The 54,094-nt window shown below is 61.8% G+C and carries 58 protein-coding genes and 1 pseudogene (1 of these 59 cut by a window edge); 23 read left to right on the top strand and 36 right to left on the bottom strand.

All coding sequences use genetic code 11. The features are described 5' to 3' along the window. On the bottom strand, positions 1-451 hold the 5' portion of the coding sequence (locus ACLEJR_RS18635) for a LysR family transcriptional regulator (protein ID WP_440815666.1). Its footprint begins 464 nt before the window's first position; 451 of the gene's 915 nt are visible here — the first part of the coding sequence; its start codon is at positions 449-451; the stop codon falls past the left edge of the window. A 100-nt stretch (positions 452-551) separates the two neighbouring features. Between ACLEJR_RS18635 and ACLEJR_RS18630 the strand changes: the two genes are divergently transcribed. Then, positions 552-1,415 (top strand): aldo/keto reductase family oxidoreductase, encoded by an 864-nt coding sequence (locus ACLEJR_RS18630; RefSeq protein WP_440815663.1) that lies wholly within the window; start codon positions 552-554, stop codon positions 1,413-1,415. Between the two features lie 59 nt (positions 1,416-1,474). On the opposite strand, the gene kefC is transcribed toward ACLEJR_RS18630, so the two are convergent. The 4 genes from kefC to ACLEJR_RS18610 form a co-directional block, all read right to left on the bottom strand. Beyond that, on the bottom strand, positions 1,475-3,301 hold the full coding sequence (kefC, locus tag ACLEJR_RS18625; RefSeq protein ID WP_440815661.1) for a glutathione-regulated potassium-efflux system protein KefC: 1,827 nt from the start codon (positions 3,299-3,301) through the stop codon (positions 1,475-1,477). 1 nt (position 3,302) lies between these two features. Beyond that, positions 3,303-3,824, bottom strand: a complete 522-nt coding sequence (gene kefF / locus ACLEJR_RS18620; protein ID WP_440793007.1) for a glutathione-regulated potassium-efflux system oxidoreductase KefF — start codon at positions 3,822-3,824, stop codon at positions 3,303-3,305. A 219-nt stretch (positions 3,825-4,043) separates the two neighbouring features. Beyond that, positions 4,044-5,390, bottom strand: a complete 1,347-nt coding sequence (locus ACLEJR_RS18615) for a HAMP domain-containing sensor histidine kinase (protein WP_440815658.1) — start codon at positions 5,388-5,390, stop codon at positions 4,044-4,046. Next, the gene (locus ACLEJR_RS18610) at positions 5,387-6,097 is read right to left on the bottom strand and encodes a response regulator (RefSeq protein WP_440793011.1); all 711 of its coding nucleotides are present in this window, start codon (positions 6,095-6,097) and stop codon (positions 5,387-5,389) included. The genes ACLEJR_RS18615 and ACLEJR_RS18610 overlap by 4 nt, the downstream gene beginning before the upstream one ends. A gap of 370 nt (positions 6,098-6,467) precedes the next feature. Between ACLEJR_RS18610 and ACLEJR_RS18605 the strand changes: the two genes are divergently transcribed. From ACLEJR_RS18605 to ACLEJR_RS18590, 4 genes are all read left to right on the top strand, one after another. Continuing rightward, positions 6,468-7,256, top strand: coding sequence for an MlaA family lipoprotein (locus ACLEJR_RS18605; RefSeq protein WP_440815655.1), 789 nt, complete (start codon positions 6,468-6,470; stop codon positions 7,254-7,256). Then, entirely contained in the window at positions 7,249-7,491 is a 243-nt protein-coding gene (locus tag ACLEJR_RS18600) for a hypothetical protein (RefSeq protein ID WP_440793015.1), read from the top strand. Before ACLEJR_RS18605 ends, ACLEJR_RS18600 begins: the two co-directional genes overlap by 8 nt. A 136-nt stretch (positions 7,492-7,627) precedes the next feature. After that, entirely contained in the window at positions 7,628-8,926 is a 1,299-nt protein-coding gene (locus ACLEJR_RS18595; protein WP_440815653.1) for an Nramp family divalent metal transporter, read from the top strand. A gap of 67 nt (positions 8,927-8,993) precedes the next feature. After that, positions 8,994-9,473, top strand: coding sequence for a VOC family protein (locus ACLEJR_RS18590; protein ID WP_440815651.1), 480 nt, complete (start codon positions 8,994-8,996; stop codon positions 9,471-9,473). 132 nt (positions 9,474-9,605) lie between these two features. Here ACLEJR_RS18590 and ACLEJR_RS18585 read toward each other — a convergent pair whose 3' ends face one another. Continuing rightward, complete coding sequence (locus ACLEJR_RS18585; protein WP_440815649.1) at positions 9,606-9,998, bottom strand: RidA family protein; 393 nt, start codon at positions 9,996-9,998, stop codon at positions 9,606-9,608. 140 nt (positions 9,999-10,138) lie between these two features. On the opposite strand from ACLEJR_RS18585, the gene ACLEJR_RS18580 reads away from it, so the two are divergent. From ACLEJR_RS18580 to ACLEJR_RS18570, 3 genes are all read left to right on the top strand, one after another. Next, complete coding sequence (locus ACLEJR_RS18580; RefSeq protein ID WP_440815647.1) at positions 10,139-11,068, top strand: LysR substrate-binding domain-containing protein; 930 nt, start codon at positions 10,139-10,141, stop codon at positions 11,066-11,068. After that, on the top strand, positions 11,065-11,805 hold the full coding sequence (locus ACLEJR_RS18575; RefSeq protein ID WP_440815645.1) for a CPBP family glutamic-type intramembrane protease: 741 nt from the start codon (positions 11,065-11,067) through the stop codon (positions 11,803-11,805). The genes ACLEJR_RS18580 and ACLEJR_RS18575 overlap by 4 nt, the downstream gene beginning before the upstream one ends. Before the next feature lie 70 nt (positions 11,806-11,875). Then, a complete protein-coding gene (locus ACLEJR_RS18570) occupies positions 11,876-12,271 on the top strand; it encodes a GFA family protein (protein ID WP_440815643.1) in 396 nt (131 codons plus the stop codon). Positions 12,272-12,325: 54 nt separating this feature from the next. Here ACLEJR_RS18570 and ACLEJR_RS18565 read toward each other — a convergent pair whose 3' ends face one another. Together ACLEJR_RS18565 and ACLEJR_RS18560 are read right to left on the bottom strand one after the other, a co-directional pair. Beyond that, complete coding sequence (locus ACLEJR_RS18565; protein ID WP_440815641.1) at positions 12,326-14,506, bottom strand: ATP-binding protein; 2,181 nt, start codon at positions 14,504-14,506, stop codon at positions 12,326-12,328. 280 nt (positions 14,507-14,786) lie between these two features. Next, positions 14,787-15,740, bottom strand: coding sequence for an alpha/beta fold hydrolase (locus ACLEJR_RS18560; protein ID WP_440793029.1), 954 nt, complete (start codon positions 15,738-15,740; stop codon positions 14,787-14,789). A 432-nt stretch (positions 15,741-16,172) separates the two neighbouring features. Between ACLEJR_RS18560 and ACLEJR_RS18555 the strand changes: the two genes are divergently transcribed. From ACLEJR_RS18555 to ACLEJR_RS18545, 3 genes are read left to right on the top strand one after another with little or no spacing between them, the layout of a single operon-like run. Beyond that, positions 16,173-16,682 carry an antitoxin Xre/MbcA/ParS toxin-binding domain-containing protein gene (locus ACLEJR_RS18555; protein ID WP_440815639.1) on the top strand — a complete coding sequence of 170 codons (510 nt, stop codon included), beginning with the start codon at positions 16,173-16,175 and terminating at the stop codon, positions 16,680-16,682. Continuing rightward, positions 16,679-17,173, top strand: coding sequence for an RES family NAD+ phosphorylase (locus tag ACLEJR_RS18550; RefSeq protein WP_440793033.1), 495 nt, complete (start codon positions 16,679-16,681; stop codon positions 17,171-17,173). The genes ACLEJR_RS18555 and ACLEJR_RS18550 overlap by 4 nt, the downstream gene beginning before the upstream one ends. 49 nt (positions 17,174-17,222) lie before the next feature. Beyond that, complete coding sequence (locus ACLEJR_RS18545) at positions 17,223-17,453, top strand: hypothetical protein (protein WP_440815636.1); 231 nt, start codon at positions 17,223-17,225, stop codon at positions 17,451-17,453. On the opposite strand, the gene ACLEJR_RS18540 is transcribed toward ACLEJR_RS18545, so the two are convergent. Together ACLEJR_RS18540 and ACLEJR_RS18535 are read right to left on the bottom strand one after the other, a co-directional pair. Next, positions 17,441-18,241 (bottom strand): hypothetical protein, encoded by an 801-nt coding sequence (locus tag ACLEJR_RS18540; RefSeq protein WP_440815634.1) that lies wholly within the window; start codon positions 18,239-18,241, stop codon positions 17,441-17,443. The genes ACLEJR_RS18545 and ACLEJR_RS18540 overlap by 13 nt on opposite strands. A gap of 260 nt (positions 18,242-18,501) precedes the next feature. Beyond that, the gene (locus ACLEJR_RS18535; protein ID WP_440815631.1) at positions 18,502-19,251 is read right to left on the bottom strand and encodes a substrate-binding periplasmic protein; all 750 of its coding nucleotides are present in this window, start codon (positions 19,249-19,251) and stop codon (positions 18,502-18,504) included. 286 nt (positions 19,252-19,537) lie between these two features. On the opposite strand from ACLEJR_RS18535, the gene ACLEJR_RS18530 reads away from it, so the two are divergent. After that, positions 19,538-20,284, top strand: coding sequence for a phytanoyl-CoA dioxygenase family protein (locus ACLEJR_RS18530; protein ID WP_440793093.1), 747 nt, complete (start codon positions 19,538-19,540; stop codon positions 20,282-20,284). Positions 20,285-20,394: 110 nt separating this feature from the next. On the opposite strand, the gene ACLEJR_RS18525 is transcribed toward ACLEJR_RS18530, so the two are convergent. From ACLEJR_RS18525 to ACLEJR_RS18480, 10 genes and pseudogenes are all read right to left on the bottom strand, one after another. After that, the gene (locus tag ACLEJR_RS18525) at positions 20,395-20,937 is read right to left on the bottom strand and encodes a hypothetical protein (RefSeq protein ID WP_440793039.1); all 543 of its coding nucleotides are present in this window, start codon (positions 20,935-20,937) and stop codon (positions 20,395-20,397) included. 620 nt (positions 20,938-21,557) lie between these two features. Then, on the bottom strand, positions 21,558-22,625 hold the full coding sequence (locus tag ACLEJR_RS18520; protein WP_440793041.1) for a protein-glutamate methylesterase/protein-glutamine glutaminase: 1,068 nt from the start codon (positions 22,623-22,625) through the stop codon (positions 21,558-21,560). Between the two features lie 2 nt (positions 22,626-22,627). Continuing rightward, on the bottom strand, positions 22,628-23,128 hold the full coding sequence (gene cheD, locus ACLEJR_RS18515) for a chemoreceptor glutamine deamidase CheD (protein WP_440815630.1): 501 nt from the start codon (positions 23,126-23,128) through the stop codon (positions 22,628-22,630). Continuing rightward, on the bottom strand, positions 23,125-23,961 hold the full coding sequence (locus tag ACLEJR_RS18510; RefSeq protein ID WP_440793045.1) for a CheR family methyltransferase: 837 nt from the start codon (positions 23,959-23,961) through the stop codon (positions 23,125-23,127). The genes cheD and ACLEJR_RS18510 overlap by 4 nt, the downstream gene beginning before the upstream one ends. Next, positions 23,958-24,494: a chemotaxis protein CheW gene (locus ACLEJR_RS18505; RefSeq protein ID WP_440793047.1), complete on the bottom strand. Its 537-nt coding sequence runs from the start codon at positions 24,492-24,494 to the stop codon at positions 23,958-23,960. Before ACLEJR_RS18505 ends, ACLEJR_RS18510 begins: the two co-directional genes overlap by 4 nt. Positions 24,495-24,534: 40 nt before the next feature. Continuing rightward, on the bottom strand, positions 24,535-26,193 hold the full coding sequence (locus tag ACLEJR_RS18500; protein ID WP_440815628.1) for a methyl-accepting chemotaxis protein: 1,659 nt from the start codon (positions 26,191-26,193) through the stop codon (positions 24,535-24,537). Positions 26,194-26,228: 35 nt separating this feature from the next. After that, the gene (locus ACLEJR_RS18495) at positions 26,229-28,331 is read right to left on the bottom strand and encodes a chemotaxis protein CheA (RefSeq protein WP_440815626.1); all 2,103 of its coding nucleotides are present in this window, start codon (positions 28,329-28,331) and stop codon (positions 26,229-26,231) included. A 45-nt stretch (positions 28,332-28,376) separates the two neighbouring features. Continuing rightward, complete coding sequence (locus tag ACLEJR_RS18490) at positions 28,377-28,661, bottom strand: STAS domain-containing protein (protein WP_440815623.1); 285 nt, start codon at positions 28,659-28,661, stop codon at positions 28,377-28,379. Between the two features lie 15 nt (positions 28,662-28,676). Further along, a complete protein-coding gene (locus tag ACLEJR_RS18485) occupies positions 28,677-29,045 on the bottom strand; it encodes a response regulator (protein ID WP_042730627.1) in 369 nt (122 codons plus the stop codon). An 11-nt stretch (positions 29,046-29,056) separates the two neighbouring features. Then, positions 29,057-30,001, bottom strand: a pseudogene (locus ACLEJR_RS18480) (methyl-accepting chemotaxis protein); the annotation flags it as partial. A 675-nt stretch (positions 30,002-30,676) separates the two neighbouring features. Between ACLEJR_RS18480 and ACLEJR_RS18475 the strand changes: the two are divergent. After that, positions 30,677-32,023, top strand: a complete 1,347-nt coding sequence (locus ACLEJR_RS18475) for an MATE family efflux transporter (protein ID WP_440815622.1) — start codon at positions 30,677-30,679, stop codon at positions 32,021-32,023. Between the two features lie 176 nt (positions 32,024-32,199). Further along, a complete protein-coding gene (locus ACLEJR_RS18470; protein WP_440815730.1) occupies positions 32,200-32,868 on the top strand; it encodes an HAD family hydrolase in 669 nt (222 codons plus the stop codon). A gap of 115 nt (positions 32,869-32,983) precedes the next feature. Here ACLEJR_RS18470 and ppnN read toward each other — a convergent pair whose 3' ends face one another. Beyond that, positions 32,984-34,357, bottom strand: a complete 1,374-nt coding sequence (ppnN, locus tag ACLEJR_RS18465; protein ID WP_440793057.1) for a nucleotide 5'-monophosphate nucleosidase PpnN — start codon at positions 34,355-34,357, stop codon at positions 32,984-32,986. 217 nt (positions 34,358-34,574) lie between these two features. Between ppnN and ACLEJR_RS18460 the strand changes: the two genes are divergently transcribed. Continuing rightward, positions 34,575-35,108: a DUF3087 family protein gene (locus ACLEJR_RS18460; protein WP_440815728.1), complete on the top strand. Its 534-nt coding sequence runs from the start codon at positions 34,575-34,577 to the stop codon at positions 35,106-35,108. A gap of 90 nt (positions 35,109-35,198) precedes the next feature. Then, on the top strand, positions 35,199-35,954 hold the full coding sequence (locus ACLEJR_RS18455) for an OBAP family protein (RefSeq protein ID WP_440815620.1): 756 nt from the start codon (positions 35,199-35,201) through the stop codon (positions 35,952-35,954). Between the two features lie 193 nt (positions 35,955-36,147). Here ACLEJR_RS18455 and ACLEJR_RS18450 read toward each other — a convergent pair whose 3' ends face one another. The 8 genes from ACLEJR_RS18450 to ACLEJR_RS18415 form a co-directional block, all read right to left on the bottom strand. Next, a complete protein-coding gene (locus tag ACLEJR_RS18450) occupies positions 36,148-36,375 on the bottom strand; it encodes a hypothetical protein (protein WP_440793061.1) in 228 nt (75 codons plus the stop codon). A 61-nt stretch (positions 36,376-36,436) separates the two neighbouring features. After that, positions 36,437-36,616, bottom strand: coding sequence for a general stress protein (locus ACLEJR_RS18445; RefSeq protein WP_186614672.1), 180 nt, complete (start codon positions 36,614-36,616; stop codon positions 36,437-36,439). 199 nt (positions 36,617-36,815) lie between these two features. Continuing rightward, positions 36,816-37,379, bottom strand: a complete 564-nt coding sequence (locus ACLEJR_RS18440; RefSeq protein ID WP_440793063.1) for an ATP-dependent Clp protease proteolytic subunit — start codon at positions 37,377-37,379, stop codon at positions 36,816-36,818. A 117-nt stretch (positions 37,380-37,496) separates the two neighbouring features. Further along, a complete protein-coding gene (locus ACLEJR_RS18435; protein WP_440815619.1) occupies positions 37,497-38,552 on the bottom strand; it encodes a DNA topoisomerase IB in 1,056 nt (351 codons plus the stop codon). A gap of 215 nt (positions 38,553-38,767) precedes the next feature. Next, the gene (gene modC / locus ACLEJR_RS18430) at positions 38,768-39,847 is read right to left on the bottom strand and encodes a molybdenum ABC transporter ATP-binding protein (protein WP_440815616.1); all 1,080 of its coding nucleotides are present in this window, start codon (positions 39,845-39,847) and stop codon (positions 38,768-38,770) included. 3 nt (positions 39,848-39,850) lie between these two features. Next, positions 39,851-40,531 (bottom strand): molybdate ABC transporter permease subunit, encoded by a 681-nt coding sequence (modB, locus tag ACLEJR_RS18425; protein ID WP_440815615.1) that lies wholly within the window; start codon positions 40,529-40,531, stop codon positions 39,851-39,853. Beyond that, positions 40,532-41,284 carry a molybdate ABC transporter substrate-binding protein gene (gene modA, locus ACLEJR_RS18420; protein WP_440793071.1) on the bottom strand — a complete coding sequence of 251 codons (753 nt, stop codon included), beginning with the start codon at positions 41,282-41,284 and terminating at the stop codon, positions 40,532-40,534. A gap of 1,008 nt (positions 41,285-42,292) precedes the next feature. Beyond that, entirely contained in the window at positions 42,293-43,366 is a 1,074-nt protein-coding gene (locus ACLEJR_RS18415; RefSeq protein ID WP_440815612.1) for an NAD(P)H-dependent flavin oxidoreductase, read from the bottom strand. A 149-nt stretch (positions 43,367-43,515) separates the two neighbouring features. Here ACLEJR_RS18415 and ACLEJR_RS18410 point away from each other — a divergent pair, with 149 nt between their 5' ends. After that, complete coding sequence (locus ACLEJR_RS18410) at positions 43,516-44,004, top strand: GyrI-like domain-containing protein (protein WP_440815610.1); 489 nt, start codon at positions 43,516-43,518, stop codon at positions 44,002-44,004. On the opposite strand, the gene ada is transcribed toward ACLEJR_RS18410, so the two are convergent. From ada to ACLEJR_RS18385, 5 genes are all read right to left on the bottom strand, one after another. Beyond that, positions 43,968-45,041, bottom strand: a complete 1,074-nt coding sequence (gene ada / locus ACLEJR_RS18405; RefSeq protein WP_440815607.1) for a bifunctional DNA-binding transcriptional regulator/O6-methylguanine-DNA methyltransferase Ada — start codon at positions 45,039-45,041, stop codon at positions 43,968-43,970. The two genes, ACLEJR_RS18410 and ada, sit on opposite strands and share 37 nt — an antisense overlap. An 88-nt stretch (positions 45,042-45,129) precedes the next feature. Beyond that, positions 45,130-45,810: a DNA oxidative demethylase AlkB gene (gene alkB / locus ACLEJR_RS18400; protein ID WP_440815604.1), complete on the bottom strand. Its 681-nt coding sequence runs from the start codon at positions 45,808-45,810 to the stop codon at positions 45,130-45,132. Further along, on the bottom strand, positions 45,797-46,513 hold the full coding sequence (locus tag ACLEJR_RS18395; RefSeq protein ID WP_440815602.1) for a 2OG-Fe(II) oxygenase: 717 nt from the start codon (positions 46,511-46,513) through the stop codon (positions 45,797-45,799). Before ACLEJR_RS18395 ends, alkB begins: the two co-directional genes overlap by 14 nt. A gap of 275 nt (positions 46,514-46,788) precedes the next feature. After that, positions 46,789-46,959, bottom strand: a complete 171-nt coding sequence (locus ACLEJR_RS18390) for a hypothetical protein (RefSeq protein ID WP_440815600.1) — start codon at positions 46,957-46,959, stop codon at positions 46,789-46,791. Positions 46,960-46,989: 30 nt separating this feature from the next. After that, positions 46,990-47,292, bottom strand: coding sequence for a DUF1883 domain-containing protein (locus ACLEJR_RS18385; RefSeq protein WP_030142225.1), 303 nt, complete (start codon positions 47,290-47,292; stop codon positions 46,990-46,992). A gap of 179 nt (positions 47,293-47,471) precedes the next feature. Here ACLEJR_RS18385 and ACLEJR_RS18380 point away from each other — a divergent pair, with 179 nt between their 5' ends. Together ACLEJR_RS18380 and ACLEJR_RS18375 are read left to right on the top strand one after the other, a co-directional pair. After that, positions 47,472-47,822: a hypothetical protein gene (locus ACLEJR_RS18380; protein WP_440815597.1), complete on the top strand. Its 351-nt coding sequence runs from the start codon at positions 47,472-47,474 to the stop codon at positions 47,820-47,822. 111 nt (positions 47,823-47,933) lie between these two features. Beyond that, positions 47,934-48,164, top strand: a complete 231-nt coding sequence (locus ACLEJR_RS18375) for a hypothetical protein (protein ID WP_440799060.1) — start codon at positions 47,934-47,936, stop codon at positions 48,162-48,164. 10 nt (positions 48,165-48,174) lie between these two features. On the opposite strand, the gene ACLEJR_RS18370 is transcribed toward ACLEJR_RS18375, so the two are convergent. Then, positions 48,175-48,456, bottom strand: coding sequence for a hypothetical protein (locus ACLEJR_RS18370; protein ID WP_440799062.1), 282 nt, complete (start codon positions 48,454-48,456; stop codon positions 48,175-48,177). Between the two features lie 116 nt (positions 48,457-48,572). Next, positions 48,573-48,782: a hypothetical protein gene (locus ACLEJR_RS18365; RefSeq protein ID WP_440815594.1), complete on the bottom strand. Its 210-nt coding sequence runs from the start codon at positions 48,780-48,782 to the stop codon at positions 48,573-48,575. Between the two features lie 233 nt (positions 48,783-49,015). Between ACLEJR_RS18365 and galU the strand changes: the two genes are divergently transcribed. From galU to ahpF, 4 genes are all read left to right on the top strand, one after another. After that, positions 49,016-49,855, top strand: a complete 840-nt coding sequence (galU, locus tag ACLEJR_RS18360) for a UTP--glucose-1-phosphate uridylyltransferase GalU (protein WP_011061681.1) — start codon at positions 49,016-49,018, stop codon at positions 49,853-49,855. 294 nt (positions 49,856-50,149) lie between these two features. Beyond that, positions 50,150-51,505: a glutathione-disulfide reductase gene (gene gorA / locus ACLEJR_RS18355; protein ID WP_440815593.1), complete on the top strand. Its 1,356-nt coding sequence runs from the start codon at positions 50,150-50,152 to the stop codon at positions 51,503-51,505. Between the two features lie 240 nt (positions 51,506-51,745). Beyond that, positions 51,746-52,309 (top strand): alkyl hydroperoxide reductase subunit C, encoded by a 564-nt coding sequence (gene ahpC, locus ACLEJR_RS18350; protein ID WP_339532477.1) that lies wholly within the window; start codon positions 51,746-51,748, stop codon positions 52,307-52,309. 123 nt (positions 52,310-52,432) lie between these two features. Beyond that, the gene (gene ahpF, locus ACLEJR_RS18345) at positions 52,433-53,995 is read left to right on the top strand and encodes an alkyl hydroperoxide reductase subunit F (protein WP_440815592.1); all 1,563 of its coding nucleotides are present in this window, start codon (positions 52,433-52,435) and stop codon (positions 53,993-53,995) included. Positions 53,996-54,094 lie beyond the last annotated feature (99 nt).

Here is a 54,094-nt window from a genome sequence, read left to right as displayed (position 1 = left end):
CCAGGCGCTCGTCGTAACGAATGCCCGCATCGCAACCGGCCGCGAGCATGTCGACGAAACTGTCTTCGGCGATCACTTCCAGACGAATATCGGGATGGCTTTTCAGGAAAGGTGTGATGATCGTCGGCAATACCAACCTGGCGGCACTGACCGGTACGTTCAATCTCAGAGTGCCGGAAGGACGGTCGCGAAAGTCGTTGACCACATCCAGCGCCGACTCGACTTCACCCAGCGCCGGCACGATGCGCTCCATCAACCGGGCGCCGGCCTCGGTCGGCACCACGCTGCGGGTGGTGCGGTTGAGCAGGCGTACGCCGAGCCGGCTTTCCATGCGCCGCACTGCGTCACTGAGGCTCGAGGCGGACTTGCCGCTGAGCCGAGCGCCCTCACGAAACCCACCCGCGTTGACCACCGCCACGAAGGCCAGCAAGTCCTGGATATCCGCCGCCATTGTTCTCTCCGTCGTACAACCTGTGCCGATTGCAGCGGATTATCAGCGAAGTGGTCAATCCCTATAGTGACCTCACTCACATTGTTTCGAGGCACACCTGATGAACATCGCAAGCAAGGCAGGGCAGTTTTCACTTGGCGATCGTGCGGTCAACCGCATGGGCTACGGCGCGATGCAACTGGCCGGGCCCCAGGTGTTCGGTCCACCCAAGGACCCGGCAGCGGCCATCGCCGTGCTGCGCGAAGCCCTGGAGTCGGGCGTCAACCACATCGACACCGCCGACTTCTACGGACCGCACGTGACCAACCAGCTGATTCGCGAAGCGCTGCACCCTTATGCCGAGGATTTGGTGATTGTCACCAAGGTCGGCGCCGTCCGGGGGGCAGATGCGTCCTGGAACCTGGCCCACAGCCCGGCCGAACTGACCCGTGCGGTCCACGACAACCTGCGTAACCTCCGATTGGAGGTGTTGGACGTGGTCAATCTGCGCGTGTGGGGCGACATGCATGCGCCAGCAGAAGAGTCCATCGAGGAGTCGTTCACGACCCTGGCGGACCTGCAACGCCAGGGACTGATCCAGCACCTGGGCTTGAGCAACGTCACGGCCACCCAGGTCAAGCAGGCCCAAGGCATCGCCAAGGTGGCCTGCGTGCAGAACCACTACAACCTGACCCACCGCAGCGACGAGCAACTGATTGCCGAGCTGGGACGGCAGGGCATCCCTTACGTGCCGTTTTTCCCGTTGGGCGGTTTCTCACCCTTGCAGTCGCAAACGCTCTCCAGCGTCGCTTCGACCCTGGGCGCTTCGACCCTGTGTGTGGCGCTGGCGTGGTTGCTGCAACGAGCACCGAACATTCTGCTGATTCCGGGTACGTCATCCGTGGCGCATCTGCGGGAAAACCTCACGGCCGGTGAACTCAAGATCACGCCGCAGATGCTGGCTGAGCTGGACGGGTTGGCCTGAACCATCAACTTGTGATGAGGGGCGCGGGTCCGCTGCGCGCCCCTCATCACAACGATTCCTCAGGCTTCGCGCTCTTTGGCCTCGGCGGGATGATGCTCATGCCAGCTGTTGAGGGGCCGGGCGCGGTCTTCGTTGAACATGTCCGTGAGCAACGCATTGGCGCGCCGGTAGGCGTCGTGGCGGAAGGTGAGGTCGTCGGCCGGATGAGCCACGATTTCCTCGAGCATGTGCAGGTTCAAGCGCCGGAACTGATCAGCTCGTTCACGCGCCTCATACGCCCCGACACCCATGTGCACCAAGGCACTGCGGCCTAGCGAGAGGGCGCTCTCGAAGGTTTCCCGTTCGGCCGCCTCCACGCCCATCTGCCGCAACGTGATGATGTGGCCCATGTCCCGGGCACGCACCACCAGTTTCAACGAGGGGAAGTGCTCCTGGGCCATCCGGGTCAGTTTCAGGTTGTCTTCCTGATCGTCGATGGCGTTGATCAGCACCAGCGCCTGGCCGGCGCCGGCGGCTTCCAGCAGGTCCAGGCGCGTCGCATCGCCATAGAACACTTTCACACCGAATTTGCGCAGCGTCTCGATGTTGTCCGGGTCGTGATCGAGTACCACCACCTCGACCCCGCAAGACATCAGCAGACGTCCGGCGATCTGCCCGAAACGCCCGAACCCGGCGATGATCACCCGTGGGTTCTGCTGGTCGACGAGGTCGGATTCGCGACGGTTTCGCTTGCTGTCCGACTCGAATCGAGCCAGCAGCAGGATCAGCAACGGGGTCAGGCACATCGACAGGGCTACCGCCAGCGTCAGGCTCTTGCCCCATTGATCGGTGAGGATGCCGGCGACAGTCGCGGCGCCGAATACCACGAAGGCGAATTCGCTGCCCTGTCCGAGCAACACCGCCTGCCATGAGCGCTGGCTCGCGGGCACGTTGAGAAAGCGCCCGGCGGACTTGATCACCAACAGCTTGATCAGGATGAAGCCCAGGGTCAGTGTCATTACCTTCAGCGGCGCATCGATCAGCGTGCCGAAGTCGATCGACATGCCCACACCAATGAAGAACAGCCCCAGCAGCAGCCCTTTGAATGGCTCGATGTCGCTTTCCAGGGCATGCCGGTATTCGGAACTGGCCAGCAACACGCCGGCGAGGAACGCGCCCATGGCCATCGACAGGCCGGCCTCTTCCAGCAAAAAGCCAAAGCCGAACACCAGGAACAAGGCGACGGCACTGAAGATTTCCCGCAGGCCGGAGCGGGCGACGAAGCGCAGCAGGGGCCGGGAAACGTAGCGGCCCAGCAGCACCACGATGCTGACGGCGGCGACGATCTTGGCGATGGAGATCGCCAGGTCAGCGCCCGACGGCGTGCCGCCGTGCGCCGCCAGCAACGGGATCATCGCCACCAGCGGAATGGCCGCGATGTCCTGGAACAGCAATACGGCAAAACTGCTGCGGCCCACGGCGGTGGCCGTCAGGTTGCGCTCATTCATCGCCTGCATGGCGATGGCGGTGGACGACAGGCTCAGCGTCAGGCCCACCAGCAGCGCCGCGGTCCAATTCAGGCCCAGGGCTGCGCAGAACGCAGCGATGGCCACGCCACAGGCGAGCATCTGCAAGGCACCACCGCCGAAGACCATTTTGCGCAAGGCCCACAGGCGTTTCGGGTCGAGTTCGAGGCCGATGATGAACAGCATCAGGACCACGCCGATCTCGGCGAACTCCAGGATCGCCTTGACGTCCGTCACCAACTTCAGCCCCCACGGGCCGATCACGCAGCCGGCCAGCAAGTAGCCCAGGACCGGTCCCAGTCCCAACCGGACGGCGATCGGCACGATCAACGCCGCCGAACCCAGGTAAATCAGCAGTTCAATCAGGCTGTGCGTTTCCATCTCAATCTTCCTTCCAGGCGGCCAGGCGGGCGCTGTAGTGCTCGATCTGTGCAAGTTGGGCGTCGCAGGCACCGGCAAAGGCGCCGTGTACGACCACCGGGTCCAGCCAGCGCATGTTGCAATACAAGGCGGTGGCTTGAAGGGGCTGGGCCAATACCTCGAATCCGGGGTAGTCACCCATCTGGAAATGATCATGCGCGCCGCCGGTGGTGACGGCCCATAGCAGGCTCTTGCCTTTGAGGCCGGTGGCGCCTTTGCCGTAGGCCCAACCGTGGGTGAACACTTTATCGATCCACAGTTTCAACAGGGGCGGGGCGCTGTACCAGTACATCGGGTGTTGCAGCACGACGAGCCCGGCCTGCTCGACTGCCCGTTGCTCGGCCTCGACATCGATATCGAAACCTGGATAAAGGTCATACAGAGAGCGTACGACCACGTCCGGATGATTCGAGACCTGCTCGAGCATCGCCTGGTTGACCCGAGATTGTTCGGGGTAGGGGTGCGCATAAATGATAAGAATCATCGGTGAACTCCATGGTGTTCAGTGGCCTCCGTCGATCCTTGCCTGTGGTGAGCGCGAGCGGTGGGGAACGCGGATTCCCGGTATGCTGCCGAGCGATACAAACAAGAGCGCCTTGCCGGGGGAGAGGGTCCAGTGCCGGAAGGCCGGACATCCTACCGAGGAAGGCGCCGATTGTTTAGCGCGAGTTGGCCTGATGGGTTGAAGGGGACCGTCGGTGATTCAGTCGAGGGGCAGCGAAACCCTGGCTTCCAGGCCCCCACCGTTTCGGTTTCTGAGAACGAGGGTGCCGCCATGCTCCAACACTGTCGCCCGCGCCGCCGACAGGCCCAGCCCGACACCGCCGGTGTGCTTGTTGCGTGATCCTTCCAGGCGAAAGAACGGAGCGAACACCTGCTCGTGAAATTCGGCAGCGATGCCGGGGCCTCGGTCGAGGATCCGTATCTCGACACGCCCGGTGCCAATCTCCAGGCGCACGGCCGGTTCGCTGGCATATTTGATCGCGTTATCGATCAGGTTGGTCAACGCTCGCTTGAGCCCGATGGGGCGACCCAGGTAGACCAGTCGATGCGCACCTTCGAATGAAACTTCGGTGCCGGCATCTTTGAAGTCATCGACGATGGTGTGCAGCAACTCAGCCAGGTCGAACGCCGTGGCGTGTTCGAGGCGGGCATCGTCGCGGAAAAACTCCAGGGCCGAATTGACCATGGTCTGCATCTCGTCCACGTCCCGGAACAGCCGGGCCTGCTGTTCGGCATCCTCGATGAACTCGCCGCGCAGACGCATGCGGGTCAAGGGCGCGCGCAGGTCATGGGAAATCGCCGCGAGCATCTGCGTGCGGTCTTGCAGAAAGTGCTTGAGTTGGGCCTGCATGGCGTTGAAGGCGAGGATTGCCTGGCGGATTTCATGGGGGCCGATGACCGGAATGGGCGGTGCCTGATGATCGACGCCAAAGCGTCGGGCGCCTTTGGCGAAGCGTTCCAGGGGAGCGGCCAGGTATCGTGTGGCGATCAGGGTGACGACCAGTGTCGACAGGATCATCAACGCGACGGTGATCAGGTTGCGCTCCCATTCATCCAACCCCCAATTGCGCGCAGGCATGGAGTACATCACCCATGACCGATCGCTCAGCTCGACCAGTGCCGTGTAGCGGGCACCGGGCCAATCGGCGGGCCAGTCGCTCGGTTGATAGCCTTCTACCCTGGCATCCGGCCGTCCCAGCTGCTGGCGCAGTCGCACCGCACCGTCGCTGTATTCCGGATCGTCGACCACCGGCACGCGAGCTTCGGCATACTGCTTGAGCCACTGCGTATTGAATTGCTGGTCACTGGCCGCGCTGGCAATGGCGGGCCGCTGTTCAGGCGTTGCCGAGTCGATGATCCGGGTGATCGCGGCGATCTTTTCAATCAGGCCGGTTTCCATCAGGGGCGGGCGCGCCCAGGCACCGGCCAATTGGCTGAACAACGCGTTCAGGGCCAGCAGCGTCAGCATGGCGCCGAGGGTCGTCAGGGCGATCCAGCGCGCCAGGGTGTCCCGTGGACGCTGGGTGCCCGAGCGTTGCGCAATCATCGCTTCACCACGTGAGGGCTGAACAGGTAGCCGCTGTTGCGCACGGTGCGGATCATCGACGCGCCGCTGACATCGGTCTCGAGCTTGCGGCGCAATCGGCTGACCTGCACGTCGATGCTGCGGTCGAACGCCTCGAAGGTCTCGCCGCGTGCCAGGTCCAGTAGCTGCTGGCGGGTCAATACCCGGCGCGGGTGTTCAGCGAATACCAGCAATAGCTCGAACTCGCCGCTGGACAACGGGATCATGACTTTTTCCGGTGAGCGCAATTCCCGGCGAGTAACGTCCAGCTGCCATCGTTCGAATTCCAGGATCGGGCGTGCGGAGTCGCTCGACGTGGCTCGGGTCTCGCCGGTGCGCCTGAGCACAGCGCGCACCCGGGCCAGTAATTCTCGGGCGTCGAAGGGTTTGGTCAGGTAATCGTCGGCGCCCAGTTCCAGCCCGACGACGCGGTCGCTCAACTCGCCCATGGCAGTCAGCATGATAATGCCGACCCTGTGCTCGGCCCGCAGGCGCTGGCAGAGCACCAACCCATTGTCGCCCGGCAGCATGACGTCGAGGATGACCAGGTCCGGCAGCTGGCGCGCCACCGCTTGCCACAGGGCGTTGCCGTCGGCGGCGACCTCGACGCTGTAGCCATGCTGTTCCAGGAATTTGCGCAAGAGGGCGAGGACCTCGAGGTCATCGTCCACCAGTAATAAGTGACTCACGGCGGGCCCGCTGGGCTAGGGATATGGGAGCCGATACTAGGGGCAATCCAGGGGGTAAGTCATATATTTCAATCCGGAAATAAAGTGTCCGACCGGCAATGAAACGGAAATCTTCGGGCAAGCAAGCGAGGGCAGGATGCGGGTCGATGTCAGTCAGTTGATGCACGGCGGTACGCGATACCCGTGGCGAGAGAGAGTCGTTTGTGGCGAGGGAGCTTGCTCCCGCTTGAGTGCGAAGCACTCACCGCTTTTATGGGAGCAGCTTCGCCGAGGCGTCGGACCGTCCCAGCGGGAGCAAGCGCCCTCGCCACGGGTTATGTGTCCAGCCAACTGACATGGGCAGCCCCATCACTCGTCGAGATTGCTCTGAATGCCAATCACCAAATCAGTTCCGATGTTCGCTCGAACTACTGTCGTCGTTGCACTGGCAACTCTCGCCAGCGGCTGCTCAAACACTCCCGCCGCCACACCCGGCAGCTGCGACAGTGTTCCCTACACCGTCCATGACCCCGCCGAATCCATTAACCGTGGCATTTTCGCCTTCAACCGGACCGTGGACGACTACGCGCTGGCCCCCGTTGCCCGTGGTTATCGCCAGTTGCCGCAGACGCTACAGACCGGCGTCCACAACTTCGTGGCGAACTTCGGCGAGCCCAAGGTGTTCGTCAACGACCTGCTGCAAGGCAATGCCCAACGCTCGGTGAACACCCTGGGCCGTTTCGTGATCAACACGACGGTGGGTATCGTCGGGCTGATCGATGTATCCGGCAAGCTTGGCATCGAACGTCACGAGGCCGACTTCGGCCAGACCTTCGGTGTCTGGAACATCGCCCCCGGGCCGATCGTGGAGTTGCCGCTGCTGGGCAGTGCGAACCTGCGCGATGCCACGGGCAAGGTGGCGAGCTTCGCGTTCGATCCGTTTGGCGACAACAGCAGCACCGTCGAGACGCTGGGCACGATCAACACCGCAGGTGGCATCGTCGATGGCCGCGCCGAGGCGCTGCCGCTGACCGACGAGTTGCAGACCCAGCCCGATTATTACGCAGCGCTTCGAGATTCGGTCGCCCAGCGGCGCGCCGACTTTGTCGCCCAGGGCAAGCTCGGTGCGGTGGTGCAGGATCACGCGCAATGCCAGGGCAGGGGGACGACGGATGAATGACCAGGTATTGAGCCTGCACCGGCGGATGCGCACGCCGGCCCCGGACGCATTGCATTGCCGTGAAGTCGAACTGCGGTTGGCTGAGGATGGCAGTCATGTGGTGCTCAGCCGCTACGTCGAGGTGTATCGCCATGAGCGTGGCAGTCGGCCGTCCGTGCGCCATCACCGCGTGTCGCTGGCCAACATGGTTCGTTGGATGGTCGATCATGGGGAGCAGATCAGCCCGGATTCCTGATCCGGGCGGGAGTCGAACGGTCCGGACCCAATGAAACATTTCCACATAATTACAGATCAGTTTAAGTTGTACGATGTCGTATGTAATGTGTTCGACTGTTGCCGTTCTCACAAAAAAAATAACGGAGACTCCATCCATGTCGAGCATTCCTTCCGTCGAAGGGGCCGCGGTGCCTGCGCAAAGCCGCTTTATACGTCTGTTGAAGCTACTGGGTCCGGGCATCATCGCCGTGTTGTCCTGGCTCGGGGCGGGTGACCTGATCACCTCATCCGTAGCCGGCGCGAACTACGGCTACGCAATGATGTGGGTGCTGGCGGTGTCGTTGCTGCTCAGGTACCTGATCGTCAACATCATCGCCCGCTTCCAGCTGTGCAATAACCAGGGCATGACCATCCTGCAGGGCTACGCTCAGCTCAACCCGTTTTTCGCCTGGTTCCTGCTGGTCTATGCACTGCTCATGGGGCACCTGATGAATGCCTACATGATCAAGGGGGCCGGCGAGGCCCTGGCGATGTTGCTGCGGGTCGATTCCCCGTTGCTGTGCTCGGTGGCGGTGGTGCTGGCGGTGTGGCTGCTGGTGGGGCGCAACATCTATTCGATGATCGAAGGCGTGATGAAAGCGCTGCTGGCGATCATGACCCTGGCGTTCATCGCCCTGGCGGTGATGTCCGGTCCCGACGTGGCCGGTATCGTCAAAGGCACCATCGGTTTCAGTATTCCGCCCGACGAAGGGGTGCACGGTGCGTTGCTGGTGGCGGTCTCGGTCATCGGCGCGGTAGCCGGATCCATCGCCAATTTCGTCCATCCGTACGTGATGCGGCAGAAGGGCTGGACCGGGCCCGAGCACAAGCGCATCCAGCGTAACGACCTGCTGTTCGCGGTGTTCGTCGGGATCGTGATCAACCTGGCGATCTGGATCGTCGGCGCGGAAATCCTGCGACCCAACGGCATTGAAGTGAAAACCCTGGGAGACCTGGGCAAGGCGCTGGAAATCTTCTTTGGCCCGATTGGCTGGTACGTGTTCTTCATCGGCGTATTCGCCACGCTGTTTGCCAGTATTTCCGGCAAGACCACCGCGTTCCCGATGCTGATCACCGACGCCTTCCAGCACGTGCGGCCCAAGCGTCGGGAGCGCTACGGCAAAGAATTCCACCACGACCCGATGCACAAATGGTTCATGCTGTTCATCCTCGTGACGCCGTTGATCTGGTCGATGCCGGGCATGCCGGATTTCGTCACCCTGACCATCGGTGTCAATGCGCTGAATATCATTGGCCTGCCGGTCATTTCTCTGGGCCTGTTGATCATGTCCAACCAGAAGAAACTGCTGGGCAAGGAATACCGCAATAACCTGTTCGAGAACATCGCCCTGATGTTCGCCACCGGCCTGGCGCTCTGGGTCGCGTTCCAGCTGGGCGTTGACCTGTTCACCTGAGGCCGGCTTCCACTGCGCGAGGGGACTGCTAGACTTCAGCGTCCAGTCCCCTTCCAGGAGAGCCCGGATGAACAACAAAAATACGGTTTGTCTCTGGTACGACCGCAACGCGTTGGAGGCGGCGCAATTCTACGTGGCGACCTTCCCGGACAGTGCGGTGCAAGCGGTTCATTACGCCCCTGGCGATTATCCGGCGGGCAAGCAGGGCGACGAGTTGACGGTGGAGTTCACCGTGATGGGCATTCCCTGCCTCGGCTTGAACGGCGGGCCGTCGGTCCAGCACAACATCGCCTTCTCGTTCCAGGTAGCGACCGATGACCAGGCCGAAACCGACCGCTTGTGGCAGGCGATTGTCAGCAACGGCGGCGAGGAAAACGCCTGTGGCTGGTGCAAGGACAAATGGGGCATTTCCTGGCAGATCACGCCGCGCATTCTCAGCGCAGCCATCACCGATCCCGACCGGACGCGTGCCAAGCGGGCCTTTGACGCCATGATGCAGATGACCAAAATCGATATTGCCGGGATTGAAGCAGCGCTCAAAGGCTGACCCGTGGTTATCGCGAGCAGGCTCGCTCCCACAGCGGTTTGCGGCGACCTGTATCCAAGTCTCTCACCCCTGTGGGAGCGATCCTGCTCGAGTTAGCGGGGTCCAGTCAGCCCTTCCTACCGGCTCAGCCCATCACTCAGGCAACCTGGCAATCACCTTGATCTCGAAATCAAAACCATACAGCCACGTCACACCCACCGCCGTCAGCGTCGGATGCGGTGCATTGCCCCAGAACTCAGGCACGACTTTCCAGATGGTCTCGAACTTCGCTTGCGGGTCGACCATGAAGACGGTGACGTCCACTACATCGTCAAACGTGCAATCAGCGGCCGCCAGAATCGCCTTGAGGTTATTGAACGCTCGCCGGGTCTGCTCCTCCAGGTCCGGTTCCGGCGAGCCATCCTCGGTACTGCCTACCTGACCCGAGACAAACAGGAAACCATTGGAGCGGATCGCCGGTGAGTACCGGTTGCGCTCATAAAGTGCCTGGCGCCCGGCTGGGAAAACAACGTCACGCTGTGTCATACGACCTCCATCAAGGGCCTGTTGCGGCCCGAATCAACGATGAAAGCGACTCTAGGGGCTTGTGCCGGGGCGATAAACGAGCAACCTTGGCGATCACTGTTTGTAGAATCCAAACAATCGCTACAACGACCGGGGAAAAAATGGACCGTTTCGATGCGATGCAGGCGTTCGTGCGCGTGGTGGAGGCGGGCAGCTTCACCAAGGCTGCCGAAACCCTGCACATGAGCAAGACCACCGTCACCCAACTGGTGCAGCAGTTGGAGGCACGGCTGCGGGTCAAGTTGCTTAACCGCACCACGCGCAAAGTCAACGTCACCGCTGATGGCGCTGCGTTCTATGAGCGGGTGATTCGCTTATTGGCCGACATGGACGATGCCGAGACCAGCCTTTCCGGGGCACAAGCATTGCCCAGGGGCCGGTTGCGAGTGGACGTGCCGAGCCCGCTGGCTGCGATGATCCTGATCCCGGCATTGCCAGCGTTCTACGAGCGCTACCCGGATATCCAGCTTGACCTGGGGGTGAGTGATCGCATCGTTGACATCATTGATGAAAATGTCGATTGCGTCGTGCGCGGCGGCGAGCTGACGGATCAGTCGCTGATCGCCCGACGCATCGGCGACCTTGCCCTGGGCGTCTACGCTGCCCCGAGCTATCTGGCGCGCATGGGCGTCCCGGCGCATCCGCTGGAGCTGGAGGAGTCAGCCCATCGTATCGTCGGCTTCCTATGGGCGCGCACCGGCAAACCCGTGCCCTATGCCATGCACAACCAACATGAGCACCTGCACATCAAAGGCCGCTACGCCCTGGCCGTCGACGATGGCAACGCTTACCTGGCCGCTGGTCTGGCGGGGTTGGGCGTGCTCTGGCTGCCCACCTACATGTCCAGGCGCCACGAAGCGCGGGGTGAACTGGTGCCGCTGTTCGAAGACTGGCGCCTCGACCCGATGCCGCTGTACATCGCTTACCCGCCGAATCGGCATATCAGCGCCAAGTTGCGGGTGTTCATCGACTGGGTTGTGGAACTGATGGCGCAGCAGGCGCCTGTCACTGTCAAGGGAAGTGCCGAATGATTGCGCAAGGGATCGCTGTGCTGCTGGAATACGCCGTTTGCCTGGCACCGGGCCTCGTACTCTTTGGCTTCTGGTTCGGCCTGACGCCCAGGAACCAGACTGGACTGCGCATCCTGATTCTAGTGTTGGCGTTTGTGCTGATGCGTGACGTGATGACCCCGTTGCAGATGTGGCGGTTGAACGGCGATCTGCAGATCGGATTTCTCGCCAACCCGTTCGTGCTGGCCCTGTTGGGCGGTTCATCATTGCTGCTGGTCGCGCTGATCGCTCGCGGGTTGCCGGACTTGTGGCGGCTGGTTGTTCTATCCAAGGGTAACCGGTTGGCCGGCCCGGTCGTGGGCATTGTCGTCGGTTGTTTGATCGGCTTGCCGCTGCGCTTTTTCCAAGGCGCTGACCCAACGGGCATCGCGGGCTACTGGACCTGGCTGCCGGGCATGGCGCTACTCGCCTATGGGGCCAATGCGCTGGAAGAGGTGCTGTTTCGTGGATTGCTGCAAGGGTATCTGGAGCAGCATGCCAGTGCGCTGCGAGCAGCGTTGCTCAGCGCGCTGGCGTTCTCGGCATTGCACGCCTTCCTCGCCCTGAGCGTCACCCAGCTCGGGTGGCCCATCCTGGTTTTCACCTTGATCGAGGGTTTGGCGTGCGGGCTCGTTCGCATGCGCTACGGCGTGGTCGCGTCGACGGCGACCCATGGGACTGCGATATTGCTGATCGCGGTGCCGATCGTCGCGGCTTAGGGATTAAACCAAGCGCGGGCAGGGGAGTCGAAGGGTACATCCGAAGCTGTAATTGTTGAGGAGACCCACCATGGACCCATTCACCGGCAGTTGCCTGTGCGGTAACGTTCGTATCCGGGCCTCAGGACGCCCGTACCGGGTTGGCCTGTGCCACTGCCTCGACTGTCGCAAGCACCACGGCGCGCTGTTTTTCGCCGCAGCAGTGTTCCCCCGGCAGGCTGTGACCATCGATGGCGAGACCCGGGACTATGCCGGGCGCTTTTTCTGCCCTCGCTGCGGCTCATCGGTTTTCGCTTGCAGCAGCGATGAAATCGAGATCCACCTGGGCATCCTCGATGCCCCCGATCAACTGGTGCCCACCTACGAAAGCTGGACCGTGCGCCGTGAGTCCTGGCTGCCGTCGTTCCCGCTCAGCAGGCATTACGCCCATGATCGTGAGGGCAGCGGGCGGTTCGAGGAGGAGTGAACGCAGGGACGAGATTGTGCTGCGCACGTTGCTGAGGCATCGAGGGTGTCAGGGTTACGAGGCTCCCGTGCCGTGATCATCGGGCTGAAGCAGCTTGCGCACGCGCTGGCCGAGCTCAGCCAGGCGGAAAGGCTTGGTCATCACCCGGGTCTTTGCATCCGCCGAAACCAGACGCTCGCCTTCGGCAAACCCGGTAATGAAGAGCACCTTCAATGACGGATCCCTGGATCGAAGTTCCTCCGCCAGGCCCACGCCATTCATGGCGCCGGGCAAGCCGATGTCTGTCAGCAACAGATCGATGTGCGGGTTTTTCTCCGCCTGCTTCAAGGCCGAGACGCTGTCCAATGCGTCGATGATGCGGTAGCCGGTTTCGCTCAGGTATTCGGCGACCATCTGCCGGATGGCGGCTTCGTCGTCCACCAACAGGATCGTTTCGTTATGGCCCGGTAACGGCGCCGGGGCCTGTGAGGCAGCGGCCGCCTTGAAAGGGGTAACCGAATGCCGCACCAGCGGAAAATACATGGTCACCGTGGTGCCCAGCCCGACGGTGCTCTGGATTTTCACCTGGCCTCCGGACTGTTGGGCGAAGCCGTAGATCATCGACAGGCCTAGACCGGATCCCTCGCCGATGCGCTTGGTGGTGAAGAACGGGTCGAATACCCGGGAGATGATATCGGCACCGATCCCCGTGCCGGAGTCCGCGACTGAAATCGCCACATATGCGCCGGGTGGTATCAGCTTTTCGCCGGCGGACTTCTCGTCGATCACGCTGCGCTGCACCTCGATTCTCAAGGTTCCGCCCGTAGGCATCGCGTCCCGGGCGTTGATCGCCAGGTTGAGCAGGGCGTTTTCCAGTTCGTTCGGGTCGCACTTGATCGTGTCGTTGCTGCTGAAAATCGACTCGACCTGGATGCTCGGGCCCACCGAACGGCGGATCATATCTTCCAGCCCAGCGACGACCTTGCGTGGTTCGAGCACTTCCGGGCGCAGCGACTGCTGCCGGGAAAACGCCAGCAGCCGTTGGGTGAGGGCGGCGGCGCGGGCCGTCGATGTCAACGCCACCGCGTTGTAGCGAGACAGTTCATCGTAGCGTTGGCTGTCGATGCGCCGTTGCATCAGTTCCAGGCTACCGGTGATGCCCGCCAACAGGTTGTTGAAGTCGTGGGCGATGCCGCCCGTCAACTGGCCGACCGCTTCCATTTTCTGGCTTTGCCGCAGTTTCGATTCGGCCACGGCCCGCTCGTGCTGTTCGGCCTCCAGTTGCGCGGTGCGCTTGGCGATTCGTTCTTCGAGCAGGTCGTTCCAGTCCCGTAGTGCGGCTTCCAGCTGCACCCGCTCGTTGATGTCCTCGACGGTGCCGTACCACTGCTGGCAGTGCCCGTCGGCGTCCAGGCTGCAAAACGCCCGGATCCGGAACCAGCGGTACTCGCCCGTGTGTTTGCGCAAGCGGATCTGCGCATCGAACGGCTGCGTATTTGCCAGGGACTGATTCCATAGCCTGGCGAAGGAAATCTTGTCGTCGGGGTGCGCTGCGTTCAGCCACTGGCGGCCCAGTGTCTGTTCCGAGGTGCGTCCTGTGTATTCATACCAGCGCGGGTCCAGGGATAACACTGCACCTTGGTTGTCGGCAGTCCATGGCCAGAGTGGGTTGAGCTGCGCGGCGATGCGGTAGTGGCGTTCGCTTTCGCGCAGTTTTTCCTGGGTCAGCTGCATCGCCTGCATGGCTTTGGAACGCTTGAACGCGGCCCCTAGCAGGTTGGCGTAGCCGCGAAGAAAGTCGACATCGCTTTCGCTGAACGAGCGAGGGTCGCGGCTATCCACCTCGAAGATGCCGAAGGGGCGTGTCTCGGTGGCGCCATGGACCAGCACGTTGACGAACGCCCGGACCCCGTTGCGCTGTTGGAACTCATGGTAACGAAAGCGTGTTTCGGCCGAGACATCTGCCGAAATGACGGCGTTGCTGGTGTCCAGCGAGTACCGTTCGGGAGTTCCTTGCTCCGCCCGCACCCGCACGTTGCCCACCACCCCCGGTGTCCAGCCCACGCCGCTTTGCAAAGTGAGCGTGACGCCGTCGTCCTCCAGCAACATGAACTTCGCCAGATGGGTTTGCAGTGCATCGCCCACCAGGTGACAGGCTTGGTCGAGGATCTGTTGCAGGTCGTCCGATAGCAGCGCCAGCTCACCAAATTCGGCGAGCACCTTGCGTTGACGTAATAAAGTGTCTTCGATTGCCATGTGCATCATCCAGGATACGTCCTCAATATCCGAGGGTCGGGTGACGCGCAGGTTCCTGCCAATTGATGAGCGTCGCATCCCCAGAGCCGCTTGACGTGAGGGCGGCAACGCAAAAGCCCTCTCGGGGAGGGCTTGGTTTGAGCGATATGAGGTTGATCTGTGGCTCCGAGACCCCCTGTGGGAGCGAGCCTGCTCGCGATAGCGGTGTGTCGATCTGCATCAATGTGAACGCATAGCCTTCATCCCGAGCAGGCTCGCTCCCACAGGTCTTGTGGTGGGCTTATTCCTGAAGAAACTTCAACAGATCCTGGTTCAGACGATCCTTGTGCGTCTCGGTCAGGCCATGCGGCGCACCCTTGTAGACGATCAGTCGAGCACCCTTGATCAGCGCCGCGGAAGCGCGGCCGGACGCGTCGATAGGCACGATCTGGTCGTCGTCGCCATGGATCACCAATGTCGGCACGTCGAATTTCTTCAGGTCTGCACGGAAATCAGTGGCCGAGAATGCCGCGATCGAATCATAGGTATTCTTGGCGCCGCCCTGCATGCCCTGGTCCCAGAACGACTGGATCAAACCCTGGGACGGCTTGGCACCCTTGCGGTTGTAGCCAAAGAACGGGCCCGAAGCGATGTCCAGGTAGAGCTGTGAACGGTTCTCCAACGAGGCCTTGCGCAGGCCGTCGAACACTTCCATAGGCAGGCCGCCTGGGTTGGTGTCAGTCTTGAGCATCAGTGGTGGCACGGAAGACACCAGGACCGCCTTCTTCACGCGGCCGGTGCCATGGCGACCGATATAGCGCGCCACTTCACCGCCACCCGTCGAGAAACCCACCAACGTCACGTTCTTCAGATCCAGGGCTTCGATGACTGCAGCCAGGTCGTCCGCATAGTGATCCATGTCGTTGCCTTCCCAAGGCTGGCTGGAACGACCATGACCGCGACGGTCATGGGCAACGACTCGGTAGCCTTTCGAGGCGAGGAACATCATCTGCGCTTCCCAGCTGTCGGAGTTCAGCGGCCAGCCGTGGCTGAACGTGACCACCTGACCGTCCCTCGGGCCCCAGTCCTTGTAGTAGAGCTGCACGCCGTCCTTGGTCGTGATGTAACTGGCCGACTGCACCACGCTGCCGACGGCGGATGCGCTGGCACCGGCCTGGACTGGCGATGCGGCTTCGGCGCTGAGGGTGGCCAGTGCCAAGGTGGCGATGGCCAGGGTGCGGTTGAAGGTGTTCATCGTTTTTCTCTCTATAAGGGGGTGGTTTGTGCCGCTGCGATCGTCGTCGTTCGCGTTGGTGTGCAGATTAGAGAGAGAGGCTGGTGTCGAGAACGGCGGTGGTATTGATACCAACTATTGGAAATAACGGATGGCTGGGGTTCGGTGCGTCTGTTTGTGATGCGAGGCATCGTTCAGATAGATGTCTCGGAGCGGTACGAAGGCAGATCGCTTTGGACGAAATTGGAGAAATCTCCGACAACGTTTTCAGGTTGGCCTTCGGAAGCCCGGTACATAGGATCGGGCACTGAGTTGGCGGGCGGCAGAGCTGCCGATCGCTCAGCTTGATTTGTCTATGAGGACAGAACGGCGCCTGGGGCAGGAAGATCAAGTTGACCATTTTGCGACATTTGGCGTTACGATTGCGTCAGATGTCATCTAAAGGTAAAGGTCATGCCTATAACGAAGCAAGCAGACAAGCCTGTCCTCAAAACCCCGCGCAGAACCGGGGGGAAGCCAGAGGTCGTGAATGCCACCAGGAAACCCACTGAAGCGTTGTTGCATGGCCGCAAAGGTGATGAACGCATGCTGATCATCCGATATACCCAAGAGGGCTTTAGCCTCAGCGATGTCCGAGACATGCTCTCGACGTCCAGGCTCTACATGGAGCACGATCTGCTCCAGCGCATCACAGGAAAGTCCATCAGGACCGTCCAGCGTTTGACGAAAGACGCTCAGCCAATTCGCTTGAACCAGCAGCAAAGCACCATCGCTTTTCAGTTCGCCCATGCCCTGGAGCACGCGACTGATGTCTTTGGCAGTCAACCGCTGGCCGAAGACTGGCTGGGTAAACCCTGCAAGCACCTGGACGGTCAGGTGCCGTTGGAGCTGATTGACAACTCGCTGGGATTCCAGGCGGTGGAGGATTACCTGACCCGGATTGAACACGGGGTTTATCAATGAATCCTTTACCCTGGGATGGGCAATGGCACGCTTGGCGCCTTGACCGCGAGGTCTACAAGGATACGTGGTCCAGCGGCATCGGCGCGCAACGATCCGGTGGCCGTTGGAACCCGCCGGGCCGCCGGGTTATCTACGCTTCAGCCGATCCGGCGACGGCCATTCTGGAGGTTGCGGCTCACTTGGGATTTGACGCCCTGGACAAGGTGCCCCACGTGCTCACTTGTTTTGAAGTACTGGATCCGGCGCTCATCAAGGTGATCCAACCCGAAGACGTGCCAAACCCGAACTGGCTGATCCCGGCCCAACCCTCTCCCAACCAGCAGCAGTTCGCCGATGCGCTGCTGGCCCGGCACCCCTTCGTGCTGATTCCTTCGGCGGTGACCCAGCGCTCCTGGAACCTGTTGGTGAGTTGCGATCTGGTGGCTGATCAGTTCAGGCTGATTTCTCAAGAGCGGTTTGGTCTGGACACTCGATTGATCAAGTCTGCGTAGCGATCAGCCAAAAGAAGGCATCGGCCCCAACGAATTCAGGAGCCATGTAATGACTGCCGCGATGAGAACCATGCCGACCGTCAAGCCGATCAACAACCATTTCAAGACTTTCATCCCCAAGGACGGTTTGGATTTTCGGCGCGAGCGCTTCCACCGCAAGTCTCATTTCTTCGGCGCATCGGGGGCAGGCGGCAGAGTCTTCGAAAATGACGCACCCGCATTGGTCACAGATTCTCATGGCGTGGCTTCGAGGCTCGGGAAGGGGCTTCAATATTTGTAGACGATACCCAGCTTGCCCATGATCTCCAGGGCATTGACCAGGCCCAGGCCATTCATGGGCAGGCAGGCGAAGGCCTGGCATTCGTCGAAGTGGCTGCCGATCGCCAGCAATTTGAGGTCATGCACGTCTAGCTGTGCGTTGAAATACTGCAATAGCGCTCGCTCCCAATTATCGGCCTTGTTTACAGCATCGACGGTCGCCGCGTCAGGGCGCGTGATTTCAATACCCAACCGTTGCAGCGGGGCCAGGGTGTTTACCGCATTGATTCCATAAGACGACCATTGCTTCCATTCGAACTCGACCAACTGATGGGTCCGGCTCAGTGCCGATTCAACCTGAGTCCATGCCCAATCCCATTGCCCGGTTGGCGTCGCGATATCCTGGATGAGGGCCTGAGCCTGCGGTTCATCGAACAGGCAATCAAACAGGTCGGCCAGGGTATCGGCCAGGTCGGGTTGCGGACCCTGTGCCGGCTTGTCCAGGTCCTGGCGCAAGCGCTGCCAAAGGGTGTCCAGCTCGGCCCAGTCGTCGGCATCCATTTCATCTTCGATGACCTGTGCCTTGTGGCCGCGGTGGTAATCATCCAGCCGCGTCTTACGCACCTGTATCGCGCCTTCGGCGGCACTCACGGCATAGCTGCTGTGATCCAGGTAGTTGGTCTGGAAAACGATGCGGTCGGGGAAAATGTCGTGGACAAGACTTTCTTCAGCGTCGAAATATGCCGCACCCTCAAGCGCGCCGTGAGCGGTGATGATGCGTTGAAACGATGGGAGATCGATTGGGTTCATGGCGGTCAGATCGTAGGGGGGCGCGCTGATCCTACACCAACGGGGTGCAAAGTTTGTAGGTCAAGGCCACTAAGCCTGTGGGAACGGGCTTGACCTCGAACCCTGGGCCCGCCGCAGGTTTGGGGTTGTCTGGGCTAAGGTCATCATGAGCAGGCTCGCTCCCACCTTGATTGGCTGGCGACCCCAATGCCGAGCACGACGCAAATCCCCTGTGGGAGCGAGCCTGCTCGCGAAGACGTCAGTCCATTCACCTCAATGCCCTAGTTCCCACTGGCCTGGGCATACCGTTGCTGGATACGCCCCAGCTCGCCCGAACGGCGCAGTTGTTCCAGGGCGTTGGCCCAGGCGGCGATCACTTCATCGTCACAATCGTGGCTGAAAGCGATATACAACGATGAGCGATAGAGTTCGACGGGAATCCTGCGCAGCGTTCCGGGTGCAATTTTCAGCTGGCGACTGTAGTAGGCCACACCGGCCGGAGTATCGCCGACAATGATCTCGGTGCGCCCGGCCAACAGCATTCGATAGAGCTGCTGGCTCCCGGTGGCACTTTTGTCCAGATTCTTGAACCCTCGCGACTGCAGCACGTCCGGTATCAGGCCGGCGTTACGCGTGGTGATCTGCGGGGCATTCAACAGCTGCTCGAGGGAATTGACCAGCTGCTGCGCACTGGCCAACTGATAGGGGTAAATGGACTCTTGCACAATCGGCCCGACCCACTTGTACAGCGGCTCGCGCTCGGGTGTGCGAAACATGGAATACAGGATGGTTTTCGGACGGGTTTTCAGCACCCGGCTGCTGCGCATGCTAGGCAGCACCTCCACCTGAAAATCATCCCCCGTCAGCGCCATGATGGCCCGGACGATCTCGGTGGTCATGCCGGTGAGTTGATTGTTTTCCAGGTAATTGTAGGGCGCCCATTCTTCAGTGACGACCAGATACGGCTCCGCCCGGACCGGGATGCCGAGCGACAGGCAGAGCAACGCCGCGGTGAGAGTTGAGTGCTTCACGTAGTGTGCCTATAGGCCGTGCGGGGTAGGAAGGCAGATCATGAACGTCAGTATAGACCGGCGCACGTTTGGCGACGGTCTGACGACAGGCTGGGTACGTACTGTCGCGCTTTGCGAAGGGACGCTGGAGTGGCCGATGATTCCGCTAGCCACTCTGTTCACAGGTCGCCTTGCATGGCTAGACTCCCATTCAGCTGCTTTGCGCTGGCGCAGGCATCAACCGCAGGGTAAAAACGATGCCTGGAGAGGCGCTGGATCACACCATCCCAAGGAAGCTGTAGGCGCCATGACTGATTGCGACCAACTCCACCACAACGGCTATGTCCTGCTGCATCGAGCGATACCGGCCGAGTGGCTGGCGGATCTTCGCGCTGTTTTCGATGCAGGCGTGAAACCTTCGGACCAGTGGCCCACGCCGCGCGGCTGGGACTGGCGTCATTCCCAAGTGGACTGTGATACGCGGATCCAGGCGGTGTGTCGTTTGCCGCAGTTGTTGGGTGCGGTGGGCGCATTGATCGGCGAGCGGTTCTTTCTTTCGCAAGTAGAGGGACGCGAGCCTCTGGCGGGCGGTGGTCATCAGTCGCTGCACCGGGACCTGTGCGCGCAACGACCTGGCGACACGGCCATCGCCCTGGCTTTTTTCGACGACTATGGCACCGGGAATGGCGCTACACGCATCGTTCCCGGCAGCCATCGTCCCCAGCCGGGAGGGTCTCTCTTCGACTTCGCTGACGAATCCCGGTCAGTACAACTTTCGGGTCGCGCCGGCGACATCCTGGTATTTGATGCCGAGCTGGTCCACGCGGCCAGCCTCAACGTGGTGGGTGAACGTCGTCGCGCCATCCTGATGGGCTATTTAGCGGAGCACCTTTACCCGTCGCACCTGGAAACCGCGAGCCTGCGCAATGTTCGGATGGACACCAGCGAGCGTTTTGATCCTGCTGATTATCCTTTGGTTGAAATCGGTTTATGGGACAGTTCCCAGTCCTGTGGCGAGGGAGCTTGCTCCCGCTGGGCCGCGCAGCGGCCCTGAAGGCTGGCGGCATGGTGGGTCAGGATGATTGGTGATTTTTTGAGGGGGCTACTGCGCAGCCCAGCGGGAGCAAGCTCCCTCGCCACGGACTTGAACGCTCGAACTGTCGATTACCTCTTCACCGGATAATCCGACCCCCAGACCCGTACCGAATTGATCGCCTCGTCCATGCCTTCGAAAACGAACTTCTGTCGTACCGCTGTCTTCGGTGGCACGGTGACTTCGTCCGGGTTTTCCATGCCGGTGAGCTTGTTGGCGTAACCCGCCTGGTCAATGGCCAGGAGGGCGCCGGTCTGGCCGAGGTTGATCAGGCGCAGTTGAGTGTCGGTGCTGTTCTTGAAGCCGAGGGTGATGATGAAGTTCTCGTCGCTGGGCTCCAACTTCAACACTTCGACGGCAATGCGGTTTTTCATCTGCTCGCCGGAGGAAATGATCGCGGCGCCATCGGTGCCCTGGGCCGATTCGCGACCGTCGAGCACGCCTTCGCTGACGCCACCCAACAAGTTCTTTCCAGCGGTGATGAACGAGGACACGGCGGCCTTGGTGGAGTCCTTGATGACACTGCCGTCCGTGGGCTCGCCTTCGGCCAGGCACAGGGGGCTGATCAGAAGAAAAGAAGCGAAGAGGGTGGGGCGTGACGGCAGAAAGTTCATACCTGGGTCCTTGATGACAGGGCGAACAGCATGATAGCCGTGATCCTGACCGCTAGCGATCCACCTCCTTGAGTTTTTCCGACATCTTGACCAGCGTTGCCAACGAGTCCGCATTCATCTTGCGCATCAACGCCCCGCGCCGCATTTTCATGGGCACTTCACTCAAGCCAGGTTGAGCGCTGCCGGCCGGTGGGGCCAGAATGACCATGGGCGCAAAATATACGTTGCTATATCCGAGGGCTGGCAGCGCTGATCTGCTTTTTTCCGCGGCAGGTGCGTCTGTAATGAGGCTGGCCGCAGTCCCCATAATCCCCCCACCCACAAGTGATACGGTTCATGGCAGAGGGGCTGGTGCTGGGAACAGGCTCCAGCAAGGTGTACCCAAACTTATCTATCAGGACTACACATGACAAAGATGGCGATTTTCTTGGGTGGTTTCCTGGCGCTGACGCTGCTGATTGGCGTGCTCGCGACCATCTCTCCGGTCTAGACACAACCCCCCTGTGGCGAGGGAGCTTGCTCCCGCTGGGCTGTGAAGCAGCCCCAAAAGCCTGGGCCCGCTTCGCGCCCCAGCGGGAGCAAGCTCCCTTGCCACAGGGTCCGCTACAAGATGCCCCGGCCTAGCGATGCAATATCACCTGCGCAATCTCCTGCAACCCCATCACCCGTTGCGCGGCGTTGAGCTTGATCGCTTCCTTGGGCATACCGAAGACCACGCAACTGGCTTCGTCCTGGGCCACGGTGCTGCTGCCGGCGTCGAGCATTTCCTTCAGGCCGCGGGCGCCGTCGTCGCCCATGCCGGTCATGATGATGCCGGTGGCGTTGCGCCCGGCGAACTTGGCCACTGAGCGAAACAGCACATCCACCGAGGGTCGATGGCGGTTGACCAGTGGGCCGTCCACCACCTGCACGTGATAGAAGGCGCCGCTGCGCGTCACCATCATGTGCTTGCCGCCGGGCGCGATCAGCGCCAGGCCTGGGTGGATGCGGTCGTTGTTGCGTGCTTCACGCACCTCGATCTGGCACAGGCTGTTGAGCCGGGCGGCGAACGAGGCGGTGAATTTTTCCGGCATGTGCTGGACGATGACGATGCCCGGGCAGACCCGTGGCAGCGCAGTGAGCACCGCTTCCAGGGCCTGGGTGCCGCCGGTCGACGTGCCCAGGGCGACGATGCGCTCGGTGGTCTGGGCCATGGCGTGGCCATTGGCGGCGGGCAGTACCGCGTCGGCGCTGAGTTTGCTGGCGGGCGTCAGCGGGGCCGCACGCTTACCCAGGTTGCGCACGTTCACCTGGGCCGCGGCGCGGATCGCCGCCACCAGTTCCGGCGCCGATTCCAGCAGAAAGTTCTTCAGCCCGGTAGTGGGCTTGGTTATGATTTCCACCGCGCCGGCGGCCATTGCCTGCAAGGTGGTTTCCGCGCCCCTGGGGGTCAAGGACGAGCAGATCACCACCGGCGTGGGGCGCTCGCTCATGATTTTTTTCAGAAAGGTGATGCCGTCCATGCGCGGCATCTCCACGTCCAGCACGATCACATCGGGCCATTCGCGGGCCAGTTTGTCCATGGCGAAAATCGGATCGGACGCCGCGCCCATCACATGGATGTCCGGCGTGTCGCTGAGGATCGCCAGCAACACCTGGCGGACCACGGCGGAGTCATCCACCAGCAGTACATTGATCTTTTTTGACATGGTTAATGCCGTGTCCTTATCGGTTGGTGCCTGACCCACACATCGCCGCTGCACAGGTCGAAAATGATGCTTCGATAGCCCGTGCTGCCCATGTCCTGGGCGATCAGGTCGAGGCGATAGAGGGCGGCCATTTCCAGCGCCGCATTGACGTTCAGCCGTGCCACATCGCCGAACGGCACGTGGCGTTGCAGTTGCGGGAACATCTCGCCGCCGCCGAACAGCTTGAGCTGATACTCCTCCGGCTCCGTGCCATGGGCCCGCGCCTGGTGCACAAACAATTCGATGGCTTCGTCGGCGTACAGGCCGTTCAGCGCGGTGGAGCAGCGGATGCGGCTGGGCAGCATGAAGTGGCACATGCCGCCGATCCGCCGCTCCGGATGCCACAGGGTGATCGCCACGCAGGATCCGAGGATCGTGCGCAGCCGGGTCGGGCAGGTGGCGAAGTGAAACTCCCCCGGCGCCAGATAGACTTCGGTGACTTCGGTTCTCCTGGCCGTGTTCATGGTTTGCGATAAATCGAAGGCGCCACCAGTTTCAACGCGTCGGACACGCCGTTGAGGCTTTCCGAATGGCTCACGATGAAGTAGCCGCCGGACTTGAGCCGGGGCACCAATCGGGCGACCACTTTGCTTTTGGTGGGTTGGTCGAAATAGATCATGACGTTGCGCAGGAAAATCACGTCGAATTCCCCCAGGTCCGGCAGCGTTTCATTGAGGTTGACCTGGACGAAGTGCACCCGGCTGCGCAACGCCCGGTCGATCAGGAACGTACCGTCCTGGCTGCCGGTGCCCTTGAGGCAATACTTGACCAGCAGCGGATGGGGCAGGGTGCGGGCGCGTTCCATCGGATAATGCCCGGAGCGGGCCTTGGCCAGCACCTGGCTGCTGATATCCGAACCGATCACCTCCCAGGGCGTGGTGCCCAGCCCCTCGGCCAGGGTCATCGCCAGGCTGTAGGGTTCTTCTCCCGAGGAGCTGGCCGCGCTCCACAGGCGAAAGGTCTTGCCCGGCGTTGCGTTGGGCAAGACCTGCTGGCGCAGGAAATCAAAGTGCTTCGGTTCGCGGAAAAAGTAGGTTTCGTTGGTGGTCAGCAGGTCCAGCGCCACTTGCAACTCATCAGCGCGCTGGCCGCTCATGATCAGCTTGAAGTATTCACTGTAGCTGTCCAGCTCATAGTGCTTGAGGCGCTTGAACAGGCGCCCGGCCACCAGGGCTTTCTTGGCCTCGGACAGGTTGATGCCGGCGGCCTGGTACAGCCAGGATTGAAACTGGCTGAACTCACGGTCAGTGAGCGCCAGCGAATTCGCGGTGCGTTCCTTGCAACTGTCAGCGTTCACGGGGCTTCTACTTCCAGCGCGGCGGGGCTGGCCTCTGCGAGTTGGGACATTTCGTCGATGGACAGCACGCGGTCGACCTCCAGCACGATCACGAACTTGCCGTCGACCTTGGCCATGCCGCTGATGAAGTCGGCGCGGATCTTCGCGCCGAAACTCGGCGGTGGTTCAATCTGCGTGGTCGGGATTTCCAGCACCGCCGACACCGTGTCCACCAGCAGGCCGATGTCCTGGGCGTGGCCGTCGGCAGAGTCCGCCTCGATGATGACCACGCATGAACGTCGGGTAATCGCCGAATTCTGCCGGCCGAACCGTGCCGACAGGTCCACCACCGGCACCACCGCGCCCCGCAGGTTGATCACCCCGCGCACGAAGGCCGGCATCATCGGCACGACGGTGAGGTTGCCGTATTCGATGATCTCCTTGATGCACAGGATGCCGATGGCAAACATCTCCGTGCCGAGCATGAATGTCAGGTATTGCGCTTCTTCCTCGACCGCGGCGGTCGTCTGGCGGGTGGTTGCGATGGCGCCCATGCCGTTATCTCCTGTTATCGAGCCCTATGTGGACGAACCGTCAGAACCGGGTGAATTCGGATTCGTCCGGTGCGCTCGCCATGCTGTAGGCGAAGGCCTTGGGCAGTGCGGGCACGGCGGCTCGGCTCGGCTTGCGGCTGGACGGACCCGGTGTGCTGTCGACCTTCAGCGGTTGGCTGGCTGACTTGGGTGGCGTATCCAGGGTGAAGAAGCTCATGGCCTGTTGCAGCTGTTCGGCCTGGCTGCTCATTTCCTCGGCGGTGGCCGCCAGTTCTTCGCTGCTCGAAGCGTTCTGCTGGGTGACCTGATTGAGTTGCGTCATGGCGGTGTTGATCTGTGCCACGCCGGCGGCCTGCTCCTCGGACGCGGCGCTGATTTCCTGCACCAGATCCGAAGTCTTGTTGATGGACGGGACCATCTCGTCAAGCAGATGCCCGGCCTTCTCGGCCATGTCGACGCTGCTGGACGACAGCTCGCCGATTTCCTGCGCCGCTACCTGGCTGCGTTCGGCCAGCTTGCGCACTTCGGCTGCGACCACGGCGAAGCCTTTGCCGTGTTCGCCGGCACGGGCCGCTTCGATGGCCGCGTTGAGCGCCAGCAGGTTGGTCTGGTAGGCGATGTCGTCGATGATGCTGATGCGCTGGGCGATTTTCTTCATCGCCACCACGGTCTGCTGCACCGATTCGCCGCCGTCGGTGGCTTCCTTGGCGGCCTTGCTGGCCATGCCGTCGGTGACCTTGGCGTTCTCGGTGTTCTGGTTGATGCTGGCGCTCATCTGCTCGATGGAGGCGCTGGTTTCCTCGACACTGGCGGCCTGCTCGCTGGTGGCCTGGCTCATCGATTGCGCGGTGGCGCTGACCTCTTCGGAAGCGCTGGCGAGGTTGTCCGCCGCATTACGTACTTCACCGATGATGTGGGACAACTTGCCCACCATGTTCTGCATGGCATTGAGCACCATGCCGGTTTCGTCCCGGGAGCCGCCTTCGATTTTCGCGTTCAGGTTACCCTCGGCCAATTGTTCGGCAACGGCCGCGGCCTGCTTCAAGGGCCGGGAAATGACCCGCGAAATGAACAGGGCCAGGCCCAGGCCGACCAGCAGCGCAGCGGCCAGCACGGCAATAATCGACAGGCGTGATTTCTCGAACAGCGCCGTGCCGCGCTCGCTGGCCGCAGCGGCACCGGCGTCGTTGAGTTCTACCAGTTTCTGCAGATCGGCGGTCACCAGGTCGAACTGACGCTTGGACTCGCCCTTGAGCAGCGCGTGGGCCTGGTCGGTCAGGCTTTGCCGGGACAGCGCCAGCAGGTCCTTGCTGATCGTCAGGTACGCGATCCAGTCATTGCGGGTGGTTTCGAACAGCTGGCGATCTTCGGCATTGGAGAGCAGTTTTTCATAGGTCGCCAGGCGCGTTTCAAAGGCTTTCCTGGCTTCCTCTGCTTCTTGCTCAAGCGTGGTGCGCTCCTGCTCGGAGTCGGCAGCGATGTGGCGATTTTCTTTCAGACGATAGCTCGCCGCGAAGAACCGCATGCCTGAAGCCGCACGCATCGACGGCATCCAGTTTTCCCGGATTTCGAGGGTGGTGCCATTCACCGCACCCAGTTGGAGGATCGAGAACACCCCCATGACGGCAGTCAGCGCCAGCACCACGAGAAATGAGGTGATCAGTTTGGTGGCGATTCTAAGATCGTAGAACCATTTCATTGGGAAGTACCTCTCCATGGAGTTTTGCTAAAGCGTCAGCGAGTGTTGGCTTGCTGGAATTGATTGGAGGTGTAGCGGTTTTCAATCTGTACGATCTGGGTCAGCAGCGCCGGTACGTCGAGGATCAAGGCCACGGCGCCGCTGCCCAGGATGGTCGAGCCGCTGATGCCGCGCAGGGCGCCGAACAGTTTGCCCAGCGGCTTGATGACGGTCTGGAATTCACCCAGCAAGTCATCCACCACCAGCCCGGCCTTGAGCTCGGCGTAGCGCACCACCACCACGTTCTGGCGACGCGCGGCTTGCCCTTCGTGGTTGAAATGGTCGCGCAGGTACACCAGCGGCAACACTTCACCGCGCAGGTCGAGATAGCCTTGTTCGCGACTGGCCAGGCCATCGTCCTCGCTCAGTTCGATGCACTCCTGGACCATGTCCAGCGGAATGACATAGGTCGACTGGTCGATGCCTACCAGGAAGCCGTTGATGATTGCCAGGGTCAGCGGCAGGCGGATGCGCACCACCGTACCCTGGCCCGGTTGGCTATCCAGGTCGACGGTGCCGCGCAGCAAGGTGATGTTGCGCTTGACCACATCCATACCCACGCCGCGTCCCGACAGGCTGGTGACGGCTTGGGCGGTGGAAAAGCCCGGCTCGAAGATCAGGTTGTAGATTTCCTGGTCGGTGGGGCTGGCGCCGGCGGCGACCAGGCCACGTTCCTGGGCTTTTTCCAGGATCCGGTCGCGGTTCAGGCCGGCGCCGTCGTCGGCGATTTCCAGCACGATGCTGCCCGAGTCGTGATAGGCGTTGAGGTGCAGATGCCCCTTGGCCGGCTTGCCGGCGGCCAACCGGGCTTCGGCGGTTTCAATGCCGTGGTCCATGGCATTGCGCAGCAGGTGCATCAGCGGATCGCCGATTTTTTCCACCACGGTCTTGTCCAGCTCGGTTTCCGCGCCGCTGATGATCAGGTCGATGTCCTTGCCCAGTTCCTGGCTGACATCGCGTACCACCCGCCGGAACCGGTTGAAGGTTTCGCCGATGGGGATCATGCGCAGGCGCAGGGCGCCGTCGAGAATCTCTTCCACCAAGGCCGATACGGTCGAGGTGGACTCCTGCAACGGGTCGTTGTTGCAGGTGCGGGCCAGCAGGCTGGCGCCGGCGCTGGCAATGACCAACTCGCCCACCAGGTTGATCAACTCGTCGAGCTTGTCGGCGTTGACCCGCACGTAGGCGCCGTCCTTGGCCTTGTTTTCGCTGCCGACCGGCTGCCGGTCGGCCGCAACCTGGGCGGGCAGCCGTGGAGCCTTGCGCTGGTCCGGCAGCAGCTCGCCGGCGGTGACCAGCGCGGTGCTTTCGTCCGGCTGCTCCTGAGTCGTGGCAACCAGGTGAGTGTTTGCCTGCGATTCGACTTCATCGACGGCGACGATTTCGATCTGGCAGTCTTCACGGACAAAATCGAAGACTTCATTGATCGCCCCATGGCTGGCGCTGGAGCGAAACTCGATGTCGAATCCCAGGTAGCAGGACTCGGCGTCCCAGCTGTCGATGGCCGGCATGGCGTCGGTCAGCGTATCGATATGGACAATCTCACCGAGGGTCTGCAAATAACGCAGGAACGAGAGCGGATCCATGCCGTTGCGAAACACCTCCAGGCCGAAGCGCAGGGAAATGTGCCAGAGGCGCGCCTGCGGTGCTTCGTCCACCTGGGTGTCAGCCGTGGCGGGCTGGGTGGCCGAAGGCGAGGGCGCCGCCTGGTATTCCTGAAGAATCTGGCACAGCTCCACTTCGCGCTTCATGGCTGGCGGCGTCAGTGTGCCGCCCTGGTTCGCCACTACGTTGATCAGTTCCAGCATGTGATCGCTGGACTTGAGCAGCACGGCGATCAGGCCGGTATCCACCTCGACGCTGCCATTGCGCAGGCGGTCGAGCACGTCTTCGACGATGTGGGTGAAGCTGACGATCGGTTCCAGCCCGAACAGCCCCGCCGAGCCCTTGATGGTGTGGGCGGCTCGGAAAATTGCACCGATGGCGTCATCGTCGTCAGGGTCGGTTTCCAGTTGCAGCAGGGACTCCTCCATCGCCTGCAACTGTTCCCGCGCCTCGACGATGAACGTCTGTTGTGCCTGGTCGAGATTGATGCTCACGCTCATATCCTTTGTCGTGCCGTGTCGTGCCGTGGTGCGCAGAGGCTAGGCCTTGAGGTTGCACAGCTTGAGTGTTTCGCTGACGGCTTGGCTGCGCCCGGTCAGGGTCAGCCGGGTGCCGGCCTTCGGTGCTTCGCGCAGGGCCATCAGCAGCAGTTGCAGGCCGGCGCCGTCGATTTCGGTGACTTGCGACAGGTCCAGCTCCATGCGCGGCGTTGCCCCCAGGCGTGGCAGCCACTGGGCGGCCAGGTCGGCGGCGGTATAGATGGTCAGCTCGCCGTCGATCCGCAGGTGAGCGGTGTCATCCAGGGTTTCGTACAACAAGGACATTGCCGCCTCCGGTCATCAAGGAAGAATCAACTTGGACACCGCCGCCAGCATCTGCGCCGGCTGGAACGGCTTGACCACCCAGGCCTTGGCACCTGCCGCCTGGCCTTCCTGTTTCTTCGATTCCTGGGATTCGGTGGTCAGCATGATGATCGGCGTGAACTTGTAGCTGGCGAGCTTCTTGACCTCCTTGACGAAGGTGATGCCATCCATGTTCGGCATGTTCACGTCACTGATGATCAGATGCACTTTCTGCCCGGTGAGTTTCCCCAACGCATCCTTGCCATCGCTGGCCTCGATCACGTCATAGCCGGCACTTTTCAACGCGATGCCGACCACCTGCCGAACGCTCGCGGAGTCGTCGACAACCAATACACTTTTAGCCATGAACGGCTCTCCTAGAAGAAGGTTATTTCCTGTGAAGCTTGTTGCGCGCCCGAGTCGCCGTGGTGATTGCGGCGCTGCTCGTCGGTGGCATAGGTGGTTTCCATGCGCGCCAGCCATTGGCGGGCGTCAATGGAGGCAGCCTGGTCGGGCGACTGACTGGCTTGTTGCAGGTGCACATGCAAGTCCTCGATGTTGTCGCGCACGTGGCTGAGGATCTGGCTGACCCGATCCTGGAATTGCAGGCTGACCAGCACCTCGGTGAGTTCGTCGCGGATGCCGAAGCTTTCCTGTTGCAGCATGTCGGCCGAGTCGGCCAGCCGCCCGGTGACGTTCTTGAAACGCTCCAGCACACGCTGAATGCTTTGTTCCGAAGCGGTCACCGAATGGCTGTCCTGGTCCGCACCGCTGGAGGCGGCCTGGACCAGTTGAGTGATGGCGGTATTGATGATGTCGACCTTGGCGGACATCTGTTGGCCGGTCTCGCTGGATTTGCTCGACAGGCTGCGCACGGCGTCGGCGACCACGGCGAAACCGCGCCCGGCCTCACCGGCGCGAGCGGCTTCGATGGCGGCGTTGAGGGCCAGCAGGTTGGTCTGCGCGGCAATGGCCGCGACATCCGCAGCCATGGTCCGCAGCTCGCCGGTGTAGGCGGTCAGGTTGCGCACCTGGGCCAGGGTTTCATCGCGGCTGGCTTGGGTGGCTTTCAAAGAGTCGATCACCTCGACCAGTTCGCCTTCGCTCTGGGCCAGCACTTGCACCGCGCCGCCGCTGCTTTTGCCGGCCAGTTCACCGGCGGCCTGTTGCGAGGCTTGCACGGTTTCTTCCAGGCGGGACGAAATGCCGGTGAAGCGGCTGGTCAGCGAGACGATCGCGGTTTCAGTCTGTTGCCGCGAGCTTTCGACCTGCTTGGCCCAGATCGGCATCGCGCCGAGGATCACTTCGTTGAGTTGCGCCTGGGTTTGCGGCGAAAGGTGTTCGGCCGTCTGCAGTTCATGCAGGTCGCTGGTCTGGGCCAAAGCGCTGTCCAATTGTCGACGCTGCGCCCGTGCGCCCAACACACCGGCGGCGCCGCCCACGACCAGGATCGCCGCGCTCAAGCCAAGGTTCTGTCCGCTGGCTCCGTTGACGGCCAGCACCCCGGTAGCGGCGGCGACGGCCACCAGCACAGCGTGCCAGAGGATGCGTGGTTGAGTGGGGGAAAGGGAATGACCGTGTGGATACGACGTCATGGTTCGGTCCTTGAACAGTGCTGCTAACAGGTAACAGGTTATTGGCGAATAACTGGTTATCTGCGTCCTTCACGTGGACTTGATGACCAGTCGTCCGATATCACATCGCTGTAGGCGATGCCCTACACAATGCGTGGCACTGTGCTATCTCAGATTAGACGCAGTCTCGCAATTGTCGAATCGGCCCGACGAAGCATCACTGCCACACAACACCCCTTGTGGCGAGGGAGCTAGCTCCCGCTGGACCGCGCAGCGGGCCCTCTTTGTATGCGACTGCTGCGCAGCCGAGCGGGAGCAAGCTCCCTCGCGACAAGAGCGGTCCGAGTCGATTCTTTGAAATGAAATGTTGGGATTGAGCTAAATTATCGGCACCGATTCGTCGAACCTGCCATCAGAGCCCTCATGCCCACCCAGCCTCTTTGGAAAACCTACCTGCTATTCCTGGCCCCCATGGTCCTGTCCAACTTCCTGCAATCGATGTCCGGCACGTTCAACAGCATCTATATCGGACAGATGCTCGGCACCCAGGCATTGGCAGCAGTGTCGGGGATGTTTCCCATTCTATTTTTCTTCATCGCGCTGGTGATCGGCCTGGGGGTGGGTGCGGGGGTGTTGATCGGACAGGCCTACGGTGCCGGTGAAACCGGTGCGGTGAAGGCAATTGCCGGCTCGACGCTGTTGCTGGGGGCGATCATCGGCCTGGCGGCTGCGGTGCTGGGCAGTGTGTTTGCGCGGCAGGCCCTGCAAGGGCTGGGCACGCCGGTCGATGTGCTGGAGGATGCCGTTTCCTACGCCCGGGTGATGTTGTGGGTCCTGCCGATATTGCTGGTGTTCGTGCTGTTCACCCAGTTGCTGCGCGGGGTCAGCGACACCTTCTCGCCGATGCTGGCGTTGCTGGTGTCCACCAGTGTCGGGCTGCTGCTGACGCCCGCATTGATCCGTGGTTGGCTGGGGCTGCCTCAAATGGGCATCCAGAGCGCCGCGCTGGCGGGGCTGGTGGGGACGACGTCGGCGATGGTCATGCTGGCGTGGCGCCTGAACCGCCGCGCCCATGCCCTGGCACCTGATCGCGCGTTGTTCGCGGCAATGCGCCTGGATCGTGAAATCCTTGGCAAAGTGCTGCGCATCGGATTGCCCACCGGGTTGCAGATGGTGGTGATCTCGCTGTCGGAGCTGGTGATCCTGGCGCTGGTCAACCGCCACGGTTCCCAAGCCACCGCGGCCTACGGTGCGGTCACGCAGATCGTCAACTATGTGCAATTCCCGGCGCTGTCGATTGCCATCACCGCTTCGATCCTCGGCGCCCAGGCCATTGGTGCCGGGCGCCTGGCGCGTCTGGGGCCGATCCTGCGCATGGGGTTGTTGTTCAACGTCTGGCTCACCGGAGGATTGGTGCTGTTGGGGTATTTGCTGTCCCACTGGCTGCTGGGCCTGTTCATCACCGACCCGACGGCGCGGGTCCAGGCTGAACACCTGTTGCACATCATGCTCTGGAGCCTGTTGGTGTTCGGCTTCCAGGCCGTCGTCGGCGGCATCATGCGCGCCAGCGGCACGGTGCTGGTGCCGGTGGTGATCTCGATCTTGTGCATCGTCGCGGTGCAAGTACCGGCGGCGTACCTGCTCGATGCCCGCTTCGGGTTGCAGGGAGTATGGATGGCGTTTCCCGTGGCCTACCTGAGCATGCTGTTGTTGCAGACGCTGTATTACAAACGGGTCTGGCAGCATCAGCCGATCGAGCGGTTGGTGTAGGTTTTTTCTGACACACCGAAACCCTTTTGGGAGCGAGCTTGCTCGCGATAGCGGCGGGTCAGTCAACCTGATACTGAATGAATGACCGCCATCGCGAGCAGGCTCGCTCCCACAGGGATCCGTAGCTTGACGATGTTACAGTGGCCGTCATTTCCCACGTCGTCATCGAGGACCCGATGCCAGCCAGCTCTCCCCCCAACTCCACCTACCGCGCCTTCCTCTTCGACATGGACGGCACGCTGCTCAATTCCATCGCCGCCGCCGAGCGGATCTGGACGCGCTGGGCCAGGCGCCACGGGGTGGACGTGGCGACGTTCCTGCCGACGATCCATGGCGTGCGCGCCATCGACACCATCGCCCGCCAGCAGTTACCGGGGGTGGATGCCGAGGCCGAGGCCGCGCAGATTACCCGTGAAGAAATCGAAGATGTCGAAGGCGTGGTGCCCGTGCCCGGCGCGCTGGCGTTCCTGCAAAGCCTCCCGCCGCGGCAGTGGGCGATTGTCACCTCGGCGCCCATGGCCTTGGCCTTGCGCCGCATGGAAGCGGCTGGCATCCCGCGTCCGGCGGTGATGGTCACCGCCGAAGACGTGAGCGACGGCAAACCCAACCCCGCCTGCTACCGACTGGCCGCCGAGCGATTGCAGGTCACGCCCGGCGAATGCCTGGTATTCGAGGACGCCCTGGCCGGCGTCCAGGCCGGCGAAGCGGCGGGGGCGAACCTGATGGTGGTCACGGCGACGCATTCGCATCCACTCGACACCGCCCACCCATCGATCAGCGATTACCGCGAGCTTGGCGTCACGGTAGACGAAGCCGGACTGATGCGGTTGCACACAATTCCATAACCACCATCGACCCCCTGTGGGAGCGGGCTTGCTCGCGAAGGCGTCGGCACATTCGGCATTGATGCAAGTTGGTCCGCCGCTTTCGCGAGCAAGCCCGCTCCCACAGCGAACCGGGTCAGCTCACCACGCGATAGCACGGCACATAGGCCGCGCCGCCCGGCAGTTTCATGCGGTGTTGTGCAACGAAGGCTTGGAGCAGGCGGTCGAGGGGTTCCATGATGGCCGGATCGCCGTGGATTTCATACGGGCCGTGCTCTTCGATCAGGCGGATGCCCTTGTCCTTGACGTTACCGGCGACGATGCCCGAAAACGCCCGGCGCAGGTTGGCGGCCAGTTCGTGGGGCGGCAGGTCGCGACTCAGGCCAAGACTGGCCATGTTGGCGTGGGTCGGGTCGAACGGACGCTGGAAGCCTTCGTCGATTTTCAGCAGCCAGTTGAAGTGGAAGGCGTCGTTGCGCTCGCGGCGGAACTGTTTGACCTCCTTGAGCCCCTGGTTCATCTGCCGCGCCACTTCGGCCGGATCGTCGATGATGATCTGGTAGTGCTGCTGCGCCGCCTCACCCAAGGTAGCGCCGACGAACGCATGCAACTGGTCGAGATACGGCGCGGCGCTTTTCGGGCCGGTGAGGACCACCGGGAACGGCAGGTCCTGGTTGGCCGGGTGCATCAGGATGCCCAGCAGGTAGAGGAACTCCTCCGCCGTACCGGCACCGCCGGGGAAAATGATGATGCCGTGGCCGACACGCACGAAGGCTTCCAGGCGTTTCTCGATGTCCGGCAGGATCACCAGTTCGTTGACGATCGGATTCGGCGCCTCGGCGGCGATGATGCCCGGCTCCGTCAGGCCCAGGTAGCGGCCGCCATGGATCCGCTGTTTGGCATGGGCGATGGTTGCGCCTTTCATCGGCCCTTTCATCACGCCCGGGCCGCAGCCGGTGCAAATGTCCAGGCTGCGCAGGCCCAGTTCATGCCCGACTTTCTTGGTGTACTTGTATTCTTCGGTGTTGATCGAATGACCGCCCCAGCACACGACAATTTTCGGTTCCACGCCCGGACGCAAGGTGCGGGCGTTGCGCAGCAGGTGGAATACGTAGTCGCTGATGCCCTGGGACGAGCTGAGGTCGATGCGCTGGCTGTCCAGTTCGTTCTCGGTGTAGACGATGTCGCGCAGGGCGCTGAACAGCATCTCACGGGTGCTGGCGATCATTTCGCCGTCGACGAAGGCATCCGCCGGCGCGTTCAGCAGTTCCAGGCGCACGCCACGGTCCTGTTGGTGGATACGGATTTCGAAGTCTTTGTAGGCTTCCAGGATGGTCTTGGCGTTGTCGACATGGGCGCCGGTGTTGAGAATGGCCAGGGCGCACTGGCGGAAGAGGGTATAGATGCTGCCGGAACCGGCTTCGCTCAGTTGCTGGACTTCGCGCTGGGACAGGGTCTCCAGGCTGCCCTTCGGGCTCACCGAGGCGTTGATTACATGTCTTTGAGTCATTCAGCTTTCCTTGAAAACGATGCCGTGCACACAGAGGCGGCACCTTGAAAAAAACGTCCACGCAGAAAGATCGCACGATCCTTGCGGTATCGCCATGGACTTTGATCCGGATCCTTCGGGTCGGTTGCACCCTAAAATGAGCCCCAGCATAGCTAAATCGACCGGGCAGGCGATAATGCGTGACTCTTTCGATGCCGTACAAGGAAATTGCGCCGCGATGTTCGAGATCAAACCCTGGGACGCCGGTCTTTACCGGCAGCAGACCCGCCGCAGCACCCTGATCATCGCGGTGGTGTTCCTGGCGCTGGCGATGCTCTTGTCCAGCCTGGCCGTGATGCTGTTCGGCACGCCGGGAGGCGATAACTTTCGTTTCAACCTCGGCGGCGTGATTGCCGCAGTGCTGCTGATGGCGGCGCTGATGCGTCTGTATTTCTGGTCGCAACCGTGGATGGCCGCCGCCGTGTATGGCTGGCAGCTCAAGCGCAGCCTGATGAGCGTGACCAACCTGATGCACCAGGTCAAAGCCGGGGTACAGGCGCAGGATCCAGCGGCGATGAAGCTGTTGCGGTTCTATCACCTGGGCCTGGCGCAGATGCATCATCTGGACGCCAACTCCAGCGAGCAAGGCTCACTGACGCGGGAGGCCGACGCGCATCTGGCGGCCATGCAGGCGCTGGGCCTGGACACCCATCAGCCGCGCCTGGACCCGACCTGGCTTGAAGCGGTCAGGCAGGGCTACGACACGCGCTGACCTGTGCCCGCTCGTCGGTACCTGTTCGGAAAAATCAAACCCAGGTCCGGCGGACCTTTCTGATGAACAGTCATCGAAAGGAGAGACGAGATGCCGGATAAACGCCTGTATGGAACCTTACTCTGGGTCGCGGTCGGCTTGACCGGTTGCGCTGGCGGGAATACGCCTTCGCCGGTGGATGCACCCGGCGCCGCGAAAACCCCGACCACCGCGACCACCGCGACCCTGGAAGCCGGAGCGGGGTTGATGCAAAACAAACCTCCGCTCCAGGCCCTGGACACTTACCTCGACGGTTTTCATTTTTATAACGGGCGCATGTCCGGGCAAATGGAAGCGCATCACTACTGTTCGGCGCTGAACGAGGAAGTCTTTCAGTGTGCGATCTTCGACGGCAACACCTCCGGCGCCAAGTTGATGGGCGTGGAATACATCATCAGCAAGCGCTTGTTCGAGGGCCTGCCCGCCAGCGAGAAGCAGCTTTGGCACAGCCATGTCCATGAAGTGAAGTCCGGGCAGTTGATCGCCCCCGGGATCCCCCAGGTGGCCGAGACCCGGTTGATGGATAACCTGGTGAGCACCTACGGCAAGACCTGGCATACCTGGCACACCGAGCAGGGTCAGGCGCTGCCCTACGGCGTGCCGCAACTGATGATGGGCTTTATCGCCGATGGCCAGGCCGACCCGCAAATGGTACGGGAACGCGACCGTCGGATGGGCGTGGACAGCGAAGCGAAGAAAAAGGCCCGGGCTGGCATCGCCGCGCCGACGGTGGATCCGGGGGCGGATGCGTGGCAGAAGGGCGAGGTTTGGCAGATCAAGGATCCGACGGGTGACCACTCACATTGATCGGTGAACATGCTTGCCGTGGCAAGGGAGCTTGCTCCCGCTGGGCTGCGCAGCAGCCCCAAGAAACTTCACCTTGGTTAGCTGGATTGATCAGTGTCGGGTTTATAGGGGACTGCTTCGCAGTCCAGCGGGAGCAAGCTCCCTCGTCACGGGAAGTGGGAATTTAAAGGATATGATTTTACTTGAATTGTAACTATGGCTGTTTAAAGTGCCCGGGCACGCCATGTTCTTGTTCCGTCGGCCGGGTTCTTTTCTGAACTTGAACGTCGCTGATTTCAACAGCTTTCAATTCACTGAAAGTGATTCTAAGCAGCGCTTCGGCTTCGCTGACACTCAAGGTCTCGGTGTCGGCCTCCAGTACGCGACTGTCGGGTTGGCCGTCGGCGATGAAACTGACGATGAATCGGTCGTGACTGCTCATGCTGACCTCGAATACTCAGGCGCCAGGGCGCAGCAGAACTGCGCCCCAACGGTTTTCCGGGTTACGATTTTCTGCCGCCGCCATGGCTGCGTTCGCCACCTTTCTTACCGGCTTCAGAGGCTTTTTCCCGGTCGTTTGCAAAGTTACCGCCAGAAGCATGTCCGCCTTTCTTGCCGGCTTCGGATGCCTTTTCACGATCGTTTGCGAAGTTACCTGGGTTCTTGTTTCCGCTATTAGCCATTTCGAGATTCCTCATTTTGGTTAAGCGAGCAACTGCCTCGCCTAACTGTGAAAGAAAATTCCCGGGGTAAGTTTAATAAAAACGTTTCGCTGGCGACGAACGGCGATAAAGTTATACAGCCGTTTCGCTTGAAACTTATACAGCATTACATTCATTTATATAGAGGTTAATTACGATTCCCGACGCGCATGTGCGCGGATCAATCTTCGCCGCCGCTGACTTTCCAATGCTTGGCATCGACTGGGAATACGACCTGCTCGACGCGATGGGCGATGCCGAAGGCCAGGGAGTTTTCCGCCGGGATGACCCGTTCCTCATTGCACAGGCATTTGAAGATATCCAGCTGAGTCGCCGCGCCAGCGGTCTCCTTGACATAGATCTCCACGTAGCGCGCCACGTCGTTGTCCAGGCTCGACAGGTACTCGCGCAAGCGCGAATGGTCGACGGACTTCTGACCGAAGTACCAGTTCATGGGGTGGATCAGAAAGCGTGAATGCGGGGTGGTGGTCCGGTCGCTGGCAGCCAGGTACATGACGATGCCCATCGATTCGATGTTGCCGGCGTTCACCGCACGCACCGGCACCGGGAGGGATTTGATAAAGGTATAGAGGGTAAAGCCGAAATTGGTGCTCCCGCCCACGGTGGACAGGTTGAGCATCAGTGAGTCGGCACCTTTCTCGATGGCTTCCAGGCAGGTATCGCGGAAGCGTTCCGTGGTGCCCTGATCGATCTGGCAATGGAAATGGACAATGTGTTCGGACATCTCAAACTCCTGTCGACTGCTTCCGTTAACGTGTCTGCGCGTGGCACTGGCGTAGAGTTGGGAGTTCAACGCTGCGCGGAACGTTCCTCGTTTTTCGGTCGGCACCGGGGGAGCGCATCACGCCGACTGCTGGCGTTCGCAGCTCCCGGCCGCTTGCGTCATGCGCTGTAGAAACATCGTCAGTCCGGCTTCTTCCGCGCTCAGGCCTTTGCGTATCCGGGGTTTGGGCAACTCCCTCAAGGCGCCGAGCATGAAACCCTCGACCACCGCAGGATGAATGTAGCACTTGCGACAGACGGTCGGCGTATTGCCCAGTTGCCGGGCCACTTGCTTGACCATTTCGGCCACGTGCTTCCTGGCCTCGGTTTCGGTTTCCCAGCGCAGCGTCCGCAGTCCGGCCAATGCCGCCGCGCTGCCGGCCCAGGTGCGGTAGTCCTTGGCAGTGAAGTCGGCGCCGGTCAGGGTTTTGAGGTAGGCGTTGATGTCCGATGAACTGACGGAGTGGCGCGCTCCGTCTTCGTCCAGGTACTGGAACAGATTCTGCCCGGGGATCTCCTGGCAACGCCGGATCACTCGCGCCAGACGGCGGTCCTTCACGGTGATCTGGTGTTCGACGCCGCTCTTGCCGCGAAACTGGAAGGCAATGGCACTGCCGTTGACCTCGACATGCCGGGTGCGCAGGGTGGTAAGGCCGTAGGAACGGTTGTCTCGGGCGTATTGCGTATTGCCGACCCGGATCAGGGTCTTGTCCAGCAAGGTGATGACGGTGGCCATGACCTTGTCACGGCTGAAGCCGGGCGTGGCGAGGATCTCCTCCAGGCGCTTGCGCAGACGCGGCAGGGCACGGCCGAATTCCAGCATGCGCGAATATTTGTCCGCGTCGCGCACCTCACGCCAGCGCGTATGGTAACGGTACTGTTTGCGTCCCCTGGCATCGCGGCCGGTGGCCTGCAAATGCCCGCGCGGATCGGTGCAGATCCACACCTCGGTGTAGGCCGGAGGCACCGCCAGGGCATTGATGCGCTGGATCTCGGCCGCATCGGTAATGCGCTGGCCCTGGGGATCGAAGTAACAGAACTTGCCCCGCAGTTTCCTGCGGGTGATACCGGGAGCGGTGTCGTCGACGTAATGCAGGTCGGCCGGCAGTGCATCCGGCGGCGGGGTGTCGGGCATGGATAAATCCTTGGCAGCAGATCCGGGGGCCTATGGAGTGATTGACCGCGGGGCGTTGCGGTGGTGCCAAGATTCTCAGGTGGCCTCGGATAACTGTGGGAGCGAGCCTGCTCGCGATAGCGGTGGCTCAGTCGGCATTGATGTTGGCTGATCGGACGCTATCGCGAGCAGGCTCGCTCCCACAAGGAGCTTTCATTGGCCGCACTGCCGTGTTCCTACGCCAACACCGCCACCGCCTTGATCTGTGCCCACAACACCTGTCCGGGGTGCAGCTTCAACTGGTCCCGGGAGTAGCGGGTGATGCGCGCCAGCAACGGCGTGCCGGCGGCGTCCAGGCGGATCAGCACATGCGCAGCGTTGTCGGCGGCCAGTTCGCTGACGACCGTGACCGGCAAGCGGTTGAGGATGCTGGTCTGGGCATCGTTGGCCAGGCTGAGGCTGACGTCCCGGGCCTGGACCTTGAAGCGTAGAGGCTGGCCGACGGCGAGGGCGGTATGGGCCACCCGGACATTCAACTGACTGTCGGGCAGGTTCAACGCGAGCAGTTGATAGGCCGGTTCATAGCCACTGACCGTGCCCTGGATCACCACCCCCGCGTCATCCCCCAGGGCCAGCGGCAGGTCGAGCCGGGCCAGGGTTTCGCCGATCGGCCCACTGGCCAGGGCACGCCCGGCATCGAGCAGCACGATGTGATCGGCCAGCCGCGCCACTTCGTCCTGGGAATGGCTGACGTACAGCACCGGGATGTCCAGTTCATCGTGCAGACGTTGCAGGTAAGGCAGGATTTCGTTCTTGCGCCGGCTATCGAGTGACGCCAGCGGCTCGTCCATCAGCAGCAGGCGCGGGCTGGTCAGCAAGGCCCGGGCGATGCCCACCCGTTGGCGCTCGCCGCCGGACAGGTGGTGCGGCTGGCGATCGAGCAGGTGTGCGATACCCAGCAGTTCGCTCGCCTGTTCCAGGCCGACGCGCCGTTGCTCAGGCTTGATTCGCTTGAAGCCGAACGCCAGGTTGGCGCGCACCGACAGATGGGAAAACAGGCTTGCTTCCTGGAACACGTAGCCCAGGGCCCGTTGATAGGGCGGCACGAACACGTCGCGCTCAGTGTCTTGCCAGACTTCGCCATTGACCTCGATAAAGGCTCGGGATGGTCGCTCCAGCCCGGCGATGCAACGCAGACAGGTGGTCTTGCCGGAGCCGGACTCGCCAAACAACGCGCTCACGCCACGGCCTGGCAGTTGCACATCCAGGTCCAGGGAAAAATCCCCGTGGTCGAGCTGAAAACGCGCGTGGATCATCGATCAGCTCCAATCGGCACGGGTTCTGCGGCTGGAATACAGCGCCAGCAACACCAGGAACGAAAACACCAGCATCGCCGCTGCCAACCAGTGGGCCTGGGCGTACTCCAGGGCTTCGACATGGTCGTAGATCTGCACCGACACCACCCGGGTTTTCTCCGGAATATTGCCACCGATCATCAACACCACGCCGAACTCGCCGACAGTGTGGGCGAAGCCGAGAATCGCGGCGGTGATGAAACCCGGGCGGGCCAAGGGCAGGATGACGCTGAAGAATGTGTCCCAGGGGTCGGCTCGCAGCGTGGCGGCGACTTCCAGCGGACGACTGCCGATGGCGGCAAAGGCGTTTTGCAGGGGCTGTACCACGAATGGCAGGGAATAGATCACCGAGCCGACCACCAGGCCGCTGAAGCTGAAGGTGAGGGTGCCCAACCCGAGGGATTGGGTGAACTGGCCGATCCAGCCGTTCGGCCCCAAGGCTAGCAACAGGTAAAAGCCGATCACGGTAGGTGGCAGCACCAGCGGCAACGCCACCACCGCGCCCACCGGCCCACGCAACCAGGAGCGGGTGCGCGACAGCCACAACGCGATGGGCGTGCCGATGAGCAGCAGGATCGCCGTGGTCAGCGACGCCAGTTTGAGGGTCAGCCAGATGGCGGAATAGTCGGCACTGGTCAGCGGCATTTAGCGTTGGTAACCGTAGGCTTGGAGAATGGCGGCGGCTTTGGGGCCCTTGAGGTAATCCATCAGCGCGGCGGCGGCGGGGTTATTACGGCCCTTGTCGAGGATCACCGCATCCTGTTTGATCGGGTCGTGCAGCTCGCTCGGGACAATCCACGCCGAACCGTTGGTAAGCTTGCCGTCCTTGTAGATCTGCGACAAGGCCACGAAACCGAGTTCGGCGTTGCCGGTGGAGACGAACTGATAAGCCTGGGTGATGTTCTGGCCTTCGACGAGCTTGCTTTTGACTTGCGCGGCCAGCCCCAGTTTGTCCAGCACCTGGGTCGCCGCCAGGCCGTAGGGCGCGGCCTTCGGGTTGGCAATGGACAAGTGTTGGAAAGCATCGTGCTTGAGCACCTGGCCCTGGTCGTCGACGTAACTGTCCTTGGCCGACCACAACGCCAGGGTGCCGACAGCATAGGTGAAGCGCGAACCCTTCACCGTGTCGCCTTCGCTTTCGAGCCTGGCCGGGGTGGTATCGTCGGCGGCGAGGAACACCTCGAAGGGCGCGCCGTTCTTGATCTGGGTATAGAACTGCCCGGTCGCGCCGTACGCTGCCACCAGTTTGTGACCAGTATCCTTTTCGAAATCGGCGGCCATGGCCTGGATCGGCGCGGTGAAATTGGCCGCCACCGCCACCTGCACCTCAGCGGCCTGCACAGCGCCGATGGAAAAGAGGGTCGTCAACAGCAACGGCGCGAAACGGGTGAGGCGCATGGGTAGGGCACCGTGAGGGGTGGATTCGCTATATACGGAAATATATAGCGAATGCCTGGCGAACGGAACGCGACATTTCGTCGGGATCAAAGCAGCGATGTTTTATGTGGGAGCTTGCTCGCGACGGCGTCGGTCCAGCCAACCCAAAACCTGTGGCGAGGGAGCTTGCTCCCGCTCGGCTGCGCAGCAGTCGTGAACCGGGCCTGCGGTTTACCTGGAGGAGTGCAAGGGCCTGCTTCAGGCCAGCGGGAGTAAGCTCCCTCGCCACGGTGGGGTTGCGTGGCGCCGAATTAGGATCGATCCTGGTTCCCCTTGTGGGAGCGAGCTTGCTCGCGATGGCGGTCTGATTGTTGGTCGCGGTTTTGTTGACCGAGTACATATCCATTGCTGCGGTCATGGCGGCTGGCGGTTTCGCCCTGACGGCGACTTACTTTCTTTCAGACGCCAAAGAAAGTAAGCAAAGAACGCTTGGCCCCACCACTCGGTGCCTCGCCTGGGCTCGGCATGCCCTCACTCCGGCATTGCTCCGTGGGCCCGCCGCGAAGGGCCCTCCATGGCCCAGCGCGGCTATCCCGGCATCCATGCCGGGATGCCCACTACGCAATGCCTGCGTTCGGCCTTCGTGGTTAACGGGGGCCCGAAGATCAAAAGCCAAAGCAAAAGCGAGGCGGCCTACGGCCGACCTGACTTTCCGGTTGTGCCTGGAGCCATCTGTGGGAGCAAAGCTTGCTCGCGAAGGCGTCAGCCCAGACACCCCCAAACCCGTGGCGAGGGAGCTTGCTCCCGCTCGGCTGCGCAGCAGTCGCAAAACCGGCTCATGCGGTCTGCCTGGAAAATGCAGGGGCCTGCTTCAGGCCAGCGGGAGCAAGCTCCCTCGCCACATCGGGGTTGTTTCGGGTCGAAATCAGCGAGCAACCACAGGGGACCTGTTGGCAAATGGAAAATGGTGCCCTGGCTCAAACCTGTAGGAGCCTGCTCGCGATAGCGATCGATCAGCCACTACCCGCCTCAGGCCTTACCCCGGCCATGCAGCAACGCCAACGCCTCTTCAGCCAACCGCCGAGTCAATTCAGCGCTTGGCAACTCGCGGCCCATGGGAAACGCCTGGCCCGCCCAAAGGTTGCTGAAATCCGCTTCGTCCTTGGCCCGTAGCGGCATCAAGGCGCCCCCGGCCAGGGGAAAAGCCGGCGCCAGCGGGCTCATCGGCCCGACTTCACGCATTACCCGGTTGACGATGCCTCGGGCTGGGCGGCCGGTGAACAGGTTGGTGACGGCGGTCTGGCTTTCCCTGGCCGTGCGCAGTGCCCGGTGGTGCGAGGCGCTGATCTTGGCCTCCGGTGTGAACAGGTACGCACTGCCCAGTTGCACCGCTGACGCGTCAAGGGCGAAGGCGGCGACAATCCCGCGCGCATCGCCGATACCACCGGTGGCGATGACCGGCACTTTCACCGCGTCCACCACTTGAGGCAGCAAGGCAAACAGGCCGACCTGGGTATTGAGGTCGTCGCTGAGAAACATCCCGCGATGGCCGCCGGCTTCGTAGCCCATGGCGATGATCGCGTCACATCCGTGCTGCTCCAGCCAGATCGCTTCTTCGACGGTGGTCGCCGACGAGAGAATTTTCGCCCCGGTGGCTTTCACCCGGTCCAGCAGGGACCGCTCCGGCAGGCCGAAATGGAAGCTCACCACCTTGGGGCGCAATTCTTCCAGCACCCGGCAGGCCGCGTCATCGAATGGCGTGCGGTTGGACACTGGCGTTGGCGCATCGAAATCCGCACCCAGTTCCTCATAGTAGGGCTTGAGCCGCTGCTTCCAGGCCTCGGCTCGCTGCTCGTCGAATACAGGCGGCTGGTGGCTGAAGAAGTTCACGTTGAACGGTCTGTCGGTCTGTTCGCCGATGGTCGTCAGCGCCTGGCGCAGTTGCTCGACGTCGAGCATCGCCGCTGGCATCGAACCGAGCCCGCCGGCGTTGCAGGTCGCGACGACCATCGCCGGCCCGGTCACCCCAGCCAACGGTCCCTGGATTATCGGCAGCTCGATACCGAGCAGATCAAGGATGCGGGTGTCTGGCCACTGGCTCATGTGCGGGTCTCCGACGGCAGAAGGAAAGAAGCGTTTTTAGCAGGTGTAGGGCGGCGAGGGCCAGTCCAGTTTTTCAATCGGGCGCGAACCTATGATCCCGGCGGCGGGATCGCTAACATGGGCGCCTCACTGATCAAGGAGGCTGATTCATGGACGTAAAGCTCAAGACCGTCGAACCTTTCACCGTGGCCGGCTTGCAGGTGCGCACCCGCAACACCGACGAGCAGCAACCCGACACGGCGAAGATCGGCCCGATGTGGCAGCAGTTTTTCACCGAGGGCCTGTTCGACATGATCCCGGCCCGGCAGTCGGAGTCGTTCGTCTACGGGGTGTATTCCAATTACGAGTCCGACGCCACCGGCCATTTCGACGTGACCGCTGGCGTGCAGGTGGATGCGACGAGTGCCGGCTACCCCGCCGTAAACATTGAAGGCGGGGATTACCTGGTGTTCTCGGCCAAGGGCCCTATGCCTGACTGCGTGATCCAGACCTGGGGACTGATCTGGGCGTATTTCGCCGACAACCCGCAAACCCTGCGCCGTTTCATCACCGATTTCGAGGTCTACAACAGCCCCGATTCGGTGGCGATCTACATTGGCGTTCAGTCTCCCGACGAGCGTTCCAGCGCCAGCAGTTGACGCTTGCGCTCCACGCCCCAGCGATAGCCCGACAGGTTGCCGTCGCTGCGCACCACCCGGTGGCAGGGAATCGCCACCGCCAGGCTGTTGGCGCCGCAAGCCTGGGCCACGGCGCGCACCGCTTTGGGCAGGCCGATGCGCTGGGCGATCTCGGCGTAGCTGGCAGTGCTGCCCGGCAGGATCTCCCGCAAGGCCTGCCAGACGCGTTCCTGGAAGGCTGTACCGCGCACATCCAGAGGCAGGTCCAGGCCCAGCGCCGGTGCCTCGATGAAGCCTACCACCTGGGCGATCAACTGCTCGAACTCGCGGTCGGCGCCGATCAGGTTGGCGCGGCGGAACTTGTCTTGCAGGTCTCGCACCAGTGCGTCCGGGTCGTCGCCCAGCAGAATCGCGCACACGCCGCGCTCGCTTTGCGCCACCAGAATCGCACCGAGAGAGCATTGGCCGACGGCAAAGCGGATGTCGGTGTTCTGTCCGGCGGCGCGGTAGTCGGTGGGTTTCATGCCGAGCACTTTGTCGGCAGCTTCATAGAAGCGGCTGTTGGAGTTGAAACCGGCGTCGTACAGCGCTTCGGTGATGGTGCCGCCATCGGCCAGGCGTTCGCGCAGCTTGCGTGAGCGGTGCGCGGCGGCATAAGCCTTGGGCGTCAGGCCGGTGACCGCCTTGAAGACCCGATGGAAATGAAACGGGCTCAAGCCCGCCGTGCGTGCCAGCTCGTTCAGGCCGGGGAGTTCTTCAGCCGCTTCGATCTGCCGACAGGCCGCCGCGACGCGGGCGGCTTGCTGGGTGGCGATCTGGGTCTGGTCCCGCGCCGGGCGTTTACTGGGGCGATACCCCGCCGCCTGGGCTTGTTCCGGGGTGTCGAAGAACTCGACGTTGCGCGGATTGGGCAGCCGCGACAGGCTGCTGGGGTGGCAATAGATACCGGTGGTCTTCACCCCGTAGACGAATTGCCCGTCGGCGCGCGGATCCCGGGCGAGTACGGCGGCCCAGCGCGGATCCAGTTCAGGGGCGAAATTGTTTGAAGTGTTGTTCATGGTCGTTATGTCCATTGGCCCGTTTTGCCTACAGTAGCGAGCCGGTGGGGCTGCGACACTCCGGGTCTTGCGGTCGAATTCTGCAACGTCAGCCGGCGGTACGAAACGTCAGGTTGATCCGCTGTGCGCCCAGGCGCGGGTGCTGTCCTGGCTTGAGCGGCAGCACGCCGTGGTAACGCAACCGGTCGACGCCGCCCCAGACTACGATGTCGCCATGGAACAGCGGGACGCGCAGGCTCTTGTCGCTGCGCTCGAACCCGCCGAACTGAAACACCGCCGGCAGGCCCAGGGACATCGAGACGATGGGTGCGCTGAAATCACGTTCGTCCTTGTCCTGGTGCAAGGACATCCGTGCGCCCGGCACGTAGCGGTTGATCAGGCAGGCATCGGGCTCGAAATGTTCGAACTGCGCCGTTGCGGCGGCGGCCTGGGCCAGCTCGCGAAACAGCGTCGGCATGGCCGGCCAGGGTCGGCCCGTCTGCGGGTCCTCGCGAGTGTAGCGGTAACCGCTGCGGTCGGTGGTCCAGCCCAGCGCCCCGCAGCTGGTCAGGGCTACCGACATAGTGAAGCCGCCGGGTGTGACCATCTGCCGGAACGGTGCCGCCTGCAACACCGCCTCCAGCTCCGGCAGCAAACGGTCCAGCCAGGGCAGGGCGAAGCCGCGCAGCACGAACGATTGCTGGCCGATGCGTTCGGCCTGGCCGAGCGTAGTGGGCGCCTGATCGGCGAACAGGTCCGGGGTGATGGGCGTGTCATCACTGCGCATCATGAAAAATGATTCCTAAAGTGTGCCGTCTGCCGCTGTGCACGCGGCTGACGCCATGGCGCATGTTCACTCGATAATAACCGCGAACACCTTTGACGGGCCGTTGGTGCACGGCAAATACCAGCGCATCGCCTTGTTTCAGATCGATGACCTGCGGTCGCGACTGCGTGCGTGGACGTTGTTCGGTGAGGACGAATTCTCCCCCGGTAAAGTCCCGGCTTGGTTCTGACAGCAGGATCGCGACCTGCAACGGGAACACTTGCTCGCCATACAAATCCTGGTGCAAACAGTTGTAGTCCTGCGGGCCGTATTGCAGCAACAACGGGGTTGGCCGCGTTTGCCCGGCGGCATGGCAACGCTGGATAAAGTCGGCATGTTCGTCGGGGTACCTTCCTTCGATGCCCATGCATTCATTCCAGCGGTTCGCCAGCGGCACCAAATGTGGATACAGCGACTGACGCAGTTGCTGGACGATATCAGGCAGTGGATAGCGAAAGTACTGGTACTCGCCACGGCCGAACCCGTGACGGGCCATGATCACCCGGGAACGAAAGTTATCCGGCTCGGCGTACAGGCAGGCGAGCGATTGGCATTGGCTGGCCGATAGCAGGTTGCGGATGATTGCACTGCCGTCCTGGTGGAGGGATTGCTCGAGGTGCGGCCAGTCCAGAGGGTGGATGCAGTGGGTCAATGTGGGCGAGGACATGAAGGCAATCCTTGGTGGAAAGGATCGGTCAGTCTGGCAAACACTTGGACGGTGGCCACTCCGGATCTTGCGGTGCAATAACGCCCATCAGCGCTGGCACGACGCACCCCCTGTGGCGAGGGAGCTTGCTCCCGCTCGGCTGCGCAGCAGTCGTAAACCTGCCGACGCGCTCTAGCTGGAAAAACTTCGTCGACCTTATCGGGGCGGCTTCGCCCGAGGCGTCGGACCGTCCCAGCGGGAGCAAGCTCCCTCGCCACAGGGAGCGGGTTGTGCATCTACAACGGCTTGCTGACCCTGACCTCGCTGATCACATCACCGGTCTGGCCATGCATTGCCTCCAGCACTGCCCGGGCTTCTTCCTCGCTGCCGGTTTTCAACTGCGCGAATTCGAAGCGGCGTTCGTCGTTGAGCTTGTACTTGATGACGTATTTGGTCGTCTGGTCCACGGTTCGGCCTGTCTGGGTGGGTGGCTGATCTCAGCTCAGCTTCGAGCTGGAGCGCCGGATGATCTTGATCTTGTGGGTCAGGGTCGGCTTACGGGTGACGCTGATCGCACGGCGGCTGACGGTGTCGATGGTGATGTTCCAGAAGCCGGTGCTCGGTGCGGTGATCCTGGCCGGGAACGTGTCGAACGCGCCGCCGTGGTAAGTATGCCGGCCGCCATTCTTGAAGCTGCGGAAGTTGGCGTCGTTCATCAGGCGAATGTTGCACATTTGCGAGCATTCGATGACGACGATGTCGTCTTCGTTCAAGTGCTCGCGCTGATGGATGAATTTCATGGGCGCCTCCAGAAGGGCTTTTTCTACAAAATCAAACGATAGCAAGGACAACGGCGTGCAGTTTATCAGCACCGGGGAGTAATATCCGACCCGCCGCCGCGAGGGCAGAAAATAAAGAGGGCACGCGCCGGAGAAAAACCGCGTTTGCACTGTCGGAGGGTCTTTACCGGAGGATTCATATGAAGCGTAGCGTGTGGATGTTGGCATTGGCCTTGGGTGGATGTGCATCAGTATCGGACATCAACCAGACGCCGCCCACCATGAGCTTCATCTCCGGCAAGAAACCCCACGAGTACGCTAAGTGTATCGCCGACAGACTGGCCGACAGTCGCGGTTCGCTGCAAATGGAGCCGCACAAGAACGGTGTCCGGGTGATCGTCCCAGGCAAGTTGTCCTCAATGCCGGCGGCGGTGTTCGACATCGAAGAGCGCTCCAGTGGCAGCAGCGTCAAGCTGCACGAAAGCCTGTCCAATGTCCCTGTCCGCCCAGGCGATGTGCAGGAGGCGGCCAACGCCTGCATCTCCGGTTGAGCGCGACCCTGACCCTGACGAGCCGGCCGGGCATCGGATAAACTGTCGGTCTCGATAAAAAAATGCCGCCACGGTCTACGTTGGCGGCATTGTCATTTCCGGAGTCATTCGATGAAACGCGAGCAGGTGCGTGAGCGCCATGCGCAAGGGCTTATCTGCGCTACCCATGTGATCCAGAATCCGGCGAGCCCCGGTGAATGGATCGTGTTTTTCAAGAAAAGCGCCGGGCGCAGCTTTTTCCTGGTGGATGACCAGGACGAAGTCGAATCCTTCAACTGTCTCGACGACCTGATCGAGACCGTCCGCGGTCTGGGCATCAAGTTCGCCGAGATCCACATCTGAGCTCACGCGGCTACTTGCACACCACCACGACGCTGCGGGTCGTGTAGTTGCCCACGTCGACCCCCAGGGTCTTGTCGCTGTCCTTGGCCTGGGGCGTGCCCTCGGTGCCGACGATACGATAGCCGGTGCCGGCGCAGGACGCATCGGCCTTCTCGTAGCAAGTGGCCCAGGAATTGGCCTCGCCCGAGCAGTCGATCTCCAGGCCTTGCTCGCCGTTGTCCAGGTAGGTTTTTTCCGCCGAGGCACAGCCCGCCAGGGCCAGGACTGTAAACAGTGCCAGAAGTGTTTTCATGGGGTCGTCATCAAAAAGGGAGGGGCAGGGGCGAGGGTATAGCGAACGGCCATTCCGGTACAGCTAAAACAAGCCCGGCTCAATGCGCATCAGGCATCCAACGCAGGCTTGCCGGTTCACTTCTTGCGGCGGGGACTGCGTGGAGCGGTCTCGCGCTCCTTGGCCGGGGCAGAACGGTCGTCCTGGAACACCGCTGCCACTTCCACCGCCATGGCCTTGCTGGGCAAGGGGCCAGCGACCTGCTCGCCGTGGTAGTTGATAATCCACCACTGGCCATCCTTGTCCTGGCTGACCGAATAACCGTTTGCGTTTCTTGTTGCCGACATCTAGCTGCCTCGTTGGCGGGATCAGGGGCGCCATGATACGCCAAATGCTCGCAAACAGTGGCCATGAGCGTACAGTGAGACCGTTGCGCCATCGAACCGAAAGCCGATTGAACTATCTGGCGGTTTTTATTTCTCTATGATGGCATCGGTTGGCCAGTGCGGGCATTGTAAGGTGCCCGCCGCCTGATTAGACTGCGCCGAAACTCGTACATACCGCCTTTTCAAGGACTTATATGATCAAGAAATGCTTGTTCCCAGCAGCCGGTTACGGTACTCGCTTCCTGCCAGCGACTAAAGCCATGCCCAAAGAAATGCTGCCGGTGGTGAACAAGCCACTGATCCAGTACGGCGTCGAAGAAGCCCTCGATGCGGGCCTGAACGAAATTTCCATCGTGACCGGCCGTGGCAAGCGTGCCCTGGAAGACCATTTCGACATCAGCTACGAGCTGGAAAACCAGATCAAGGGCACCGACAAGGAAAAATACCTGGTCGGCATCCGTAAACTGCTGGACGAGTGCTCGTTCTCCTACACCCGCCAGACCGAGATGAAAGGCCTGGGCCACGCGATCCTGACCGGCCGTCCGCTGATCGGTGACGAACCGTTCGCCGTGGTGCTGGCGGACGACCTGTGCGTCAACCTCGAAGGCGACGGCGTGCTGACCCAGATGGTCAAGCTGTACAAGCAGTTCCGCTGCTCGATCGTGGCGATCCAGGAAGTCGACCCGCAGGAAACCAACAAGTACGGCGTCATTGCCGGCGAAATGATCCGCGACGACATCTATCGCGTCCACAGCATGGTTGAAAAACCCAAGCCTGAAGATGCGCCGTCCAACCTGGCGATCATTGGTCGCTACATCCTGACCCCGGACATCTTCGACCTGATCGAACAGACCGAGCCAGGCAAGGGCGGTGAGATCCAGATCACCGACGCCCTGATGAAGCAGGCCCAGAACGGCTGCGTCATGGCCTACAAGTTCAAGGGCAAACGTTTCGACTGTGGCGGCGCCGAAGGTTATATCGACGCCACCAACTTCTGCTTCGAGAATTTCTACAAGACCGGCAAGGCTTACTGACAGCCCGCGCCACGCCTTGAAAAAACGCCCCGACTGGTTCGGGGCGTTTTTTTTGCAGCCCGTCGCGGACCGTGGCGAGGGAGCTTGCTCCCGCTGGGCGCGTAGCGCCCCAATAACCATCATCCACAGGCCGGAAGGCGTCTGCTTCGCAGCCGAGCGGGAGCAAGCTCCCTCGCCACAGGTGCCAACCGTGAGTCCTGGGCTGGCTTTATCATTTTCCGCCCCCATAACCATCGCAACGCTGCCTTGCGGCAGAACTGCGGGTATGCTGATGGTCTGCCGAAGGAGAAAGAAATGGCCTACGATTTTGACTTGTACGTGATTGGCGCCGGTTCCGGCGGGGTGCGGGCTGCGCGGTTTGCCGCCGGTTTCGGGGCGAAGGTGGCCGTGGCGGAAAGCCGCTACCTGGGCGGCACCTGTGTGAACGTGGGTTGTGTGCCGAAGAAGCTGCTGGTCTACGGTGCGCATTACGCCGAGGAGTTCGAGCAGGCGTCGGCCTATGGCTGGACAGCAGGCGAGTCGAGTTTCGATTGGCCCACGTTGATCGCCAACAAGAACCGGGAGATCAATCGCCTCAACGGGATCTATCGCAACCTGCTGGTCAACAGCGGCGTTGTGCTGCATGAGGGGCACGCCAGGATCACCGGGCCCCATGAGGTCGAGATCAACGGCCAGCGTCACACCGCCCGGCACATCATGATTGCCACGGGGGGCTGGCCGGTGATTCCGGACATTCCGGGGCGCGAGCATGCCATCAGCTCCAACGAGGCGTTTTTCCTCAAGCAACTGCCCAAGCGCGTGCTGGTGGTGGGCGGTGGCTACATTGCCGTGGAGTTCGCCGGGATTTTCCACGGCATGGGCGCGCAAACCTCGTTGCTTTACCGGGGCGACCTGTTTCTGCGCGGCTTTGATGGCGCGGTACGCAAGCATCTGGCGGAAGAACTGACCCGTCGCGGCCTGGACCTGCAATTCAACGCCGACATAGAGCGCATCGACAAGCTGGACGACGCCAGCCTGCGGGTGACGCTCAAGGACGGTCGTACGTTGCTCACCGACTGCGTGTTCTACGCCACCGGCCGGCGCCCGATGCTCGACAACCTGGGGCTGGAGAACACCGGCGTCACGCTGGATGAGAAGGGCTTCGTGCAGGTCAACGAGCAATACGAGACTGCCGAGCCGTCGATCCTGGCGATCGGTGACGTGATCGGTCGCGTGCAACTGACGCCGGTTGCCCTGGCCGAAGGCATGGCGGTGGCGCGGCGGCTGTTCAAGCCTGAGCAGTATCGCCTGGTGGATTACCGCATGATCCCCACCGCCGTGTTCAGCCTGCCGAATATCGGCACGGTGGGCCTGACCGAAGAGCAGGCCCGGGAGGAGGGGCATGAGGTGCAGATTTTCGAAAGCCGTTTCCGGCCGATGAAGCTCACCCTGACCGAGTGCCAGGAACGGACCTTGATGAAACTGGTGGTGGACGCCCGCACCGACAAGGTCCTGGGCTGCCATATGGTCGGGCCGGACGCCGGCGAAATCGTCCAGGGCCTGGCAATCGCGCTCAAGGCCGGCGCCACCAAGCGGGACTTCGACGAAACCATCGGCGTGCATCCCACCGCTGCGGAAGAGTTCGTGACCATGCGCACCCCCCGCGCCTGAACCCCAGTACCCCGGCCACCTCAAGCAAGGCTGCAATCTTTTTGACCTTTGGCTCGGCAGTCGAGTCCCAAGCAAGCAACAGGATTGCAGCCTGCAACCAGCTGCACAGATTTCTTCTATCTATATAGATTCCTGATAGCCAAAACCAATCATTCGCATGAGCTTTGCCAATGAGCCAGCCGGGGAATGAGTGGGTAAGCTTCACCCATCAACTTTTCAACCCTGACGGAGAAACACCCGATGCCTATCATCAACAGCCAAGTCAAACCGTTCAAAGCTACTGCCTTCAAAAACGGCGCATTCGTCGATGTATCGGACGCTGACCTGAAAGGCAAGTGGTCGGTCGTGTTCTTCTACCCGGCTGACTTCACCTTCGTCTGCCCAACCGAGCTGGAAGACCTGGCCGACAACTACGCCGAATTCCAGAAACTGGGTGTCGAGATCTACAGCGTGTCGACCGACACTCACTTTGCCCACGCGGCCTGGCACAACACTTCGCCAGCCATCGGCAAAATCCAGTACACCATGATCGGCGACCCGACCCTGGCTATCTCCCGCAACTTCGACGTGCTGATCGAAGAAGCTGGCCTGGCTGACCGCGGTACTTTCGTGATCAACCCTGAAGGCCAGATCAAGATCGTCGAAATCAACGACGGCGGTGTAGGCCGTGACGCTTCCGAGCTGCTGCGCAAGATCAAGGCTGCTCAATACGTTGCCGCTCACCCGGGCGAAGTTTGCCCAGCCAAGTGGAAAGAAGGCGAGGCCACCCTGGCTCCGTCCCTGGACTTGGTCGGCAAGATCTAAGACCGTGAGTCCTTTGAGGGCGGTCATCCGCACTTAAGCAAGCCGCACCGCCCACAAAAAACGCCCGGGCGAGATTCGCTCGGGCGTTGTTTTTTCTGAAATTCAAAAATGGAAATCGCCCGTATGTTGGACGCCAATCTTAAAGCTCAGTTGAAGTCATACCTGGAACGGGTCACCCAGCCGATCGAGATCGTTGCATCCCTCGACGACGGTGCGAAATCCCAGGAAATGCTCGCGTTACTCAAAGACGTTGCCAGTCTTTCCAACCAGATTACCTTGCTCGACAACGGCAACGATGCGCGCAAGCCTTCGTTTTCGTTGAACCGCCCTGGGGCCGATATCAGCCTGCGCTTCGCCGGCATTCCCATGGGCCATGAATTCACCTCGCTGGTGCTGGCCTTGCTGCAAGTCGGCGGCCACCCTTCGAAGGCCAGTGTCGAAGTCATCGAGCAGATCCGCGCCCTGAAAGGCGAATTCAACTTCGAGACTTATTTCTCGCTGTCGTGCCAGAACTGCCCGGACGTGGTCCAGGCCCTGAACCTGATGGCGGTGCTGAACCCGAACATCCGTCACGTTGCCATTGACGGTGCGCTGTTCCAGGCCGAGGTCGACGAACGCCAGATCATGGCCGTGCCGAGCATCTACCTCAACGGCGTGAACTTCGGCCAGGGTCGCATGGGCCTGGAGGAAATCCTCGCCAAGATCGACACCAGCGGCATCGAGCGCCAGGCAGAGAAAATCAGTGCCAAGGATGCCTTTGATGTGCTGGTGGTCGGCGGCGGCCCGGCAGGTGCTTCGGCGGCGATCTATGCCGCGCGTAAAGGCATCCGCACCGGCGTTGCGGCCGAGCGTTTCGGTGGCCAGGTGCTCGACACCATGGCGATCGAGAACTTCATCTCGGTCCAGGAAACCGAAGGCCCGAAACTGGCGGTCGCCCTGGAAGAACACGTCAAGCAGTACGACGTGGACATCATGAACCTGCAACGCGCCGATGCGCTGGTGGCGGGTCGGGACGGCGCGCTGCACGAAATCCGTTTCGCCAGTGGCGCAAGCCTCAAGGCCAAGACGGTAATTCTGGCGACCGGTGCCCGCTGGCGCGAAATGAACGTGCCGGGTGAGCAGCAATACCGCAACAAAGGTGTGGCGTACTGCCCGCACTGCGACGGTCCGCTGTTCAAAGGCAAGCGTGTGGCGGTGATCGGCGGTGGTAACTCCGGCGTCGAAGCGGCCATCGACTTGGCCGGTATCGTGGCCCATGTCACCTTGTTGGAGTTCGATGTGCAACTGCGTGCCGACGCCGTGCTGCAGCGCAAGCTGCACAGCCTGCCGAACGTGACGGTGATCACCAACGCCCAGACCACCGAAGTGACCGGCGACGGCCAGAAAGTCAACGGCCTGCGCTACAAGGACCGTCCAAGCGGTGAATCGCGTGACGTGGCGCTGGAGGGGATCTTCGTGCAGATCGGCCTGTTGCCCAACACTGATTGGCTCAAAGGAACCGTCGAGTTGTCGCCGCGTGGCGAGATCATCGTCGATGCCCGCGGTGAAACCTCGATCCCTGGCGTGTTCGCCGCCGGTGACGTGACCACCGTGCCGTACAAGCAAATCGTGATCGCCGTGGGCGAGGGTGCCAAGGCCTCGTTGAGCGCCTTCGATCACCTGATCCGTACCTCCGCCCCGGCCTAACAAGCTCAAAGCGGGAAAAACAAAACCCCATGGGCCTGGCTCATGGGGTTTTTTTATTGGGTTTTCACATCCACCACCAAACCCTGTGGGAGCGAGCCT

This window comes from Pseudomonas sp. SMN5 (genome assembly GCF_052041925.1).
Classification (GTDB): Bacteria; Pseudomonadota; Gammaproteobacteria; order Pseudomonadales; family Pseudomonadaceae; genus Aquipseudomonas.
The sequence above is the reverse complement of the archived record's forward strand: the minus strand, read 5'-3'. Positions and strand labels throughout refer to the sequence as shown.

Bases quoted from the DNA above. Each gene is read 5' to 3' on its own strand.
- gorA (WP_440815593.1), top strand. From the start codon at position 50,150: ATGGCCTACGATTTTGACTTGTACGTGATTGGCGCCGGTTCCGGCGGG.
- ACLEJR_RS18580 (WP_440815647.1), top strand. From the start codon at position 10,139: ATGGACCGTTTCGATGCGATGCAGGCGTTCGTGCGCGTGGTGGAGGCG.
- ACLEJR_RS18600 (WP_440793015.1), top strand. From the start codon at position 7,249: ATGAATGACCAGGTATTGAGCCTGCACCGGCGGATGCGCACGCCGGCC.
- ACLEJR_RS18595 (WP_440815653.1), top strand. From the start codon at position 7,628: ATGTCGAGCATTCCTTCCGTCGAAGGGGCCGCGGTGCCTGCGCAAAGC.
- ACLEJR_RS18555 (WP_440815639.1), top strand. From the start codon at position 16,173: ATGCCTATAACGAAGCAAGCAGACAAGCCTGTCCTCAAAACCCCGCGC.
- ACLEJR_RS18505 (WP_440793047.1), bottom strand. From the start codon at position 24,494: ATGGGCGCCATCGCAACCACCCGCCAGACGACCGCCGCGGTCGAGGAA.
- ACLEJR_RS18445 (WP_186614672.1), bottom strand. From the start codon at position 36,616: ATGGCTAATAGCGGAAACAAGAACCCAGGTAACTTCGCAAACGATCGT.
- ACLEJR_RS18570 (WP_440815643.1), top strand. From the start codon at position 11,876: ATGGACCCATTCACCGGCAGTTGCCTGTGCGGTAACGTTCGTATCCGG.
- kefC (WP_440815661.1), bottom strand. From the start codon at position 3,301: ATGGAAACGCACAGCCTGATTGAACTGCTGATTTACCTGGGTTCGGCG.
- ACLEJR_RS18385 (WP_030142225.1), bottom strand. From the start codon at position 47,292: ATGAAATTCATCCATCAGCGCGAGCACTTGAACGAAGACGACATCGTC.
- ACLEJR_RS18415 (WP_440815612.1), bottom strand. From the start codon at position 43,366: ATGAGCCAGTGGCCAGACACCCGCATCCTTGATCTGCTCGGTATCGAG.
- ACLEJR_RS18410 (WP_440815610.1), top strand. From the start codon at position 43,516: ATGGACGTAAAGCTCAAGACCGTCGAACCTTTCACCGTGGCCGGCTTG.
- ACLEJR_RS18575 (WP_440815645.1), top strand. From the start codon at position 11,065: ATGATTGCGCAAGGGATCGCTGTGCTGCTGGAATACGCCGTTTGCCTG.
- ppnN (WP_440793057.1), bottom strand. From the start codon at position 34,357: ATGACTCAAAGACATGTAATCAACGCCTCGGTGAGCCCGAAGGGCAGC.
- ACLEJR_RS18560 (WP_440793029.1), bottom strand. From the start codon at position 15,740: ATGAACACCTTCAACCGCACCCTGGCCATCGCCACCTTGGCACTGGCC.
- ACLEJR_RS18435 (WP_440815619.1), bottom strand. From the start codon at position 38,552: ATGCCCGACACCCCGCCGCCGGATGCACTGCCGGCCGACCTGCATTAC.
- galU (WP_011061681.1), top strand. From the start codon at position 49,016: ATGATCAAGAAATGCTTGTTCCCAGCAGCCGGTTACGGTACTCGCTTC.
- ahpC (WP_339532477.1), top strand. From the start codon at position 51,746: ATGCCTATCATCAACAGCCAAGTCAAACCGTTCAAAGCTACTGCCTTC.
- ACLEJR_RS18395 (WP_440815602.1), bottom strand. From the start codon at position 46,513: ATGTCCTCGCCCACATTGACCCACTGCATCCACCCTCTGGACTGGCCG.
- ACLEJR_RS18630 (WP_440815663.1), top strand. From the start codon at position 552: ATGAACATCGCAAGCAAGGCAGGGCAGTTTTCACTTGGCGATCGTGCG.
- ACLEJR_RS18365 (WP_440815594.1), bottom strand. From the start codon at position 48,782: ATGTCGGCAACAAGAAACGCAAACGGTTATTCGGTCAGCCAGGACAAG.
- modB (WP_440815615.1), bottom strand. From the start codon at position 40,531: ATGCCGCTGACCAGTGCCGACTATTCCGCCATCTGGCTGACCCTCAAA.
- ACLEJR_RS18525 (WP_440793039.1), bottom strand. From the start codon at position 20,937: ATGAACTTTCTGCCGTCACGCCCCACCCTCTTCGCTTCTTTTCTTCTG.
- modC (WP_440815616.1), bottom strand. From the start codon at position 39,847: ATGATCCACGCGCGTTTTCAGCTCGACCACGGGGATTTTTCCCTGGAC.
- ada (WP_440815607.1), bottom strand. From the start codon at position 45,041: ATGAACAACACTTCAAACAATTTCGCCCCTGAACTGGATCCGCGCTGG.
- ACLEJR_RS18590 (WP_440815651.1), top strand. From the start codon at position 8,994: ATGAACAACAAAAATACGGTTTGTCTCTGGTACGACCGCAACGCGTTG.
- ACLEJR_RS18455 (WP_440815620.1), top strand. From the start codon at position 35,199: ATGCCGGATAAACGCCTGTATGGAACCTTACTCTGGGTCGCGGTCGGC.
- ahpF (WP_440815592.1), top strand. From the start codon at position 52,433: ATGTTGGACGCCAATCTTAAAGCTCAGTTGAAGTCATACCTGGAACGG.
- ACLEJR_RS18450 (WP_440793061.1), bottom strand. From the start codon at position 36,375: ATGAGCAGTCACGACCGATTCATCGTCAGTTTCATCGCCGACGGCCAA.
- ACLEJR_RS18490 (WP_440815623.1), bottom strand. From the start codon at position 28,661: ATGTCCTTGTTGTACGAAACCCTGGATGACACCGCTCACCTGCGGATC.
- ACLEJR_RS18520 (WP_440793041.1), bottom strand. From the start codon at position 22,625: ATGTCAAAAAAGATCAATGTACTGCTGGTGGATGACTCCGCCGTGGTC.
- ACLEJR_RS18370 (WP_440799062.1), bottom strand. From the start codon at position 48,456: ATGAAAACACTTCTGGCACTGTTTACAGTCCTGGCCCTGGCGGGCTGT.
- ACLEJR_RS18380 (WP_440815597.1), top strand. From the start codon at position 47,472: ATGAAGCGTAGCGTGTGGATGTTGGCATTGGCCTTGGGTGGATGTGCA.
- ACLEJR_RS18530 (WP_440793093.1), top strand. From the start codon at position 19,538: ATGACTGATTGCGACCAACTCCACCACAACGGCTATGTCCTGCTGCAT.
- ACLEJR_RS18540 (WP_440815634.1), bottom strand. From the start codon at position 18,241: ATGAACCCAATCGATCTCCCATCGTTTCAACGCATCATCACCGCTCAC.
- ACLEJR_RS18605 (WP_440815655.1), top strand. From the start codon at position 6,468: ATGCCAATCACCAAATCAGTTCCGATGTTCGCTCGAACTACTGTCGTC.
- ACLEJR_RS18565 (WP_440815641.1), bottom strand. From the start codon at position 14,506: ATGGCAATCGAAGACACTTTATTACGTCAACGCAAGGTGCTCGCCGAA.
- ACLEJR_RS18615 (WP_440815658.1), bottom strand. From the start codon at position 5,390: ATGATTGCGCAACGCTCGGGCACCCAGCGTCCACGGGACACCCTGGCG.
- ACLEJR_RS18475 (WP_440815622.1), top strand. From the start codon at position 30,677: ATGCCCACCCAGCCTCTTTGGAAAACCTACCTGCTATTCCTGGCCCCC.
- ACLEJR_RS18375 (WP_440799060.1), top strand. From the start codon at position 47,934: ATGAAACGCGAGCAGGTGCGTGAGCGCCATGCGCAAGGGCTTATCTGC.
- ACLEJR_RS18550 (WP_440793033.1), top strand. From the start codon at position 16,679: ATGAATCCTTTACCCTGGGATGGGCAATGGCACGCTTGGCGCCTTGAC.
- cheD (WP_440815630.1), bottom strand. From the start codon at position 23,128: ATGAACACGGCCAGGAGAACCGAAGTCACCGAAGTCTATCTGGCGCCG.
- ACLEJR_RS18485 (WP_042730627.1), bottom strand. From the start codon at position 29,045: ATGGCTAAAAGTGTATTGGTTGTCGACGACTCCGCGAGCGTTCGGCAG.
- ACLEJR_RS18545 (WP_440815636.1), top strand. From the start codon at position 17,223: ATGACTGCCGCGATGAGAACCATGCCGACCGTCAAGCCGATCAACAAC.
- ACLEJR_RS18500 (WP_440815628.1), bottom strand. From the start codon at position 26,193: ATGAAATGGTTCTACGATCTTAGAATCGCCACCAAACTGATCACCTCA.
- ACLEJR_RS18460 (WP_440815728.1), top strand. From the start codon at position 34,575: ATGTTCGAGATCAAACCCTGGGACGCCGGTCTTTACCGGCAGCAGACC.
- kefF (WP_440793007.1), bottom strand. From the start codon at position 3,824: ATGATTCTTATCATTTATGCGCACCCCTACCCCGAACAATCTCGGGTC.
- ACLEJR_RS18470 (WP_440815730.1), top strand. From the start codon at position 32,200: ATGCCAGCCAGCTCTCCCCCCAACTCCACCTACCGCGCCTTCCTCTTC.
- ACLEJR_RS18440 (WP_440793063.1), bottom strand. From the start codon at position 37,379: ATGTCCGAACACATTGTCCATTTCCATTGCCAGATCGATCAGGGCACC.
- alkB (WP_440815604.1), bottom strand. From the start codon at position 45,810: ATGATGCGCAGTGATGACACGCCCATCACCCCGGACCTGTTCGCCGAT.
- ACLEJR_RS18585 (WP_440815649.1), bottom strand. From the start codon at position 9,998: ATGACACAGCGTGACGTTGTTTTCCCAGCCGGGCGCCAGGCACTTTAT.
- modA (WP_440793071.1), bottom strand. From the start codon at position 41,284: ATGCGCCTCACCCGTTTCGCGCCGTTGCTGTTGACGACCCTCTTTTCC.